This window comes from Snodgrassella sp. W8135, assembly GCF_016101225.1.
Lineage (GTDB): Bacteria > Pseudomonadota > Gammaproteobacteria > Burkholderiales > Neisseriaceae > Snodgrassella > Snodgrassella alvi.
The window spans coordinates 1-57,671 of sequence record NZ_JACFQX010000002.1; the positions used below are offsets into that span (position 1 = coordinate 1).

At 40.0% G+C, this 57,671-nt stretch carries 47 protein-coding genes and 1 pseudogene (1 of these 48 running past the window's edge); 32 read left to right on the forward strand and 16 right to left on the reverse strand.

Annotated elements, in window-relative coordinates; all coding sequences use genetic code 11:
• The 3 genes from H3T75_RS06095 to H3T75_RS06105 all read left to right on the forward strand — a co-directional run.
• On the forward strand, nt 1–1,850 hold a 1,850-nt coding region (locus H3T75_RS06095; RefSeq protein ID WP_198211290.1), incomplete at its 5' end, for a YadA family autotransporter adhesin.
• Nucleotides 1,851–2,247: 397 nt separating this feature from the next.
• Nucleotides 2,248–3,114, forward strand: coding sequence for a patatin family protein (locus H3T75_RS06100; protein ID WP_198211291.1), 867 nt, complete (start codon nt 2,248–2,250; stop codon nt 3,112–3,114).
• Nucleotides 3,115–3,159: 45 nt separating this feature from the next.
• Complete coding sequence (locus tag H3T75_RS06105; protein ID WP_198211292.1) at nt 3,160–4,362, forward strand: MFS transporter; 1,203 nt, start codon at nt 3,160–3,162, stop codon at nt 4,360–4,362.
• Between the two features lie 17 nt (nt 4,363–4,379).
• Here H3T75_RS06105 and H3T75_RS06110 read toward each other — a convergent pair whose 3' ends face one another.
• Nucleotides 4,380–5,153 carry a HesA/MoeB/ThiF family protein gene (locus H3T75_RS06110; protein WP_232339932.1) on the reverse strand — a complete coding sequence of 258 codons (774 nt, stop codon included), beginning with the start codon at nt 5,151–5,153 and terminating at the stop codon, nt 4,380–4,382.
• Between the two features lie 100 nt (nt 5,154–5,253).
• On the opposite strand from H3T75_RS06110, the gene H3T75_RS06115 reads away from it, so the two are divergent.
• The gene (locus H3T75_RS06115; protein WP_038649107.1) at nt 5,254–5,823 is read left to right on the forward strand and encodes an L-threonylcarbamoyladenylate synthase; all 570 of its coding nucleotides are present in this window, start codon (nt 5,254–5,256) and stop codon (nt 5,821–5,823) included.
• A 107-nt stretch (nt 5,824–5,930) separates the two neighbouring features.
• Here the strand turns inward: H3T75_RS06115 and H3T75_RS06120 are convergent, their stop codons facing one another.
• Both H3T75_RS06120 and H3T75_RS06125 read right to left on the reverse strand, forming a co-directional pair.
• A complete protein-coding gene (locus H3T75_RS06120; protein WP_232339933.1) occupies nt 5,931–6,827 on the reverse strand; it encodes a polyprenyl synthetase family protein in 897 nt (298 codons plus the stop codon).
• A complete protein-coding gene (locus H3T75_RS06125) occupies nt 6,811–7,038 on the reverse strand; it encodes an exodeoxyribonuclease VII small subunit (RefSeq protein WP_025331809.1) in 228 nt (75 codons plus the stop codon). The genes H3T75_RS06120 and H3T75_RS06125 overlap by 17 nt, the downstream gene beginning before the upstream one ends.
• A 907-nt stretch (nt 7,039–7,945) precedes the next feature.
• On the opposite strand from H3T75_RS06125, the gene H3T75_RS06130 reads away from it, so the two are divergent.
• The gene (locus H3T75_RS06130) at nt 7,946–9,835 is read left to right on the forward strand and encodes a ribonuclease catalytic domain-containing protein (RefSeq protein WP_084565193.1); all 1,890 of its coding nucleotides are present in this window, start codon (nt 7,946–7,948) and stop codon (nt 9,833–9,835) included.
• 280 nt (nt 9,836–10,115) lie between these two features.
• On the forward strand, nt 10,116–11,228 hold the full coding sequence (gene dnaJ, locus H3T75_RS06135) for a molecular chaperone DnaJ (RefSeq protein WP_198211293.1): 1,113 nt from the start codon (nt 10,116–10,118) through the stop codon (nt 11,226–11,228).
• Nucleotides 11,229–11,764: 536 nt separating this feature from the next.
• Here dnaJ and H3T75_RS06140 read toward each other — a convergent pair.
• The 3 genes from H3T75_RS06140 to H3T75_RS06150 all read right to left on the reverse strand — a co-directional run bounded on the left by H3T75_RS06140 (nt 11,765) and on the right by H3T75_RS06150 (nt 15,629).
• Nucleotides 11,765–12,184 (reverse strand): HIT family protein, encoded by a 420-nt coding sequence (locus H3T75_RS06140; protein ID WP_025331807.1) that lies wholly within the window; start codon nt 12,182–12,184, stop codon nt 11,765–11,767.
• Nucleotides 12,185–12,234: 50 nt separating this feature from the next.
• The gene (locus H3T75_RS06145; RefSeq protein ID WP_198211294.1) at nt 12,235–14,454 is read right to left on the reverse strand and encodes a UvrD-helicase domain-containing protein; all 2,220 of its coding nucleotides are present in this window, start codon (nt 14,452–14,454) and stop codon (nt 12,235–12,237) included.
• A 242-nt stretch (nt 14,455–14,696) separates the two neighbouring features.
• Complete coding sequence (locus H3T75_RS06150) at nt 14,697–15,629, reverse strand: LysR family transcriptional regulator (protein WP_078475248.1); 933 nt, start codon at nt 15,627–15,629, stop codon at nt 14,697–14,699.
• A gap of 300 nt (nt 15,630–15,929) precedes the next feature.
• On the opposite strand from H3T75_RS06150, the gene metE reads away from it, so the two are divergent.
• From metE to H3T75_RS06195, 9 genes are all read left to right on the forward strand, one after another.
• Nucleotides 15,930–18,203 carry a 5-methyltetrahydropteroyltriglutamate--homocysteine S-methyltransferase gene (gene metE, locus H3T75_RS06155; protein ID WP_198211295.1) on the forward strand — a complete coding sequence of 758 codons (2,274 nt, stop codon included), beginning with the start codon at nt 15,930–15,932 and terminating at the stop codon, nt 18,201–18,203.
• 407 nt (nt 18,204–18,610) lie between these two features.
• Nucleotides 18,611–19,105 (forward strand): PAAR domain-containing protein, encoded by a 495-nt coding sequence (locus H3T75_RS06160; protein WP_144235862.1) that lies wholly within the window; start codon nt 18,611–18,613, stop codon nt 19,103–19,105.
• 2 nt (nt 19,106–19,107) lie between these two features.
• Nucleotides 19,108–20,043: a DUF6402 family protein gene (locus H3T75_RS06165; protein WP_198211296.1), complete on the forward strand. Its 936-nt coding sequence runs from the start codon at nt 19,108–19,110 to the stop codon at nt 20,041–20,043.
• 221 nt (nt 20,044–20,264) lie between these two features.
• On the forward strand, nt 20,265–20,678 hold the full coding sequence (locus H3T75_RS06170; protein ID WP_198211297.1) for a DUF6201 family protein: 414 nt from the start codon (nt 20,265–20,267) through the stop codon (nt 20,676–20,678).
• 70 nt (nt 20,679–20,748) lie between these two features.
• Nucleotides 20,749–21,159 carry a DUF6201 family protein gene (locus H3T75_RS06175; RefSeq protein ID WP_198211298.1) on the forward strand — a complete coding sequence of 137 codons (411 nt, stop codon included), beginning with the start codon at nt 20,749–20,751 and terminating at the stop codon, nt 21,157–21,159.
• 324 nt (nt 21,160–21,483) lie between these two features.
• A complete protein-coding gene (locus tag H3T75_RS06180; RefSeq protein WP_198211299.1) occupies nt 21,484–21,897 on the forward strand; it encodes a DUF6201 family protein in 414 nt (137 codons plus the stop codon).
• 79 nt (nt 21,898–21,976) lie between these two features.
• Nucleotides 21,977–22,387, forward strand: a complete 411-nt coding sequence (locus H3T75_RS06185; RefSeq protein ID WP_084554476.1) for a DUF6201 family protein — start codon at nt 21,977–21,979, stop codon at nt 22,385–22,387.
• A gap of 325 nt (nt 22,388–22,712) precedes the next feature.
• Nucleotides 22,713–23,126, forward strand: a complete 414-nt coding sequence (locus H3T75_RS06190) for a DUF6201 family protein (RefSeq protein ID WP_198211300.1) — start codon at nt 22,713–22,715, stop codon at nt 23,124–23,126.
• Nucleotides 23,127–23,193: 67 nt separating this feature from the next.
• Entirely contained in the window at nt 23,194–23,601 is a 408-nt protein-coding gene (locus H3T75_RS06195; protein WP_025331796.1) for a DUF6201 family protein, read from the forward strand.
• A gap of 255 nt (nt 23,602–23,856) precedes the next feature.
• On the opposite strand, the gene H3T75_RS06200 is transcribed toward H3T75_RS06195, so the two are convergent.
• The gene (locus tag H3T75_RS06200) at nt 23,857–24,747 is read right to left on the reverse strand and encodes a LysR family transcriptional regulator (protein ID WP_198211301.1); all 891 of its coding nucleotides are present in this window, start codon (nt 24,745–24,747) and stop codon (nt 23,857–23,859) included.
• A 102-nt stretch (nt 24,748–24,849) separates the two neighbouring features.
• Between H3T75_RS06200 and H3T75_RS06205 the strand changes: the two genes are divergently transcribed.
• On the forward strand, nt 24,850–25,509 hold the full coding sequence (locus H3T75_RS06205; RefSeq protein ID WP_037392055.1) for an NADPH-dependent F420 reductase: 660 nt from the start codon (nt 24,850–24,852) through the stop codon (nt 25,507–25,509).
• A gap of 292 nt (nt 25,510–25,801) precedes the next feature.
• Here the strand turns inward: H3T75_RS06205 and H3T75_RS06210 are convergent, their stop codons facing one another.
• From H3T75_RS06210 to bioH, 3 genes are read right to left on the reverse strand one after another with little or no spacing between them, the layout of a single operon-like run.
• Complete coding sequence (locus H3T75_RS06210) at nt 25,802–26,692, reverse strand: patatin-like phospholipase family protein (RefSeq protein ID WP_198211302.1); 891 nt, start codon at nt 26,690–26,692, stop codon at nt 25,802–25,804.
• A 23-nt stretch (nt 26,693–26,715) separates the two neighbouring features.
• Entirely contained in the window at nt 26,716–27,516 is an 801-nt protein-coding gene (locus tag H3T75_RS06215) for a methyltransferase domain-containing protein (RefSeq protein WP_198211303.1), read from the reverse strand.
• Nucleotides 27,513–28,265: a pimeloyl-ACP methyl ester esterase BioH gene (bioH, locus tag H3T75_RS06220; protein WP_198211304.1), complete on the reverse strand. Its 753-nt coding sequence runs from the start codon at nt 28,263–28,265 to the stop codon at nt 27,513–27,515. The genes H3T75_RS06215 and bioH overlap by 4 nt, the downstream gene beginning before the upstream one ends.
• Between bioH and H3T75_RS10910 the strand changes: the two genes are divergently transcribed.
• The 7 genes from H3T75_RS10910 to H3T75_RS06255 all read left to right on the forward strand — a co-directional run bounded on the left by H3T75_RS10910 (nt 28,264) and on the right by H3T75_RS06255 (nt 34,230).
• Entirely contained in the window at nt 28,264–28,974 is a 711-nt protein-coding gene (locus tag H3T75_RS10910; RefSeq protein ID WP_232339934.1) for a ComF family protein, read from the forward strand. The two genes, bioH and H3T75_RS10910, sit on opposite strands and share 2 nt — an antisense overlap.
• A gap of 328 nt (nt 28,975–29,302) precedes the next feature.
• Nucleotides 29,303–30,052: a septal ring lytic transglycosylase RlpA family protein gene (locus H3T75_RS06230; protein WP_269146745.1), complete on the forward strand. Its 750-nt coding sequence runs from the start codon at nt 29,303–29,305 to the stop codon at nt 30,050–30,052.
• A 77-nt stretch (nt 30,053–30,129) separates the two neighbouring features.
• The gene (ruvA, locus tag H3T75_RS06235; RefSeq protein WP_198190361.1) at nt 30,130–30,711 is read left to right on the forward strand and encodes a Holliday junction branch migration protein RuvA; all 582 of its coding nucleotides are present in this window, start codon (nt 30,130–30,132) and stop codon (nt 30,709–30,711) included.
• Between the two features lie 43 nt (nt 30,712–30,754).
• Nucleotides 30,755–31,306, forward strand: coding sequence for a 5'-3'-deoxyribonucleotidase (locus H3T75_RS06240; protein WP_198211305.1), 552 nt, complete (start codon nt 30,755–30,757; stop codon nt 31,304–31,306).
• Nucleotides 31,307–31,350: 44 nt separating this feature from the next.
• Nucleotides 31,351–31,965, forward strand: a complete 615-nt coding sequence (locus H3T75_RS06245) for a Type 1 glutamine amidotransferase-like domain-containing protein (protein ID WP_198211306.1) — start codon at nt 31,351–31,353, stop codon at nt 31,963–31,965.
• Between the two features lie 215 nt (nt 31,966–32,180).
• The gene (gene ftsY, locus H3T75_RS06250) at nt 32,181–33,476 is read left to right on the forward strand and encodes a signal recognition particle-docking protein FtsY (RefSeq protein ID WP_198211307.1); all 1,296 of its coding nucleotides are present in this window, start codon (nt 32,181–32,183) and stop codon (nt 33,474–33,476) included.
• 220 nt (nt 33,477–33,696) lie between these two features.
• A complete protein-coding gene (locus H3T75_RS06255; protein WP_198211308.1) occupies nt 33,697–34,230 on the forward strand; it encodes a hypothetical protein in 534 nt (177 codons plus the stop codon).
• Between the two features lie 34 nt (nt 34,231–34,264).
• Here H3T75_RS06255 and H3T75_RS06260 read toward each other — a convergent pair whose 3' ends face one another.
• From H3T75_RS06260 to H3T75_RS06270, 3 genes are all read right to left on the reverse strand, one after another.
• Nucleotides 34,265–35,380 (reverse strand): hypothetical protein, encoded by a 1,116-nt coding sequence (locus H3T75_RS06260; RefSeq protein ID WP_198211309.1) that lies wholly within the window; start codon nt 35,378–35,380, stop codon nt 34,265–34,267.
• Nucleotides 35,381–35,393: 13 nt separating this feature from the next.
• Entirely contained in the window at nt 35,394–36,824 is a 1,431-nt protein-coding gene (locus H3T75_RS06265) for an McrB family protein (RefSeq protein ID WP_198211310.1), read from the reverse strand.
• A 306-nt stretch (nt 36,825–37,130) separates the two neighbouring features.
• The gene (locus H3T75_RS06270) at nt 37,131–39,230 is read right to left on the reverse strand and encodes a M3 family metallopeptidase (protein ID WP_198211311.1); all 2,100 of its coding nucleotides are present in this window, start codon (nt 39,228–39,230) and stop codon (nt 37,131–37,133) included.
• 129 nt (nt 39,231–39,359) lie between these two features.
• Between H3T75_RS06270 and H3T75_RS06275 the strand changes: the two genes are divergently transcribed.
• From H3T75_RS06275 to H3T75_RS10960, 3 genes are all read left to right on the forward strand, one after another.
• Nucleotides 39,360–39,887 (forward strand): gamma carbonic anhydrase family protein, encoded by a 528-nt coding sequence (locus H3T75_RS06275; RefSeq protein ID WP_041879749.1) that lies wholly within the window; start codon nt 39,360–39,362, stop codon nt 39,885–39,887.
• 30 nt (nt 39,888–39,917) lie between these two features.
• The gene (locus H3T75_RS06280; RefSeq protein ID WP_198211312.1) at nt 39,918–40,058 is read left to right on the forward strand and encodes a hypothetical protein; all 141 of its coding nucleotides are present in this window, start codon (nt 39,918–39,920) and stop codon (nt 40,056–40,058) included.
• A gap of 185 nt (nt 40,059–40,243) precedes the next feature.
• Nucleotides 40,244–40,369 (forward strand): hypothetical protein, encoded by a 126-nt coding sequence (locus H3T75_RS10960; RefSeq protein ID WP_255454304.1) that lies wholly within the window; start codon nt 40,244–40,246, stop codon nt 40,367–40,369.
• Nucleotides 40,370–41,055: 686 nt separating this feature from the next.
• On the opposite strand, the gene H3T75_RS06285 is transcribed toward H3T75_RS10960, so the two are convergent.
• The 3 genes from H3T75_RS06285 to galE all read right to left on the reverse strand — a co-directional run bounded on the left by H3T75_RS06285 (nt 41,056) and on the right by galE (nt 45,003).
• On the reverse strand, nt 41,056–41,652 hold the full coding sequence (locus H3T75_RS06285; RefSeq protein ID WP_198211313.1) for a hypothetical protein: 597 nt from the start codon (nt 41,650–41,652) through the stop codon (nt 41,056–41,058).
• Nucleotides 41,653–42,122: 470 nt separating this feature from the next.
• Complete coding sequence (tldD, locus tag H3T75_RS06290; RefSeq protein ID WP_198211314.1) at nt 42,123–43,574, reverse strand: metalloprotease TldD; 1,452 nt, start codon at nt 43,572–43,574, stop codon at nt 42,123–42,125.
• A gap of 400 nt (nt 43,575–43,974) precedes the next feature.
• Entirely contained in the window at nt 43,975–45,003 is a 1,029-nt protein-coding gene (gene galE / locus H3T75_RS06295) for a UDP-glucose 4-epimerase GalE (RefSeq protein ID WP_198211315.1), read from the reverse strand.
• A gap of 1,036 nt (nt 45,004–46,039) precedes the next feature.
• Between galE and H3T75_RS06300 the strand changes: the two genes are divergently transcribed.
• The 6 genes and pseudogenes from H3T75_RS06300 to H3T75_RS06330 form a co-directional block, all read left to right on the forward strand.
• Nucleotides 46,040–47,518 carry a hypothetical protein gene (locus H3T75_RS06300; RefSeq protein WP_198211316.1) on the forward strand — a complete coding sequence of 493 codons (1,479 nt, stop codon included), beginning with the start codon at nt 46,040–46,042 and terminating at the stop codon, nt 47,516–47,518.
• Nucleotides 47,519–47,931: 413 nt separating this feature from the next.
• A complete protein-coding gene (locus H3T75_RS06305) occupies nt 47,932–49,710 on the forward strand; it encodes a hypothetical protein (RefSeq protein WP_198211317.1) in 1,779 nt (592 codons plus the stop codon).
• Between the two features lie 202 nt (nt 49,711–49,912).
• Nucleotides 49,913–51,625, forward strand: a complete 1,713-nt coding sequence (locus tag H3T75_RS06310; protein WP_198211318.1) for a hypothetical protein — start codon at nt 49,913–49,915, stop codon at nt 51,623–51,625.
• Nucleotides 51,626–51,812: 187 nt separating this feature from the next.
• A complete protein-coding gene (locus H3T75_RS06315) occupies nt 51,813–53,639 on the forward strand; it encodes a hypothetical protein (protein ID WP_198211319.1) in 1,827 nt (608 codons plus the stop codon).
• 208 nt (nt 53,640–53,847) lie between these two features.
• The gene (locus H3T75_RS06320; protein ID WP_174832480.1) at nt 53,848–54,456 is read left to right on the forward strand and encodes a YdcF family protein; all 609 of its coding nucleotides are present in this window, start codon (nt 53,848–53,850) and stop codon (nt 54,454–54,456) included.
• Between the two features lie 398 nt (nt 54,457–54,854).
• Nucleotides 54,855–57,671 (forward strand): annotated as a pseudogene (locus H3T75_RS06330) (hypothetical protein); it runs 1,410 nt beyond the window's last position.

Consider the following 57,671-nt stretch of genomic DNA (forward strand, 5'->3'; position numbering starts at 1 on the left):
TGAACACAGCTAATAGCAGCATAAACAGCCTGTCAAGCGGATATGCCAGTATCAATAACCAGGTATCTTCATTAAATCAGGATGCCCTGCAATGGAATGGCGGTATAAGTGCATATGATGCCAGTCATGGAAGCGGAAGTGCACAAAGAATTACCCATGTAGCTGCCGGTAATGTATCAGCAGAATCAACCGATGCAATTAACGGAGGTCAGTTCTTTGCTCTGTCCACCTCAGCTTCAACCGGTCTGAGCAGTCTGTTAACAACTGTTTCATCAACTGTTGTCGAAAATGTTTCTCCTCACATCTCCAGTATAAGTACTTCTCTGTCCACCGGATATCGAGGTATTTCAGAAAGTGTAAGCAGCTTGTCAACCACTTCTCAATCCATACAGGAACAAGTGGATAAGCTCAAAAAAAATACGATTACATGGAATGATGAACAAGGCGGATTTGATGCAGGCCAAACCAACGGTATGACTCGTGATGTTACTCCTGTTTATCGCAAAATTGTGAATCTGGCAGATGGTGATGAAGGTGCAGATTCACATGAGGCGATAAATGGCAGCCAGTTATACAAAGTAAAATCTGAGCTGACTGCCGGTCTGAGTTCTTTGTCAACCACTACAGAATCGATATCAACATCTTTGGGTGGCACAAACTTGGGCAGTATGAGTACCAGTATCTCTAATATGAGTTCCAGTATCGCTGAGCTGAATGCGAATGCGTTATTGTGGAATGGTGCAGTTTATAATGCTGCTCGCGGAGGTATTGCACAGAAAATTACCGGTGTTCAAGGTGGTAATATAGCAGCCGGTTCTCTTGATGCAGTAAATGGTGATCAGTTGTATTCCCTGTCATCTGGTTTGACAAGCCTGTCAACAGCAGTAAGCGGTCTGCCCGCAGGCACTGGCACTATTTCTAGTGATGCACTGTCGAGTCTGTCAACTGCAATCAGTAAAAGAACAGAAAGTCAGCTTTCTAGTATAACTGCCGGTTTAGGTAAGCCAAGTGGATATGATCCAAGTACAGGTCAGATTACACCGCCTAAATATGAAACTACTACGCCGACAGGCAATATAGTAACTGCTGATAATGTGGCTGACGCTCTGCGGAATATTCAGGATTACGGCACTAAATATGCAAAGAGTAACTCAGCAAAAGCAGCCTCAATCGCTCAGGGGGTTGATTCAGTTGCAATAGGCGGTGCATCAATGGCCAGCGGCACCTCAGCAGTTGCCATCGGTGATTCTGCCAGCGCATCGTCAGCCAATGGTGTTGCTCTGGGCAGTCAGGCGAAAGTAACTCAGAGCGGAGGCGTAGCACTTGGATCCGGATCGGTGGCAAATACAGCAGCCGGTAAAGAGGGCTATATACCGGTAACGGCAACGCAGCAGCAGGCAGCAGCAATCCGGGCAACGAAGAGTACAGAAGGAGCGGTATCTGTAGGAGATGCATCGAAAGGTGTATACCGTCAGATAACCGGGGTTGCCGCGGGTACGGCTGATACTGATGCAGTCAATGTGGCTCAGCTTAAGGGTGTGAATAATCAGATTACCAACATCAATAAGTATGTAAATCAGGTAAATGATCGTGTTCAGCGGACTGAACGCCGCGCCTATTCCGGTACGGCACTGGCCATGGCTCTGTCCGGTGCTTATCTGCCTTCTCTGAATGCCGGTGAACAGGCTGTTGGTGTAGGTGTTGGTACCTATCGCGGCTATACTGCGGTAGGAGCTAATTATAAAGCCATGAGTAACAGCGGTAATATTGGCTGGGGTGCAGGTGTTTCCACTACAGGCAAAGAAGTTGGCTTTAATGCCGGTGTCGGCTTTAAGTGGGGTCGCAATTAAACTGTTTTTACTCAGTAGTCTGACTAACTTCCGGATTTATCTGAATCCGGAAGTTTTTTATGGGTTGGAAAAATGTTAAGAGATAAAAGATGGCGGATATACCGTATCTTCCCGGTTTACAGATGAATTAATTGGCGCCGATTTTATGGATAAAGTGGTTCCCAAGCGCAGAATTAATCTGAAAGTATTTAGTTGACAATGATATGGTTCAGATTGAAAAAATCATAAAATTCAGGTGTGTGTACCGGATATTGACAGGCTGATTTACACATACAGGAACCGTAGAAGATATTAATATTAAGATACTGTGCGCCGGCCGGCTTTATTGATTTACTGTAGCCGGTATTATATATTTAATAATATTAAATTATTTTTACATAAACATGGAAATGGCAATATGCATACTGGTCGGCAGCCTGCCGGAATGCAAACTGCACTGGTTGTAGAAGGCGGAGGAATGCGTGCCGCATTCAGCAGCGGTGTGACTGATGCCTTCTTACAGGCAGATTTTAACCCGTTTAGTTTACTGGTCGGAGTATCTTCCGGAGCCAGTACTATTGCCAGTTATCTGTCCAAACAGGAAGGGCGTAATCTGGCTGTACTGCTTGATCAGTCCTGCCGGCCGGAATTTATCCGCTGGTCACGCTTTATCCGTGGCGGCGACCTGATGGATATCGATTGGTTATGGCAGGTTGTGCAACAGGAAAATCCGCTGGACTGTGAACGTATGTTTGCACAGCAGCGTGATTTCAGGATTGTGTTAAGTAATGCGCTTAGCGGTGAGCCGGAATATGCTGTGGCTCAGCCCGATTCTTTTCTGGATGTACTGCGCGCTTCCAGCTCAATTCCGTTTATGATCCGTAAGCCGGTAGCAATCGGTAGTGAATTTTATTTTGACGGCGGAGTAGCTGATGCTCTGCCGGTACAGTGGGCTCTGTCCCGGCCAAATATTAATCGAGTCGTGGTAATCCGTACCCGGGCACAAAATTATGTAAAAAAAGGTACCCTGAGTGATAGTCTTCTGGCAAAGTTTCTGCCTGCCGGCGGGTTTGCTCAGGCATTACGGCAGCGGGTAAAGCATTATAATGCTACTCTGGCATGGATGCAGCAGCCTGAGAACTGCCGGTATATTATTGAAATCCACCCTCCGGATGATGGCAAAATGGCCGGACGTCTGTGCCGGGATGCCGGCCGTTTGCGTTACAGTTATGCAGCCGGACTGGAGTGCGGTCGTGCGCTATTGCAGCAATGGCCGGTAAATTGAATGGTTTTTTCTACCCTAAGGGTAAACGGGTAATTTGGTGAAGTAATGAAAACGGATTCGACTGTATCGAAAACACAGCACCGGCTTAGTCTTTTTGTCGCTATTCTGGCTCTGGCTTTTGTTTTGCGCGGCCCTCTGACAGGTGTGGGGCCTTTATTACAGAATATTCAGGCACAGCTGCAGATAAGCAGTACGCTGGCAGGCATGCTGACTACGGTACCATTGCTGACATTTGGTCTGTTTTCGATTTTTATTCCCAGGCTTGCAGCACGTCTGGGCTCGGAGCAGATGGTCTTTTTTGCATTATGGATTTTAACGCTGGGGCTGGTGCTGCGCTGTGGTTCCGGGTTGTTTCTGTTACTGGCCGGTACGGCTTTGCTCAGCTGTGCCATTGCAGTTGGCAATGTGCTGATTCCCAGTATGGTAAAGCAGTATTTTCCGTTTAAAATGGGGCTGGTTACCGCATTATATGCACTGGTGATGAATATGGGCGGTGCGGCCGGTTCTGCTTTAAGTGCCCCACTTGCTCACAGTAATCTATGGGGCTGGCGCGGTGCTCTGGTAATCTGGGTTCTGCCGGCGCTGGTAGCCATGGTTATCTGGTGGCTGCCTTTTAAAGCAGCCAATGCTGTGCCCAAGGCGGCTGTACGTGCGCGTCAGGTAAAAACACATCTGTGGCGCAATCCGCTGGCCTGGCAGGTAACGCTGTTTATGGGTTTTCAGTCATTCCTGTTTTATTCTACAGTCAGCTGGTTGCCGCAGATTGTAGCCAAGGCCGGAGTATCCGCAACGGAAGCCGGTGGCTGGCTCGGACTGATGCAGCTGGTGATGATACCAACCAATTTGCTGATACCGATTTATGCAGCCAGATTAAAGCAGCAGCACTGGATAGGGTCGATGTGCGGCGTGGCTTTAATCTTGTCGGTATTATTGCTGATGTCGCCATGGCGCAGCTGTTATTTTCCGGCAGTATTGCTGCTGGGACTGGGCATCAGCGGGGCTTTCTGTCTGAGTATGATGTTTTTCAGCTTGCGCAGCGACAGTGTTACTGAGGGGGTACTGTTATCCGGAATGGCACAAACCTGTGGCTATCTGTTTGCAGCTGTGGGTCCAGTCCTGATGGGCGCTCTGCATGACATGATGCATTCCTGGTTTCCGGCATTGTGTCTGATGTTTATTGCCGCGGTCGTTATTACAGTGTCTGGCTGGAATGCCGGTAAAGATCGCAAGTTATCTGATTTTGATTAATAAAAATATCCACAGTTTTATCCACAAATTTCTGTGGATAAAACTGCCTGCCCGCATACCGGACAATCCGGATTGGCTGCCAGCTGCAGGCGCTGCCATTGAAAAGAACAGGCGTCAAAACAGTGTAGCCAGCAGCCGTCAGGGTGAATACCGGCAATTATCTGCAATGCTTCACTGGCCTGTGCCGCGCCCATAATACCGAGTAAAGGCGCAAAAACTCCGTTTTTGGCACAACTGGCTCCTTCATCATTCATTTCTCCTTCAAACAGGCACTGATAGCAGGGACCGCGACCATCACGAAAATCATATACTGCCAGCTGCCCGGCAAATACCAGTGCAGAGGCTGAAACCAGTGGTTTGCGTGCATTAAAACAGGCCTGATTAATCAGCCGGCGGCTGGCAAAATTGTCGGTACAATCCAGAATGATATCGGTATGCTGAACCAGTTGCTCTAACAGGCTGGCATCTGCTCTGGCTACAATGGGTTGTAATTTGGTCTGCGGATATTGTGTCTGTAGCTGCCGGCACAATATCGCGGCTTTTGCCTGACCGATATCTTGATCATTAAACCAGAACTGGCGTTGCAGATTACTGATTTCGATAGTGTCGTTATCCACAACGGTAATATGCCCTATTCCGCTGGAAGCCAGATAAGTCAGAGCCGGATGTGCCAGGCCGCCGGCACCGATTACCAGAGCACGGGCAGCAAGAATTGCTTCCTGTCCGGCAATATCCAGCTTATCCAGTAATATATGACGGCTGTAACGCAATAGTTGTTCATCAGTAATCATGATTGTCTCTGGTGGTTGGGTGGCTGTGACCGGTATGGGTGTAGTCTGGTTTATTCTGCCCTGCTATTATAATAGTTTAGTCTAGTTTCTCAGAATATTTATGCGCCATCCTGCCCGTCCGTCCGGCCGGTTTTTATATCGTCTGCGCAGCCATCTGCATCGTGGCGGTTTGATTGCTTATCCTACAGAAGGCAGTTATGGGCTAGGCTGTCTGCCTGATTGTGTGCCGGCGGTGCGTAAAGTCATTGCATTGAAAAAGCGACCGCAACATAAAGGGCTAATTGTTATTGCTGCTGATTTCACTCAATTACAGCCTTTGCTCGCACCTTTGTCCGCAACCGATATAGCGGCTGTCAGCCGGCAGTGGCCGGCACCCAGAACTTTACTGTTACCGGTACGCAAACAGGTTTCATCTGTGTTACGCGGGCGAGGTCGGCAAACTCTGGCAGTACGGGTTCCGGACCTGGCAACTGCCCGGTTTTTATGCAGAGCAGCAGGTACAGCGCTGGTATCTACTTCTTGTAACCGGGCAGGAAAAAAAGCTTGTTGTACAGAGCGTGAAGTCAGACGCCAGTTTGGAAAACAGGTGATGATTCTGGGCGGGCGCACCGGCGGAAGAAAGCAGCCCAGCCAGATTATTGACTGGGCTTCCGGTAAGCGGCTGCGTTAGTTATTTTATGAATAAGCTGATCTGTAAATAAGTTATATCTGTCATTAACTGAATTACTGCGCAGACAATGTTTATATATTTGTAGTTTGCTGTTGCTTAGCACATTTTTAATGATTGCGGGCAACGACAAATTGCGCCAGTGCGCGAAGATGAGATGCACGCTGGTCAAAATCGCTTAAAGCATCAATAGCCTGTTGTACCAGATTTTCTGCATACTGGCGTGCTGTAGTCAGCCCCATCAGACTAACGTAGGTAGGTTTATTAGTCTGGGCATCTTTTCCGGCGGTTTTACCCAGTGTGCTGCTATCCTGCTCGTAATCCAGTACATCATCAATAACCTGAAAAGCCAGACCCAGATGAGCGGCATAATGGTCGAGTGCGATTAATGCCTGCTGGCTGATATCCTGACAGCAAAGTCCGCCCAGTGTAACTGCTGCTCTGATCAGCGCACCTGTCTTCAACTGGTGCATGTGTTCCAGCTCGGCCTGATTCAGACCTACCCCTACGCAGGCTAAATCGATAGCCTGTCCGCCGGCCATGCCATGACAGCCGGCAGCCTGTGCCAGAGTCTGTATCATTTGCAGCTGACGCGCAGCGTCCAGACCAGTTGGCCGGCTCAGCAGGCTGAATGCCATACTTTGCAGGGCATCACCAACCAGTAAGGCTGTTGCCGGTGTATATTGTATGTGACAGGCAGGTTTTCCGTGTCGCAGACTGTCGTTATCCATCTCCGGCATATCGTCGTGCACAAGCGAATAGATATGTATGCATTCGATTGCAGCCAGAGCATAATCTGCGGCTTCTGTAACCGCATTACCCAGCTCCGCCGCCGCCAGAACCAGCATCGGCCGCAACCGTTTACCGCCATCCAGCGCCGCATAGCGCATGGCTTCAATCAGTGGTGCGGGAAGTTGTCCGGCTGGGGGAAGTAATCGGGTTAATGTCTCTTCTGTATGTGTCTGTACTTGTTTTTGCCAGTCGGCAAAATTACTCCCCTGTTTCAAGCTTCAGCTCCTTTAATTCACCATTATCCAGTACCTGTAGTTTTTGTTCTACCTCAGCCAGCTTCTGCTGGCAGTATTGCACCAGTTCCTGACCATATTCATATGCAGCCAGTGATTCTTCCAGCGGAAGATCATTGTTTTGCATGGATTCAGTTATTTTTTCCAGTTGCTGGATAGCTTCTTCATAGCTTTTGGGGGTTATTTTCTTCATATTATAGGTCTTTACATGAATTTATGGCTATTGTAACACTCGCACTATGGCTATTGCTGCGGATATCTGTATCATACAATTAGTCAGAATTAGCTGATAACCGGATGAAGTATATTTCAGTTTGTGTTATTAAAAGTAATGTGCTTATATAATCAGTAATAATATTTTTATATGCAACAGAATTTATTCATGTAATGAATAATAATACAGATATTTTATTCAGATAAGGGCAAATTTAAATCAATATCTGCCTCTCTAAATATAAAAATTGTTTTTTAACCGTAAGAATAAAAAGTTATTTGTAAAGATTAATATATTTATATATTAATTATATAAATTGTTATCTGATGCTGATGTTTGAAATAGCAGGCGGAAAACAGTTTTATGTAAAAAAAATCAAATAAATTTTGATTTTTTGTATTATTTTTTTAGCATATGTTTTAATTTTCGGTAATACTTACTATTGTTGCCGGTTGTACGGTGTATAACTTTTTATATATCGAAATATTTTCAGCATAATATGCGTTTGGAATTTTTTAAAATTAGTTCATTATTATGGATTTTATTTGTCAGCAGGTGTTTTTTTGCTGTTTATTTATCTGGTTTTAAAGCATAATGTTGTTTAAAGCATAATTATATTGTGCTAACTTTAAGTAATTGTTTTAATGGAAAATTAAAACATAGAATTATTTAATTTGTATGATTTGACAATCGGATATATGCAAAACAGGGAAGCCTGAGGAGGAATAATGGTGAACTATTTATACAGATACGGTTGTCTGGAACAGAGTAGCAGAGCAGGCATAGAAGCGAAGATTGAGTACTGTCGTTTATAATCGAATAAATAGTGGTTTCTGAATCTGTTTTACAGATTACTTGAGTAGTTTCTTTGTTTTAAGTAGGCGTTATGGGTAAACAAATTTTTTATGAGGAGTCAGGTCAGTTTAAAGTAGCGGAAATAGTTCAGGAAAATGATGCTACTTTTCTGGTTAATACACAACATGGTAAGCGGGCAAAAATCAAGGCCAGCCACGTTTTTCTGGTGTTTGATGGTGATGCTGCGCAATTTTTACAACAGGCTGCTGAAGCAGCTGCCGGTATTGATATCAGTCTGCTCTGGGAAGCGGTAGGCAATGAAAATGAATTTACCGCAGCCAGTGCAGCCAGTGAATATTTTGGCGATAGCAGCGGGAATATTGAGCTGGCAGCCACACTGATGGCTCTGTATGCAGCGCCTATGTATTTTTACAAAAAAAATAAAGGTGTATTCAAAGCTGCGCCGGCAGAAACATTACAGCAGGCGCTGGCAGCCATTGAACGGCGCAAACAGCAGGAAGAACAAGTCAATGGCTGGATACAGGAATTGCTGGCCGGTCGCCTGCCGGATGAGATTGCTGCTGAAGCCAAAATGATTCTGCATGCACCTGATAAACAAAGTCTGAAATACAAAGCAGTGGTCAAAGCTGCTGATCAGAAAAAAACCTCACTGTTTGCCCTGCTCCAGAGTGTTGGTGCAGTACCGCCTTTGCCTGAATATTTTCTGGATGGTTTTTTACTTACTCAGTTTCCCAAAGGTGCGGATTGTGGTCATTATCCTGTACCGGTTATGCACAATCTGCCAGATGCCGATACCTCAGTACGCGCATTTTCCATTGATGACATTGAAACCAGTGAGGTAGATGATGCATTCAGTGTGCGTGACCTGCCCAATGGCAACAAACTGGTCGGAATTCATATAGCTGCCCCGGCTCTGGCAATAGATGCTGAGTCTTTGCTGGAAAAGCTGATATTTGAACGTTTAAGTACTGTGTATTATCCCGGCAGTAAAATTACCATGCTGCCGGATAACTGGATAGCTGCTTTCAGTCTGGATGAAGGAGCAGCACGACCGGCAGTCAGTCTGTATGCAGAAATCAATCCGCAGTTTGAGGTGATACGTTATGAATCACGAATTGAATCGGTGTATATAGACTGTAATTTACGTATTGAAAATATTGAGCAGGCATTTCAGCCTTTGCAGCCGCGCAGTGATACTGAAGCTTTTGCACATCAGCATGAAATGAACTGGTTATATGATTTTGCTGTGGCCAGAATGCAGGCGCGGGGTAAATATGATCCGGAACGTTTACCACAGTACGATTATGGAATTAAGCTTGGGGCGGATAATACTGTACATATCAGCGTGCGTGAACGCGGAGCACCAATTGATACGCTGGTCAGTGAGCTGATGATTTTTGCCAACAGCACCTGGGCGCAGATGCTGGACGAGGCTGAAATGGCTGGATTATTCCGTGTACAGCCTACCGGCAGAGTGCGGATGAGTACTCAGTCTGAGCCGCATATTGGTCTGGGGCTGAAACATTATGCCTGGTTTACTTCACCACTGCGCCGTGCTACTGATTATATTAACCAGAAGCAGCTGATCAGTTTACTGGATCCGGACGCAGAGCCACGTTTTGAACCGCAGGATGCCATGCTGTTTGCGGTATTGCGTGATTTTGAGTCGGCTTATGCAGCCTACAATGATTTTCAGCGCCATATGGAAGCATACTGGAGTCTGATATATATTCAGCAGGAACAGTTGCAGGAGCTGACCGCTCAGTTAATACGTGATGATTTAGTGCGTATTGAAGGCCTGCCACTGGTAAGCCGTGTCAACGGTGTACCGGTTGATGCCATGCCAAAATGCCGGATGAAGGTATCGATAACCGGAATCGATCCGATACAGGTAAGTGTCGGACTAAACTATATTAATGTTTTGCTGCCGGCAGATAATGTCAGCCAAATATCCGGCTGAATGATTTAAAATGCTTTGAAGATTACCTGATGGATGGTGCACGATTAGATTGGCTACTTTGCTGACAGTATAAATATACGGGTGTGACCGTTGATTCTTTGTCTGCCTGATTGTTTTCAGGCCGTATATTGTGCTTCGGTCAGAAATAACTTTTACTTAAAACCTTGTTTTTATACATGCAGCCCATATATGGGTTGCATTTCTATTATCTATCCGGTTTTGCTGTTCAGGCATCCTGCTGTTTAAGAGCAGGTTGCCTGCAAACCTTTGGAATAAAATTATGACTGAAGTAGATTTTTATGAAGTACTGGGTATAAGCCGTACTGCAGGGGATGAGGAAATCAAAAAAGCTTATCGTAAGCTGGCCATGAAATACCATCCTGACCGTAATCAGGGCGATAAAAACGCCGAAGAAAAATTTAAAGAAGTACAGCGTGCTTATGAAGTATTGTCTGATTCTCAAAAACGTGCTGCTTATGACCAGTTTGGACATGCCGGTGTAGACGGCAATATGGGTGCCGGAGCCGGTGGTTTTTCCGGTGGTTTTGATTTTGGTGATATTTTCAGCCAGATGTTTGGCGGCGGAGCCGGCGGACGGTCGCAGCAGAATAGTCAGGGCGCTGATTTACAATATAATGTTGAAATCAGTCTGGAAGAGGCTGCGCGCGGTATTAAGAAAAAAATCACTATTCCTACTCATGAAGAATGTGATGTCTGTCACGGCAGTGGTGCTAAAGTCGGGACTTCAGCCACTACCTGCAGTATGTGTGGTGGCAGTGGTGTCGTTCAGGTACGGCAGGCCATTTTTCAGTTACAGCAGACCTGCCCGACCTGTCACGGCAGTGGTAAACAGATTAAGGATCCGTGTGTTAAATGTCATGGCGACGGACTGGTAAAAACCCGCAAGACTGTTGAGGTTTCTATTCCGGCCGGTATTGATGACGGACAGCGTATCCGCCTGAGCGGCGAAGGTGAACCCGGTAAGCATGGTGCGCCTGCCGGTGATTTATATGTAATGGTGAACGTGCGTCCGCATCCAGTCTTTGAGCGTGACGGCATGGATCTGCACTGTGAATTGCCTATCAGTTTTACGATAGCAGCGCTTGGCGGGGAGGTTGAGGTGCCTACGCTGGATGGTAAAGTCAAACTGAATATTCCGAAAGAAACACAAACCGGTCGTCGCATGCGGGTACGTGGTAAAGGAATTAAATCAGTACGTTCGGCTGCTGTGGGTGATTTATATTGTCATATCGTGGTAGAGACACCGGTAAATCTGACCGATCGTCAGCGTGAATTACTGGAAGAGTTTGAAAAAATCTCTACCGGTATGGACCGGGCTCAGACGCCGCGGCAAAAATCATTCATGGACAAACTGCGCGATTTATTTGAATAAAATACGAAAGTACCACAGTTCAGAAGTGTTTATTCCGGATGTATGAATAATTAATACTGGTTATACTGTGTAAAAGCCCGCAGAGCATAATTTTTCTGCGGGCTTTTGTTATCAGAGGAAAAGATACAGGCCGGATAAGGCCTGCTTCTGCTGAAACCGGCAGAAAAAAATGATTTGTCGCATTTCCTGTTGATGAAAAGCGTAAGCAGGCGTTTTAGTGAATTAAGTTCCGCTAAATATGCAGGATATGGCTAGTCTGTAATCACAAAGGCGTTTAAGCTGAAACTGACTGAACAATTTAATCTGTATTGACCAGAAAATAAATTATCGCTCCGTTTACCGAAAGGTGCAGGAGCGACAGGGAGATTTGGTACAACAACTGAATGATTGTGGACAAATTTGTAGTATTTAACTGGATAAAAATCAGTCTTTATGCTTAATTCCTTATAAAACAAGGGTTATAGCATAATAAATACTATTTATTTTACTGATTATCTGTGGATAATTCTGTGGATAATTATTGAATCAAAAAATGGTCAGGCCAGTTCTGCACGTAATTGTGCAGCCAGTTGCGCCAGTTCTGCCTGATCAGCAGCCACACTTTCATGTTTACCCAGTTCATGGATATGTCCGGGAATCAGATGAATGTGATAATGAAATACAGACTGACCAGCCTGTTCGCCGGACAACTGTAATTGCACAACGCCATTACGATGTAACACTTTACGTTGCGCATTAATAATCTTTTTGGCTGCACTGAATACGGCAGCAAGGTAATCTTGCGGCATGTCAGTTAACTCTATTGCTTCACATTTAGGAATCACCAGTACATGGCCGCGTGCCTGTGGCATCACATCCATAAAAGCCAGTGTCTGCTCATCCTCATAAACTTTATGGCAAGGAATTTCACCACGGATAATTCGGGCAAAGATATTGTTACTGTCGTATTGTTGCATGACTGTCTCCTCTCAGGCTTTTGCTTACCAGCCGTTACCTGAGCAATTGTTTAAGAAATAATACTTAGCTTGCTTTTGGCAAATACGGTATCCAGCTCTTTAATCCCCTGTTTACCGAAATTGATGGTCAGGCGTGCCCCTTCAGCTTTCCGGGTAGCATCTATGATGACACCTGTGCCGAAACGTTCATGATAAACATTCTGTCCTAGCTGAAAGCCGTCAAAATCCGTGCTCTCCTGTGTTTCTGCCAGTTTGCTGCGGCTGTGAAACGGATTGGTTCTCTGCGTGGACTGTTGCCGGGCTATCAGAGAGTTTCTGTGAGCAGACAGATATTGCAATACCTCTTCCGGTATTTCATCCACAAAGCGTGATGGCAGGGCAAAATGCGTTTGTCCGTGTAACAGGCGTTGTTCTGCCATTGTTAAATACAGGCGTTTTCGTGCTCTGGTGATGGCTACATACATCAGGCGCCGCTCTTCTTCCAGCCCGTCGCGTTCGGCCATGCTGTATTCACTGGGGAATAAACCTTCTTCCAGCCCTGTCAGAAATACACCATCAAATTCCAACCCCTTGGCTGCATGCACAGTCATTAACTGCAAGGCATCTTCACCCTGACCGGCCTGATGCTCTCCTGCTTCCAGCGAGGCTGTACTTAAAAAAGACAGTACCGGAAATAAAGGATCGTTTTCATCATACTCAGGTTCCATATCAAAACCGGATTCCTGCGGTTTAAATGCCACTGCCGCATTCAGTAATTCTTCCAGGTTGTTGATGCGTTCCTGCTGTTCACCTTTCTGGGTACGGTAGTGTTCCATCAGACCGCTATCATAGATGGCAGCAGCCATCAGTTCCTGCAGAGAAACTTGCGCAGCCTGTTGCTGTAAATTTTCAATCAGGCGGATAAAAGCAGCAATTTTACTGTTTTTCGCTGACAGACTGATGGCCGCCTGCCATAACGAAGTATGAGCTTCATTGGCTGCTGCCTGAATGTTTTCAACACTCCGCGCGCCGATGCCGCGTGCCGGCACATTGATTACCCGTAATAATGCATTATCATCATTGGGGTTAACCGCCAGACGCAGGTAAGCCAGTGCATGTTTGATTTCCTGACGTTCATAAAAGCGCAGGCCGCCATAAATTTTGTAAGGTATACCGGCGCGGAACAGAGCCTGTTCCAGAACCCGCGACTGGGCATTACTGCGATACAGTACAGCCATCTGCATATAATTCAGCCCTTCGCGGTGTAAAGCCTTCACTTCATCAACCACAAACTGCGCTTCTTCAAGATCATTAATTGCCTGAAGTACACGGATTTTTTCGCCATCGCCGGCCTGAGTGTGCAGATTTTTACCCAGACGGCTGGCGTTGTGTGCAATCACCGCGTTGGCTGCTGTCAGAATATTGCCTACCGAACGGTAATTTTGTTCCAGCCGGATGGGTTCGCCAACATGAAATTCATTCAGAAAGCGGGTCATGTTGGCTACTTCGGCACCGCGAAAGCGATAAATACTCTGGTCGTCGTCTCCCACGGCGAAAACCGCTGCATGCTCTCCGGCCAGTAATTTTAGCCATGCATACTGTAATTTATTTGTATCCTGAAATTCATCAATCAGCACATGATTAAAACGGTTCTGGTAATGATTGCGCAATATTTCATTACTCTGCAGAATTTCATAACTGCGTAACATTAATTCCGCGAAATCCACTACCCCTTCATTCCGGCACAAACTGTCATAGGCGGCATAACATTCAATCATTTGCCGTTCATGCGGGTCGCGGGCCGATAAACGCGAAGCACGCAATCCGTTTTCTTTTTGTGCATTGATGAATCCTTGCAGACTGCGCGGTGAGATAATTTCTTCAGCAATATTCAGTTGTTTTAGCAAGCGCTTGACTATAGAAAGCTGATCACCCATATCCAGAATCTGAAATGTTTTGGGCAGTGATGCTTCCTGATGGTGCAGTCGTAAAAACCGATGGCACAGCCCGTGAAATGTCCCTAGCCACATCGCCCGTACCGAAACCGGTAATAGCGTGCTCAGGCGCAATTGCATTTCTTTAGCCGCCTTATTGGTAAAGGTAACGGCCAGAATGCTGTGTACACTGGCCTGACCAGTCTGCAATAACCAGGCAATACGTGTGGTTAGTACTCTGGTTTTACCACTTCCTGCACCCGCCAGTACCAGTGCCGGTTGCGCAGGCCAGGTAACGGCGGCTAATTGTTCACTATTAAGACCGGTCAGCAGACCGGCAGAAGATAAAATTTCCATAGTGCTTATTGTAGCTGATTAAGCCTGAAAAATCGCTTTGAAAAATATGCTTATGGATTATTTTATGGTATTTATGCAGCACAAGAAGATTTATCTGACATCTGCACAAACTGAGCTTAAGCAGGACAATGGATGTTGCGTAAAATTCTGGCTGACAATACCAAAAAAGAGCAGAGCAAAAAATCAGCGCTTTGCCGAATATCTGCCCTGCTCCTTTAATAAATCAGATTGCCGGTTGCAGACTAGTCCGGCGTGCTGAGCGGGCTGAGTCCGGGTAAGTCGGCAAAGCTGCGTTCGCGCACAATCTGGCAGAAATTATCCAGATAGCTTTTATTACTGTCTGTTTCGCGCATGGCGGCATACAATTCACTTTGCAACGGTACATCGCCAATCTGCCGTGCTACTACATAGCCTTTTTCCAGATACGGCATAACAGTCCAGTAAGGCAAAGCAGCAATGCCGCGCCGGCTGGAAACCAGTTGAATAATGGCTATCGTCAGTTCACTGTTACGCCGTGCCGGCTGTACCCCGGCCGGTTTTAAAACCTTACGCAGTAAATCCAGCATATCATCCGGTACCGGATAGGTGATCAGTGTTTCATTCTCAAAATCCTGAGCCTGCCATACACTTTTAGCCGCCAGCGGGTGATCCTTCGCGCAAATGCCGACCATTTCATAGGCAAACAGTGGCTGAAAAATAATCCCCGGCTGCGGAGCATATTCGGATACGATTGCCAGATCTGCACGGTGAGTCAGCAATAACCCAACCGGATCGGCCTGAAAGCCGGAAACAATATCCAGCTCTACTTTAGGCCACAGCGCCCGGAAAGCATCCATGGCCGGCATCAGCCAGTCAAAGCAGGTATGGCACTCTACCGCTACCCTCAGCTCCCCTGCCTCACCTTCAATTATCTGCGCCATATCCAGCTCTGCTACTGTAACCAGCGGCGTGATTTCTCGTGCCAGCTGTAGCAGCCGCACACCTACCGGAGTAAAGTGAATCGGGTTGGATTTACGTTCAAACAGGGGGGTACCATAAAACTGTTCCAGAACACGAATCTGGTGTGAAAGTGCAGACTGGGTCAGAAAAACCCTTTTTGCCGCCATCGATACGCTGCCGGTTTCTTCCAGAGCCAGCAAAGTGCGCAGATGGCGCAGTTCAATAATCGACTCCATGTTTTCCGCCTTTGATGAGTATTTTTAACTACAAATTCAAGTTAAAAAATTCATAAACAGCCAGACTGCTTATAAATATCATTTATATGAATAGAACAATAATTACCTTACTGATAGCCAGTTATCTATTTACAAACTTAACACCTGTATACCATATCATACTCTTGGATTACACTAGTCTGAAATATAGTATTAAAAAAATTCATACAGAACTGCAAAATTTATCGCTTGTCGTAATGTCATAACTCACGCACACTGGCCGTTATTGAAATCCATCATTCGTAATAGGGAGAAACAAATATGAATACATTCCATCTGTCTGGTTATCCGCGTGTTGGTGCTAAGCGTGAATTAAAATTTGCCGTTGAAGCATTCTGGAAAGGCGCAAAAAGCGAAGCCGAGCTGCGCCAGACAGCGGCAGATATCCGCCAGAAAAACTGGGCAACCCAGATTGCCGCTGGTGCCGATCTGCTGCCGGTAGGTGATTTTTCATATTACGACCACGTACTGGATACGCTGTGTGCACTGGGCGCCATTCCGGCACGTTTTGGTTTTGACGCAGATAAACTGACCCTGTCTCAGTATTTTGAACTGGCACGCGGTAATGCCAGTCAGGTAGCCATGGAAATGACCAAATGGTTTGATACCAACTACCACTATATCGTACCTGAATGGCATCAGAACACCAGTTTCAAGGCCAATGCAGCCAGTCTGATTGCCCAGATAGAAGAAGCCAAAGCCACCGGACATGATATTAAACCTACACTGGTGGGTCCGCTTACTCTGTTGTGGCTGGGTAAAGAAAAAGATGCCGGTCATAATCGTCTGGAATTATTGCCGCGTCTGCTGCCTGAATATCAGAAACTATTACGTGAACTGGCCAATGCCGGTGTTGACTGGATTCAGATTGACGAACCGATTCTTGCCGTAGATATTGCCCGTGAGTGGCTGGATGCCTTTGCTCCCACTTATCAGGAGCTGGCGATTACCGGTACCCGTATTATTATCGGCACCTATTTTGGCAGCGTTGCCGAACATATTAATCTGCTCAAAAACCTGCCGGTTAACGGCGTACATATTGATTGTGTGCGGGCACCTGAGCAACTGGCTGAATTTGCCAATGCATGGCCGGAAAATAAAGTATTGTCAGTTGGTCTGATCGACGGACGTAACGTATGGCGCGCCAATCTGCGTGAAGTGATAGAACTGCTGGCGCCGGTAGCTACTCAGCTGGGTAATAATTTATGGATTGCGCCGAGCTGTTCACTGTTGCACAGTCCGCAGGATTTAAGTGTAGAGGAGAAACTTAACCCTGAAATCAGAAACTGGCTTGCCTTTGCTGCGCAGAAACTGCAGGAACTGGGGATCATCAAACAGGCACTGGCACACGGTAAAGATTCCGTACAGGAAGCTCTTGCCGCTTCTGATGCTGCGGCTGCCGGACGCAAAACCAGTAAACTGATTCATAATGATAAGGTTGCACAGCGCGTAGCCAGCCTGCGCGAACATGCCGACCAGCGCCATAGCCCGTTTGCACAACGGATTGAAAAACAACAGCAATGGATGAATCTGCCTTTGCTGCCAACCACCACTATCGGTTCATTTCCGCAAACACAGGAAATTCGTCAGGCACGCGCCGCCTTTAAAAAGGGTGAACTGAGCGCTGCCGATTACGAAGCGGCCATGAAAAAAGACATTGCCTACTGTGTTGAGCAGCAGGAACAGCTGGATATCGATGTACTGGTACATGGTGAAGCTGAGCGCAATGATATGGTTGAATACTTTGGTGAACAGCTGGATGGTTACTGCTTTACTCAGTATGGCTGGGTACAGAGCTATGGTTCCCGCTGTGTTAAACCACCGATTATTTTTGGTGATGTGGCACGCCCGAAAGCCATGACTGTTGCCTGGTCTTCTTATGCACAATCTCTGACCAAACGCCCGATGAAAGGTATGCTTACCGGACCGGTAACCATGATGAAATGGAGTTTTGTACGCAACGATGTACCATTAAGTCTGGTGTGCAAACAGATTGCGCTGGCACTGAACGACGAAGTACTGGATCTGGAAAAAGCCGGTATTCGCGTTATTCAGATTGATGAACCGGCCATCCGTGAAGCCTTGCCGCTGAAACGTGCGCAATGGGATGAATATCTGGCCTGGGCATGTGAATCATTCCGCCTCACTTCCACTGATGCGGATGACAGCACTCAGATTCATACACATATGTGCTATTCTGAATTTAATGATATTCTGCCGGCTATTGCCAGCATGGATGCTGATGTAATTACCATTGAAACTTCCCGTTCTGATATGGAATTACTGGATGCTTTTGTTAAATTCAGCTATCCGAATGATATCGGCCCCGGTGTATATGATATCCACAGCCCGCGTGTGCCTACTGAAGCCGAAGTCGAACATCTGTTGCGTAAAGCACTGAAAGTCATTGATCAGCGTCGGTTGTGGGTAAATCCGGACTGTGGTCTGAAAACACGCGGATGGCCGGAAACCAAAGCAGCGCTGGAAGTTATGGTTAATGTAACCAAAAAACTGCGTGCAGAATTAACTGCATAATTCAGATTTAGCTTGTCACACCGCCCCGGTTTGCCGGGGCGGTTTTGTATGCCTGATTTTCAGAATATACCAATAATATTAAGTTAATTTTACTTTTAATCAAACAAGATAATCAGTTATCTATATGTTCTTATAAATTGAAATATATCTGAGTGAGTGCTCAGTTTATCATATGAATATATTTATATAATTATTTATATGGCATTAAATATTACTGATATCCGATAAAATATTTATCCAATATCAGACAAACCTATTCATTATTATTTACAATGGGTAAAAAAATTTAATCTAACTCAATTAATATAAAATAATAATAGTTTACTATTGTTGTAAATTTTATTTATTAATAAAATTTTAATTGTCATTTATCTAATGAAAATTTTTTAATTACTTGGGAGATAAAGTTGGCTAAAGGATATTTTTTAAGAGTCGGGGATCGTACGACTTGTGGCGGTAAAATTATCAGTGGTGACAGTATGATCTTATGGCATGGTAGTGCTGCCGCATGGGAGGGCGATTGGGTTACCTGTGGAAGACATAGCGGAACCTACCGTATTACCGGAGGAGTCGTCAATATGTTTAATCCATCAAAAAAATTAGCTGGTTCAATCAGCAGTATCAGTACTTGTCCATGTAAAGCACGCTTAATTCCTTCCATAACTGACAGCTATATTGAAGACAGACTATCTAAATCTGTTAGCAGTATGCCGTATTCCCGCCGCTTTTATATTAAAACCCCGGAAAACGTTAATACTTATGGTGTGGCTTATGCTATCAAAACGGCTTCAGGTATCGTAACGGGAGAATCAAACTGCGATGGACATATGCATACCGTACAAACTTCGCAGCCTGAGCAGATAGAAGTAAGCTATTTAGTTCAAACTGAGATAGGGATGTAATTATGGCAGAATTAAAAACCCACACTATGAAATCAGCACCCAAGACTACTCTGAATGCAGATATTTTTACCTTAGACCAGATTCCTGCTGCTATGGATAAAATGGGCTGGGTAGTTGCAGCACAGCTGATGCGGCACTGGTTTAGCGGAAAACCGGCTAAACCTTTCACTGACAAGACAAAAAACCTTTATGTAAAAGGACCGGCAATAAATATACCGCCAGAACATGTAAATGATTCTATTGTAAAAATGCAATGGGCAATGAAATTTGAACCTGTACAGAAAGCGATTAAAAAATTAAAGGAAGGCTGGGCAAGTGAAAGGGGAATAAAAGAGCTAAAAGGAAGGCTTATTAAAAATAAAGGTAAGCTTGAAAAACTAAATGATGTTAAAATGATTGATACATATTTATATGTAAATTCAACTACAATTGGAAAAGCTGATTATGACCCTTTCGGCTCTTACAGTTTTTCCGGTATTTCCGGTGCCTCCGGCTCCGGCTACAGCTACTATAGTTACTACGGGTCTGGAATGGCCATTAATGATTTTATGGGCGCGATAGGCTTGTCATCATTAAAAATTGTGCCATGTGGTTATCAAACGGTACGTGGCGGAAAAAATGTCTTTATCACTGAAAAAATCGGTTTTTATATAAAAGATACCTATGATTTTCTCGGTACGCAATTTCTGGGTGTCTGGAATAAAAATGAAATGCTTGGTGCTGCAAAGGCGAAAGAATATCTAAACCTTTTTGAATCGAAAAGTTGGAAGCGAATATATGATTTGGCTATGCAAAATTATGCAATGGTTTGGAATAGTGATTTCAGAAAATGGCAGGAAAAGAAAAAAACTGGTATTGATTTTGTAGTTTTTTCGGATGTTTACTGGGATGACCCTTTAGATAAGCATAGAGAAATTCAATTAGATGCTAAAAAATAATTTAGAAATTTTTTCAGCTTTATCTGGTTTGATTTCTATTGATTATTTATAACCATTTCCGCAAAGTTGGAAATTATTTGGTTTGACTATTTCCTGAATAGATATTGATGCCGGATTAAAATTTTCCGGGCGTGATGAAAAATATTTAGCTTTTTAGAAAAAGTGATGGTTATGATGATATTAATATCAATATCAAATTAAACAAAACCATAGGAAATAAAATGAAACATAATATCCATATATTTTTTGAAAATATACTACGCAAAAATGCTGTATTTATAAAAATTATATTAGTGTTAATTATGGTGATGTGGTGGTGGTTTTTCTCGTCCTCCAGTTTTTATGGTGATTTTAATCTATGCGATACAATAAACAGTGATGATCGTGAGTATTACATAAATATGTATCAGCATCTGCCAACAACCCCGCTGGCAGTCTATGAATTGATAAAGGGGGATCGGTATTTTTATGTTTTATATAACAAACAAGGTAAGAAAATTTGGCATTCACCTTATTATGCTTATGAATCCGATCATTTAGTAACTGATTTTGTGCTACCTACTAAAAATAGTAATTCATTTAAATATTATGATGAAGAATGGAAAACAGTTGATATAACAAATAAAATAAATTAAGAATGTAGTAAGAGCATAATCAGTATTAAAGATGAAACCAATCTATAATAAAAGTATGGAGCGACGGATTATGAAAAAAAGTATAAAAATGATAAAAATAATAGGTTTATTTGCTTTTTTCTATTGGCTGTGTCTGTTTTCGTCATCCAGTTTTTACGGAAATTTTAATCTTCATTCAACAGTAAAAAGTGAAGATGGTGAGTACTATGCCAATATATATAAACATCTGCCCACTTCACCAATTTCAATTGTAGAAATATTAGGTGGTAATAAATACTTCGTCGTTTTATACAATAAAAAGGGAGAAGAACTATGGAGATGCTCTTATTTTGAATATCTTAGTAAAGAGGCGATATTATATCAAGAAATTTTTTTTCCTAATAAAACAGGAAATGATTTTCTATTTTTTACAGATCATGGTTTAGAAGGACACGATTTTTCTACAACTATACGTAATCATAAAGTAGTACTAATCAAGTAATTTAAACAGGGTTAGCAAAATTTTTGGATGCAGGATAGGATTAAGTTGATTTAACCCAAAAATCAAACAAGATAAAATATTGAATAATAAAAGCCTCCTTTTTTGCTTGCATATTTCATATCATAACAAATGACAAGAATTTATTTTATACGATAAATATTTGTAGTAAGTTGGAAGTTATTCAGTTTGACTGTTTCCTGAATAGATATTGATGCCGGATTTAAATCTTCCGGATGTGATGAAAAAAATTTAGCTTTTAGAAAAAGTGATGGTTATGATGGTATTAATATCAATATAAAATCAAATAAAATCATAGGAAATATTATGAAACATAATATCCATATATTTTTTGAAAATATACTACGCAAAAATGCTGTATTTATAAAAATTATATTAGTGTTAATTATGGTGATGTGGTGGTGGTTTTTCTCGTCCTCCAGTTTTTATGGTGATTTTAATCTGTCCGGTACAAGAGAAGGTAGAGATGGTGAATATTACATGAATATGTATGAGCATCTGCCAACAACTCCGCTGGCGGTCTATGAATTGATACAGGGGAAGCGATACTTTTATGTTTTATATAACAGACAAGGTAGGAAAATTTGGCATTCACCTTATTATGCTTATGGATACGGTAATTTAGTAACTGATTTTGTGCTACCCACTAAAAATAGTAATTCATTTAAATATTATGATGAAGAATGGAAAACAGTTGATATAACAAATAAAATAAATTAAGTATGCAGTAATATAGAGCACAATCAACATTAAAGATGGAAATAACCAGCCCCATAATAAAAGTATGGGGCGACGGATTATGAAAAAAAGCATAAAAATGATAAAAATAATAGGTTATTTTGTATTTTTCTATTGGCTGTGTCTGTTTTCGTCATCCAGTTTTTACGGAAATTTTAATCTTTATACAACCATAAAAAGTGAAGATGGTGAGTACTATGCCAATATATATAAACATCTACCCACTTCACCAATTTCAATTGTAGAAATATTAGGTGGTAATAAATACTTCGTCGTTTTATATAATAAAAAGGGAGAAGAACTATGGAGATGCTCTTATTTTGAATATCTTAGTGAAGACACGATAATATATCAAGAAATTTTTTTCCCTAATAAAATGGGAAATAATTTTCTATTTTTTACAAATCATGGTATAGAAGGACAAGATTTTTCAAAAACCATACGTAATCATAAATTAGTACCAATCAAGTAATTTAAACCGGGTTAGCAAAATTTTTGGATGCAGGATAGGATTAAGTCCATTTAACTCAAAAATCAAACGAGATAAAATATTAAATAATAAAAGCTCCTTTTTTTGATTGCATATTTCATATCATAACAAATGACAAGAATTTATTTTATACGATAAATATTTATAGTAAGTTGGAGGTTATTCAGTTTGGCTGTTTCCTGAATAGATATCGATGTCGGATTTAAATCTTCTGGGCGTAATGAAAAATATTTAGCTTTTTAGAAAAAGTGATGGTTATGATGATATTAATATCAATATCAAATTAAACAAAACCATAGGAAATAAAATGAAACATAATATCCATATATTTTTTAAAAATATACTACGCAAAAATGCTGTATTTATAAAAATTATATTAGTGCTAATTATGGTGATGTGGTGGTGGTTTTTCTCGTCCTCCAGTTTTTATGGTGATTTTAATCTGTCCAACACAGTAGAAGGAGTGGATGGTGAGTATTACATAAATATGTATCAGCATCTGCCAACAACCCCGCTGGCAGTCTATGAATTGATACAGGGGAAGCGATATTTTTATGTTTTATATAACAAACAGGGTAAGAAAATATGGCGTTCACCTCATTATGCTTATCTAAGCGATGGTGGTATACATTCTTTTATGCTACCGACTAAAAAAATTAATTTATTAAAATATTTTGACGAAGGCAGAAAAATAGTTGATATAACAAATAAAATAAATTAAGTATACGGTAGTATAGTGCACAATCAGCATTAAAAATGGATATAATAAAAGTATGGAGCGACGGATTATGAAAAAAAGTATAAAATGGATAAAAATAATAGGTTTATTTGCTTTTTTCTATTGGCTGTGTCTGTTTTCGTCATCCAGTTTTTACGGAAATTTTAATCTTTATACAACCATAAAAAGTGAAGATGGTGAGTACTATGCCAATATATACAAACATCTGCCCACTTCACCAATTTCAATTATGCAAATATTAGGCGGTAATAAATATTTTATTGTCCTATATAATAAAAAGGGAGAAGAGTTATGGAGAGTATCTTATTTTGAATATATTAGTGAACAAGTAATGTATGAAATGATATCTTTTCCTGATAAAACAAATAATGATTTTATTTGTGCGACAAATCATGGTTTAGAAGGACACGATTTTTCTACAACCATACGTAATCATAAAGTAGTGTCAATCAAGTAATTTAAACTGGATTAGCAAGATTCTTGGATGATTATTTATTTTTGTTTCACTTATAAAAAATCATCTTAGCTTAAGAAGTTTCTTAAATGCAGGGCAGTAAATATAAAAATTAGATTTAACTGATATAGAGAATATACAGGTATCAATAAAGCAATACCAGATGAATCAATCATTAAAATACCGATAAAACCAATTTGTAAATTGTGAAGTTAGATATATTCATTTTGATATCGCTGATATAACAAATAGCAGCAACTAAGACATAGCATTAATCACAAATTCAATAAAAATATTGTGTTTTGACGGCCGTTGTCTGTCGGCTGTATAAAGCAAATGTACTTCTTTTGCCAGTGGTAAAAAATCTTGTAATATGGGGAGTAATTTATTTTGTCTGATGGCATCGCTAAGCATGGATTCGGGCAACATAGTAATACCCAGTCCTTCAATTGCGGCTTTTGCTAATACCAGAGTCTCATTGCTTTGTAATGAACCTGATATAGAAACGTTAACTTTTTTTCCATTTATCATAAATGGCCAAAGGTAATCATTTTTGTTTGGATTCATGTACTGATAAATAAGACAATTGTGCTTCTCTAAATCCTTTGGTACAGACGGAACACCATGCTGAGCCAGATAACTGGGAGAAGCAGCAAAAGTGAGTTGATAGGGTTTTAATTTTCGCGCAATTAAACCTGAATCAGCTAATTGGCCAATACGGAACACAACATCAAAATTGTCCTGAACCAAATCTACATAGCGATCACTTAATTGAATATCAACTTCCACTTTGGGATAGCGTTTCATAAAATTGCTGATTACCGGTATTAAATTGTAATAACCATAGCTTACGGGAGCACTAATTCTTAAATTGCCTTTTGGCTCTTCACTGAATTGTTGTGCAAGTACTTTAGTTGCCTGGATTTCAGCTAAAATAGATAAGCATTTCGGGTAATATTGTTTGCCGAATTCTGTCAGATTTTGTGATCGTGTGGTTCGGTTAAGCAGTTTTAATCCTAAATAATTTTCTAAAAATGCTATGTATTTAGCAATCATTTGCGGTGATGTATTTAATGAAACGGACGCTGTGGCAAAAGAACCGGTTTTTACGGTCAGAATGAATGCTTGCATACATCGGAATAAATTCATATTACCAACCCTCAGTTGTTAATCAATCAATTTTAATTGTATTTATTGCCTTTTAATTTGTACTGATAATACAGCGCACTATTTAGAAAAGGAAATATTACGATGAAAAAGATTGGCATTATCGGAGCAGGATTTATCGGTCAGGCCTGGGCAAAGCTATTTATGCAGGCTGGCTATCAAGTGATGGTGAGTAATTCCAGAGGGAAAAATACATTGTTCAGTGTGGCCAGCAGCATAGGCTGTGAAATTGGAAGCCAGGAAGAAGCTATTGAGTTTGCAGAAATTATTCTGATTGCTATTCCATTTAATAATTATCTGCAACTACCTGCTGAATCAATGAGTAATAAAATAATATTAGATACCATGAACTATTATCCTGATCGCGACGGGCACTGGCCGCAATTAGATAAGCGTGAAATTACAACCAGTGAATTGGTTGCTCAGCATTTTTCGAAATCCAAAGTGGTTAAAGTTTTTAATGCGATTCTGGCAAGAGATGTTATTAAAGATGCCAGACCAAACGATAAATTAAATAGAAGAGCCATTCCTGTGGCAGGCAATGATTTAACTGCTAAACAAACTGTATTTAAAATATTGGATCAGGTCGGTTATGATTTTGTTGATGCCGGCCTGCTGTCTGATAGCTGGCGATTTGAGCGGGCTAAGCCTGCTTATTGTGTTCCGTTAAATATCCGGCAATTACAAGAGGCACTGGAGCAAGCTCAAAGAAATATTGATTTACCTGAAAATTCATGGAAATAAAAAAGTGAATGTTACTAAGATATAAACAGGCTTCATTATTCTGCTATTCTGATTGAATTTGGTAATTAAACAAATTAAAAAGCCCGTAATCATCGGGCTTTTTATAAGTTATATAAATTCAGAAATAGTATTCGATTAGCTTTTTTGCTATCTGCCAGTAATCTGTTCTATGGTTAAAATTCATTAAATCAGCAGTTATTCGGTTTGCAATATTTTAATTAGTATTAACCAGAATAAAAACGCAGACTGCCACACAGGCAGCCTGCACAGATTACTCACTGTTTTATATGGTTTAGTTAACCTGATATTTCGCCAGTGCCGCACGAATTTGCGGTAAGGCTGCTCTGGCAGCCTGTTCACCCAGCCGGATAGCCTGAGTTTTCTGGTCAAAACCGCCTACTGTACCCAGTTTCTGTACCTGAGGACGGATTACGACCTGAGCTTTGCTCAGTTCGCTGTTCAGGGCTGATGCGCTCATGATATTCAGGCTCTGGTCAAGATAAGAAAAAAATCCCTGACTGGTCAGACGTGCCGGTTTAGCAGATATATCTACCGCGATAACTACATTGGCGCCCAGCTGTTTGGCTGCTGTGACCGGTACCGGAGCAACCAGACCGCCATCGACGAAACTTTTATTGCCGATTACTGTGGGCTGAAAAACATTGGGGATACTGGCCGATGCGCGTACTGCCTGTCCGGCATTACCACTGTTGAAAACAGCCATGCGGCCGGTACCGAATTCAGTAGCCACTGCGCCGAAACGGATAGGAAACTGCTGAATCGGTTTATTGCGAACTTTGTTGTTGATGTAATCCTGCAGTTTTTGTCCTTTGATAAAGCCGGATGTAGACAGTACCGGATCAACTAAATCGGTTTTATTCAGTATTTCAGCCTCAAGCTCCAGCCTGTCCGGACTCATACCGGAAGCATACATGCTGCCAACCAGCGCACCTGCACTGGTACCGGTAACAACCCGTACCGGAATATGGTTTTCCTGTAAGACTTTAATTACCCCTATATGCGCAAAGCCTTTAGAAACTCCGCCACCAAGTGCCAGCCCGATAACAGCGCGAGGTTTGGCCGGAGCAGGAGGGGTAACCGGTGTGGTGTTTTTGCAGGCAGTGATGGTAACGGATGTAGTAATAATAAGTATGCTATTACGCAATAATGCCGAGAATTTCATATTATATTAATAATGTTCGGATTCTATGTTGTAGATGAGGGATAAAATTGTACTGGTGCTGTATTGTCGGGCAGTACCTGTTTTTTAACACCGTGTCCGTACACCAGCTCAAGTGTAACATTTTGAATATCATTGCTCTGCCATGCATTAGCCAGAATACGAACTGCATCAATTTCACTGTTAAATTCCAGACTTTGCCATAGTCCGGCTGTGCGCATGTCATCAATAAAGCGCTCTGCATTGGTGTATTGCAGAGTCAGCATATCCATGTCTGTTACCGGATCATAAAAACCGTGCTGAAACAGCATGTCCCCAAGATCGTGCATATCGATCAGATTCGGTGTTTTCACTACTATACCCTCTGTACGCCAAAGTGTCATGACTTCTTTCAGGGTATCCGGACCAAAGTGGCTGAAAAAAAGCAAACCATCCGGTTTCAAAGCTCCGGCCCAGTTTCTGATAACAGCCACGGGATCATTCTGGTGAATCAGACCAAGGTTACTCCAGACCATATCAGCAGACTGGTTGCCGGGAAGCTGGTCGGAAACGGTTTGTGCTGGCAGATTGCTATGGAGTTTTTGCCACCAGTTTTGCTTGGCTTTGCGAATAATCTGTGCTGCCTGTAAATAAGCCTCGCGACTGTCATACTCCTGAAAATGCGCATGCGGATAACGCATGCTGAGCAAACGGTAACTTTCATCACCGTCTGCTGCTGCGAGGATAATCTGTTCCGGCGGTTGTTTCAGAATACACAGACGTTCATCCAGCGTAGCGGCCAGATGTGCATGGAGAAACCAGTCTGGCTTGTGTGGCAGAGTTGTCATGTGTGTCGCTCCCAAAATTGGCACAGTGCACGGGCAAATTGATCAGGATGGCTTAAAAACGGTGTATGTGCAGCCTGTGGCAGGAGGCACCATTCGCTTTGCGGCAGCCGCTGATGAATGTATTCACCCATACGTAGCGGAGTAATGGCATCGCGATCACCATAAACCAATAATACCGGACAGTTTATGCTACTGAGTAAAGGGCGTAAATCAGCCTGTTCTAACGCATGCAAAGCCGCGTTAAGAGCAGCAGGCGGCCCATACTGACAAATAGCCGGTATCAGGCTGTTAACACTGGTTTGTACTGAAGTGTCTGCATACAGCATCTGCAAATGTAGAAACTGCTGCATGTATTTGGGATAATCTTCACGAAATTTATCGGCCATAATATTGAGGCTGGTACGTTTCAGCCCTTGCGGATAATCGCTGTCGGCCAGCAGTCTGACCAGACTGGCAGTCAGACACAGTGTGGCTACTTTCTCCGGATAGCGGGCAGCCAGAGTCAGTGCCACCATCCCGCCCAGTGACCAGCCAAGCAGATGTGCAGGAGCCGTAAGCTGTGCGGCCAGCTGGTCTGCAATACTGTCTATACTGAAATTACCGTTAAACGGTGCACAGCCATGCCCGGGCAGGTCCGGGGTATACCAGTTTTGTTGCCATGGGGCTGGCAGATATGCCTGTAAAGGGTCGAATATATGGTGGTTAGCGCCCCAGCCATGTATCAATAACGTTTGCGAAGGTGTGATCATGAGTATAACTTCATTGCTTACTTCATTCTGGCACGCCTGCATCGGCGCACCGCACTGTTTATTATGCCACGATTGTGCGGATGTCTCAGGTTTGTGCCGGGCATGCCATCAGGATATGGCCGCTTTGCGGCGTACTGATACTGATATCTGTCTGCGTTGCCGTGCCGGCGGGCTGACAGCCGGAGTGTGTGAACAGTGCGGCCAGAAGTGGCCTTTTACAACTTTATATGCCAGTTACCGTTATGCTGCACCATTACAGCAAATGCTGCGTGCATTTAAGCATCAGCGGCAGCTTGCTTTACTGGATACGCTGGCAGCACTGATGCTGGCACAGCCGCCGCAGTGGCTGGAGAAGGTAAAAATAGATGCTGTACTGGCTATGCCGCTGAGCCGCAGGCGCCTGTTTGAGCGTGGTTTCAATCAGAGCCAGTTACTGGCTGCAATCATTGCCAGACACTATACCTTGCCGATAGTGACACCAGACTGGATAGAGCGTAATCACCGGCCACCGCAATCAACTTTAAAAAAATCAGCACGTTTGCATAATGTACGCGGTGTATTTCGCCTTAATAGCGCAGTTAAAAAACGTAACTTGTTGTTAATAGATGATGTTGTGACCACCGGCGCAACAATTTTCGAATTGGCTCAGACCCTTAAGAAATCAGGTGTTGCGCAGGTTTATGTCTGGACACTCGCACATCCGGAATGAAAAAATCTTTGACAGACTGAAGTCTGTTTGGCATAGTGTCGCCCAGTTAAATAACTGATTCAATTGTTAACTGCGTTACAACCAAGGCGATTTTGCCGGTTAGTAAGCAATTTTCAGAACCCGCCAGTGTGCTGTTTTAATCACCGCCGGTGTTTGTTCTTGCCAATTGAGGCACCAGCCTCTTCTGCCACATTTTAAAAGTGGCCGCCACTGTTTTTTGCTGTCTTAGTAGAAATTCAGTCTTTACCGGACTATGTATTGTTTACCCGCAAATGGTAATTGCGTGTCTGGTTTTTGCGTCTTTTACTCAAAGAAACGGAAATACGGTTTGATCAGAATTAAATTGTTATTTATTAGTGTTGCCATGGTACTTGGATTGAGTGCGGCATATGCCGGACCATCAGGTAATTTGTCTGCACCAGTTTATCATCCCAAAAAATCAGTATCTAATCTTACAGTAGTACCCGCAGAGCATCTGCATAAAACAGCTAATCTTAGCTATCAGGTAGCGGGCAAACGTTATTATCCGCTACAAAAAGTGGCCAGTTTCAGTCAGGTAGGTAAAGCTTCCTACTATGGCAAAAATTTTCATGGCCGTAAAACTTCATCAGGCGAGCGCTTTGACAGCCAGATGCTGACCGCCGCCCATCCGACTTTACCTATCCCCAGTTATGCACGGGTAACCAACCTGTCCAATGGAAAGACAGTGGTTGTGCGTATTAATGATCGTGGTCCCTTTCATGCTAACCGGGTAATGGATGTATCCTATGCTGCCGCACAGCAGTTAGGTTTTGTACGTGCCGGTACTGCTCAGGTACGGGTAGAGCAGATTCTGCCCGGAGAGCGTCTGCAACCGGCAGGTACCAGTGGTAATATTTACGTGGATCTGCAGAAATTTGACAGTAAGGAGCAGGCTCAGAAATATCTGAAAACCACTTCACGTCATTTACAGAGTGCAGGAAGCGAACAGCAGGCTAAGCTTGTGAAAGTTCAAAACAGCTATGTTGTCCGCATGGGTCCGTTTAAACAGCAGCAGCGTGCCGATGAGGCCAAAAAATCAATGCTGACTGTATTGTAAAATTGCTCAAGCTCAGAAAAAAGCCCGTGATATGATGCACGGGCTTTTATATATCTGGCTGTTGGGAAGGGAATATCATGATTAGCCGTTTACGCGGAATCATATTGGAAAAAAATCCGCCGGTAGTGGTACTGGATGTTCATGGCGTAGGCTATGAAGCTCAGGTTTCCATGCAAACCTTTTATACTTTACCGGCCGCAGGTGAAGAAACTGCACTGTATACTCAGCTGGTCGTACGTGAAGATGCTCATCTGCTATTTGGTTTCGGCTCCCGCGAAGAACGGGAAACATTCCGTGCATTAGTAAAAGTAAGCGGTATCGGAGCCAAAATTGCTCTGGGTATTTTATCCGCACTGACCAGTGAGGAGCTGGCTGCCGCTATTGCTACTGAAGATATTAAACGCCTGACAGCTGCACCAGGCATCGGTAAAAAAACCGCCGAACGCATGGTACTGGAATTGCGTGGCAAACTTGCCGCCGCCAGTGATGATGCTACCGGTTTGTTTACACAGAATACAGCCGGTAATAACGAAGATATTATTAATACATTGCTTGCTTTAGGCTATACCGATAAAGAAGCCCGTACTGCCTGTAAAAATATACCGGCAGGTACAGACGTCAGTGAAGGTGTACGGCTGGCTTTAAAAAACATGCTATAAATTAATTTGCTTTATAATCATATACGCCACCACGGGAATTTGTATGGCATCTAAATTGATTTTGCTGGATCAGGATGGTGTTCTGGCCGACTTTGAGCAGGGAGTAAGACAACTATGGCAGCAAACCTATCAGCAACCGCTGCCTCTCAAAGAACGCAGACATTTTTACCTGCGTGATGATATGGCTCCCGAATTTCACCGCCAACTGGCGCAAATTTATAGCAGTAAAGGTTTTTTTGCTTCATTACCGCCTATGCAGCATGGTATTTCAGCAGCTAAGCGCCTGCTGCAGGCCGGCCATGATGTGCGTATTTGTACCTCGCCTATACAGGATTATCACTATTGTGTATCTGAAAAATTTGACTGGGTGTGCGAGCATCTGGGTGAAGACTGGATGCAGCGCATAATTCTGGCCAAAGATAAAACCTGGGTACGCGGCGATATTCTGATTGATGATAAACCTCAGATAAGCGGCAGTCTGGTGCCGCAATGGCAACACTGGATTTATGATCAGCCCTATAATCGACATCAGACTGAATTATATCGGATAAACTGGGAACAACCGGAAACATGGTCTGAATTACTAAATAATTAAGTTCGGTGACCGGACTATATAAAACAGAGAGGCTGGAAACTACAATGCAAACGATTTTTTTAACATCTTATATTGCCGGAACCGGTCAAAAGCTAGCCGATTTTATGCAGAACAATAAAATTAATAGCAAGCGTGTCCTGTTTATTCCTACAGCCGGTAATGTTGAAGGCTACACAAAATATATAGATGAAGGTAAATCAGTATTAACACAGCTTGGATTTAAACTTGATTTACTGGATATTGCCACAGCGGATATCCGCCAGTGCCATACTGCTTTTTCAGCAGCAGAAATCATTTGTATAACCGGCGGTAATACATTTTATTTATTGCAGGAACTGAAAAGAAAAAATCTTGACCGGCTGCTTGCTCAAAGAATTGCTGAAGGCTGCGTTTATATTGGGGAATCTGCCGGTGCAATTATTCTGGCAGCAGACATAGAATATAATAAAATAATGGATGACAGCAGCCTGGCTCCGGAACTGAACAATTATACTGGATTAAACTGCATCGATTTTTATCCTCTGCCGCATTATATTGACGAACCTTTTGTCCAGTCAGCCCGGCAAACCTATGCAGAATATAGTAAACGTTTGAATTTGGTAACTTTTAATAACTCTCAGTCTATTGTTGTTATTAATCATAATTATGTGGTGGTGTAAATTCAGAGCTGTCAATACGCAGCCAGCCCAGTTTGTTCTGTCTGATTTTTAGCCTATACAGAAGTATTTTAAGGCAAAACTATCTGAATAAAATAAATAATAGTATCGCAGCACATTATCAAATAAACCTCTGTAAGCTACAATAGCACAATTATTCCAATGCCAAAGATCGGTTGTGATTCAGCTTTGGCCTTATATCGTATTCAGGAAAGCCCATGTTTGGATTTTTTAAACGAAAAAAAAATACTGAGCCAGTTGCTGAAAAGCCCGTACCGGCCCCTCACCAGCAGGAAAACTCAGAACAATTACAGAATATAGCTGATGATTCTGCTCAGACTGAAGCAATACCGCAGCCTGAACCGGCTATCAGTGATCCTGTTGCAGAAAAAACTGAGCAGGCAGACACCGCTCCCGTTCAACCACAGGCCGAAACAGAACAAGATATTATTGTACCCACAGCAGTAGATGAACCGGCAGCCATTGCTGTAACAGACGATACTGCCTCACCCGTTCAGACACCTGTCGCTAGTGAAAACACAGTTGTGATAGCTGCTGAGCCAGATACAGTGAGTGAGCAGACAGAAAAACCGGCTAAACTGAGCTGGGCTGCACGACTAAAACAGGGGCTGAGCAAATCCCGCAATCAAATGGCCAAATCTCTGGCTTCTGTATTTGGCGGCGGTAAAATCGACGAAGATTTGTATGAAGAACTGGAAACCGTATTGCTTACCAGTGATATGGGAATTGAAGCCACAGAAAAACTGCTGGCACAGGTGCGCCAGCGGGTTACCCTGAAAGGGCTGAAAAACGGAGATGAGCTGCGCAGTGCTCTGAAAGATGCTCTGTATGAATTACTGTTGCCGCTGGATCAGCCACTGATTTTACCGGATGATAAAAAGCCCTTTGTGATTATGATGGCCGGTGTGAACGGTGCCGGTAAAACTACCAGTATCGGTAAATTGGCGAAATATTTTCAAAGTCAGGGTAAAAGCGTGCTGCTGGCTGCCGGCGATACCTTTCGTGCAGCAGCCCGCGAACAATTGCAGCAATGGGGTGAACGCAATAATGTCACCGTGATTGCTCAGGCTTCCGGCGACTCAGCAGCAGTCTGTTATGATGCTCTGGAGGCGGCCAAAGCACGCGGTATTGATGTGGTACTGGCAGACACTGCCGGTCGCCTGCCTACTCAGCTGCATCTGATGGAAGAAATCAAAAAAGTAAAACGCGTTCTGCAAAAATCCTTACCTGATGCTCCGCATGAAGTTATGCTGGTACTGGATGCCAATGTGGGTCAGAATGCCATCAATCAGGTTGTAGCCTTTGATGATGCGCTAGGATTAACCGGTCTGATTGTTTCCAAACTGGATGGTACAGCCAAAGGCGGTATACTCGCGGCACTGGCAGCCAAGCGACCGGTTCCGGTACGCTTTATCGGCGTGGGTGAAGGTATTGATGATTTACGCCCGTTTGATGCCCGGGCATTTGTAGATGCATTAATTGAGGATGAATAATAAAATGTCAGATAAAAGCCGGCTATAAGAATGAATAGACGGCTTTTTACTGTTTCAGTATAAACGGATGTTTTCGAGAAAGTATAATTATAGAAATAGCAGCCGGAACATTGACCAGAATATATCGGAAATGCTTTAAGAATTAATTAGTCTTACCATACAAAATTATTGACATTAAAATAAATTAATAAAGCAGCTGATTATTAAAGTGGAGATACAAATGGCCGAAAATGAAACTAGATTAAACAGCAATTTATTCAAACAACATCAGAAGTTTGGTTTCGATATCATGGAGTATCTGGCTGACTTTTTTGAAAAAGCGGAGTTAGAAGAAATTGATGAGCAGGCCGTAGACAGTGTAGATGGTTGTTATCAGCAACTAACTTTTCCTGATCAGTCTTCTATTCGTTATACATCCTGGAATAATGGACAGCCATTTTACATTATTTTATTTAACTCACGTGATAATTATATTTTTCAACTGGATTTATCCAGACTGGTTTGTATCGAAGACAGATTTACCTGGTATCTGGCCAAGCCGGTTAATCAGAAGTCAAGAGAAGTGTTAGCAGCACATCTGGACTTGGTACAGATTCCTTCTGATTATATAGCGTGGGTAAATCATCAGAAAATGATGTTAAAACAAGGTGAAAAGATTAATAGGGAAGGATTTTTACTGGCAGAAGATAGTAACTGGAAAGAATTAGTTGAAAAACTGGCTGCTCTTATTCAGGTTTATCCAAAAAATACGTGATTAGCGGATAGGTAATCAGGGTAGATAATCTAAATCATTTATTATTGGTAAGTGTACAATTACACTGACTTAATAAACGCAGAAGATTTTTTCTGATCAGACTGGAATCATCCTGTAAATTGATGGTAGAAAATCTGATTGTGTGGTTTTGAATAATGACATATTCATTTATATTCCCATCAATAGCCGGATACAGTAACATCCCGGTTGCGTGACAAGATGGGGTATCAGCAGTGTTTTCCTGACTTCTCAGGTAGGCATAAAGCTGATAAATATGTGCACTTTTAAACTTTTTGCTATTATTAGAACCTGATTGCCGAACAATAGAGGTACATTTTGTATCGATAATCATACGATGCTGGCAGGCTGAGTGTTCAATAATTAAATCTGTTCGCATTTGGGGCAGAAATTTATTTATATTGTTACTTGCAGACTTCTGCTGCCAGAATAACTTTTCACCGGAACTGATTTTCCATCTGCTGGCTGGCAGATTAACCCGGGCAAAGCCTATTGTAGCCTCTTCAAATAATTGCCGTAACCAAGTATCAGTTTTATTAATCTGTTCGGCCGATTGTACGCCGGCCTGTTCTGTCGGAATAGCCATCTTAAAAATAAGACGGCATAAGGTGAGTAAATATCTATCCTGTGTGCCGGCCCGATCAAAATAGTCAGCTCTGAAATCATAGTGAGTTGACTGGCCTATTTTCAGTGTATTAAAGTGGCTGATAATTTTCTGACATCGGATTTTTAATTTTTTATCCTCTATCAGAGGCAATAAAGTGTGAGCGGCTGCATGAATATAGCGGTTTTTTGGTGTATCAATAGTTAAAACCTCAAACTGACATTGTATTCTGCCCTTTTCCAGTAAATGCTGTCGTACTGTAGCAAGAATATCTATTTTTCCTCTGACACGATTCAGTATTTGCGTCTGTTGTATATATCCGCAGGATAATGATCGCATGAGTTTTTCGGTAGCCTTACAATACAATTCGGCAGCCAGCTTAATCAGATCTTCAGGATTATTTTCCAATTGAATCCGTTGCTGTTTACCCAAAGTCTGGTAAAAATCAGAAGCATAAAGTAACAGTAACCAAATATTTTTAATCGGTATAATAGCTACTGTAGTACTGGTTTCCTGCTTATTAGACATATATATTTTTTAATTAGTTGTTTTGCTGTAATAATATATCCTCGGCTTCCTTAATTTGCTCGGTTCCACGAAACCAGTATTCTTCCAATAAAGGCATAATTTCAGTTTTAACGATAGTGGTAAACCATTTATCAGCTTGATCATCTTTTATGCTTTGACTGGTGGTCAGGTAGCTGTGTCCGATGGTAAATGCAGGACCCAGTGTCTGGTCAGCTCTAATTATTTCGTTCAGATCTCCAATACGCTTTTTCCATTCCTTTAATTTTGCATCTGAAATTCCTGATTTGTTTTTCATATATTTTAGCCACACATTACCGAAATTTGGCTCTAGATTAAAAAAAGCAAAGCGGCGCCGTAATGCAAAGTCAACCATAGCCAGAGAGCGGTCAGCGATGTTCATGGTACCAATGACATACAGATTATCTGGAATAAAAAAGCCTTCTTTTTCATTTCCATAGGTTAATTCCAGTGCTTCCTGTGGATTACGTTTACTGGCTTCGAGCAGTGTTAACATTTCTCCAAAGATCTGTGCCGGATTTCCGCGATTGATTTCTTCAATAACAATCACATAGTTTGCGTCAGGATCATTTTTTGCCTGATTGGCTATATTAAGAAAAGGGCCGTCAACTAATTCAAGTTTGCCATTGCTGGAAGGGCGATAGCCCCGGATGAAATCCTCATAAGATGTATTCGGATGAAACTGGATTGCTTTAATATTTTTAGAATCACGATAGCCAACGATAACACTGGCTAATCGTTTCGCCAGCCAGGTTTTACCGGTACCGGGTGGCCCTTGTAAAATTATATTTTTCTTTTCTTTTAATTTTGTCTGAATACTTTCTAATTTACCTTTGCTGATGAAACAGCCTTCTTTTATTAAATCACTCAGAATATAAGGTTTTCTGGCTATATCCTTTGTTTGCCGTTTGGCATCATTAAACTTCTGCTGATTTTGATTATTCATATCCGACTCATAATTTGTATTATTAAAACGTTCCTGCCAATAAGACATCTGACAAAATTGATCAATATCCTGAGGCTGATCATTAAAAGTGAAATTAATTAATTGATCCGATTGCCAGTTGGTATCTTTATTTACCGGCCAGATAGTTTTCAGACTAGTGTAAAAATACCATTTTTTTTCAGGAGTAGATCTTTGCCAGCTGACTTTCAGAGATTTACCATCACCCGGATTTTCAATAACAGTACCGATGGCTTTAATTTGTGTTACCGGCACAGGATAGCCTTTGTTTTCGAAAGGCAGATCAGATATCTGAGGAGAGACGGATTTGATTGCTACCTGATCGCCGGCAGCTATCAAATGAATTTGCTCAATATCCTTCTTATTATTGCCAGCGTATATCCATTCATTATTACGAATAAAAATATCACTTCGGTTATTATTTGCCTCTAAAAACCAGTAGTTTTGCTTTGTATTATTCATTTTCCCCATCTTTGTAAATGATTACCGGTTGCTGATGAATCATAGCACAGCAATTAAATTAATTAATATTAACTTTAAGTGACATTAGATATGATTAATGTTAATCATAATAAAGTTTAAATACAAATTTTTTTGAAAATAACATTTATAGACAATAACAAACAGCCACCGATAAAATAATTAGCTGTGATATACGCAGATGCCGATAAGTTATCTTTTAATCTGAATGTTTTATTATATTTTAGTTCAAGAAATTGCCATAAAAAACGCGATGTAATCATCGCGTTTTTTATTCTTTACTGAAACTCAGGCAGCTTCATGAAAACCGCAGTGACGTAACAGTGCATCGATTTGCGGTTCACGGCCGCGGAATGCTTTAAAGGATTCCATAGCCGGACGGGAGCCGCCGACAGCAAGTACTTCGTGCCAGAAACGTTTGCCTGTTGCCGCTGCATTCGCTTCTTCTTCAAAAGCAGCATAAATATCCGCAGAAAGCACTTCTGCCCAGCTATAGCTGTAATAACCGGCAGAATAACCACCGGCAAAGATATGGCTGAAAGAATGAGCAAAGCGGTTAAAATCTGGCTGAGGCATCACGGCTACCCGGCGGCGTACTTCCAACAAGGTTTGCTGCCAGTCACAACCCGGATGGCTGTAGATTTCCATATCAAACTGAGCAAACTCCATCTGGCGCAGCATCCAAAGCCCGATCTGGAAGTTTTTTGCAGCCAGCATTTTCTTATAAAGCTCCTCAGGCAGTACCGCGCCGGTATCCTGATGGCAGCTCATGCCGGCAAGCACATCATATTCCCAGACAAAGTTTTCCATAAACTGGCTGGGCATTTCTACAGCATCCCATTCCACGCCATTGATACCGGAAACTCCCAGTTCATCTACCTGAGTCAGCAGATGATGCAGACCATGACCGGTTTCGTGGAACAGAGTCAGGATTTCTTCGTGGCTCAGGCGTGCGGTATTGCCGGCTACAGGCGGCGTGAAATTACACACCAGATACGCAATAGGTGTTTGCAGCTGGCCGGCATGATTGCCTGTTATAAAACGACGGCGGCCGCGGTAATCATTCATCCATGCACCGCCGCGCTTACCGGCTCGTGCATACAGATCCATGTAGACGCCACCGATGATGGCCCCGCCCTGTTCAAGTTCGTAATAGCGAACATCAGGATGCCATACTGGTACCTGTTTTTCGATGAAATGAACGCCATATAATTTATCAATCTGGGCAAACAGACCCGCGAGAACGCGATCAGCCGGAAAATATTTTTTTACTTCAGTCTGGCTGAATGCATATTTAGCCTGACGCAGTTTTTCACTGGCATAGGTCATATCCCATGGCTGTAAATCATCCAGACCGAGATGTTCTCGTGCGTATGTTTTAACTTCAGCCAGATCTTTTTCAGCAAAAGGTTTGGCCCTGCTCGCCAGATCCTGAAGAAAGCTCATCACCTGTTGGGGTGTATCAGCCATTTTGGTTGCCAGCGATAATTCTGCATAATTTTGGAAACCCAGTAACTGAGCTTCGCGTGCGGCAATCTGCAGAATCCGGTTGATATTGGCGGTATTATCCCATTTAGCCTCGCCAAGCTCACTGGCCCGGGTTGAATAGGCATGATACAGCTGCCGGCGCAGTTCGCGATTGTGGGCATATTGCATTACCGCCAGATAATGCGGCATTTGCAGCCCGATTTTATAGCCGGCTTTACCTTCTGCCTGTGCTGCTGCGGCAAACATGGTCAGTGCCTCTTCTGTTAATCCGCTGATTTCGCTATCCCGTGCAAAGTCGGCATCTGTGCTGGTCTGACCGGATGTATTTTCCTGACCAGCCAGTTCTGCGCCATTAGCAAAATACAATGCAAATGCATCAGTGGCGTCCAGAACATTCTGACTAAAAGCTGCGGAAAGCTGCGCACCTTCTGCCTGTAAGGCTGCAAACTCCGCCTGTTCCTGTTCCGGCAGCTCAGCACCGCTGAGAACAAAATCTCTTAAGTCATGGTTCAGTTTGGTTTGCTGTGCCGGGCTCAGCTGTGCATATTCTGCACTGGCTTTGATGCTTTTAAAGCGCTCATATAAGGCCATATCCTGACTAATCGCAGTAAAGAATTCGCTTACTTTAGGCATCAGTGCATTATAGGCCGCACGTAATTCAGGTGTATCTGCCACGCTGTTTAGATGGGCAACAACACTCCAGATACGACCGACACGTTCAGTAATACTAGTTAAAGCTTCTACAGTGTTATTCCAGCTGGCATCAGGCTCAGCTTTCAAGGCGGTGATAGCGGCAGCAGCCTGCTGCATAGCTTCGGTCATTGCCGGCTCAATATCTGCAGCCTTAATGGCATCGAAACGGGGTTCACTATCCAGATTCAACAAAACATTTTCAGACATAGTATTCTCAACAGAAAAATACCTGTAAATTTGCGGTTTTTCAGGTAAATCGGGTGGAAAGAGCAGGAGCTTATATTTATCTTCTGCTATAAATAATATTGCATAATGTAACAGGATAAGGTCAAAAACATGAAAAACAATATTCGTTCTTATTTAGATACGCAACCACAAATTGCCGATAGTTGTTATATAGATGATATGGCTGTGGTTATCGGGGATGTAATTTTGCAGGAAGAAGTATCTGTGTGGCCGTTTGCGGTGATTCGCGCAGATGTGAACAGTATGCGTATTGGTGCCAGAAGCAATATTCAGGATCACTGTATGCTGCATGTCAGCCACAAAACAGCAGCCAAACCGGATGGCTCACCATTAGTGATTGGTGAGGATGTTACTATAGGCCATCATGTTAATCTGCATGGCTGTACGATTGGTAACCGAGTGCTGGTGGGAATTAATTCGATTGTTCTGGATGATGCGATTATTGAGGATGATGTGATGATTGGTGCCGGCAGTCTGGTGCCCCCGCGCAAACGTCTGGCGAGCGGTTATCTGTATCTGGGTTCTCCGGTACAGCAAATCCGCCCGTTAACAGAAAAAGAGCGAGAATTTTTATTATATTCAGCATCGCATTATGTTAGACTCATGAAGAGTTATTAAGTTAACCCTCTAATTAAAGGACTATAAAAAATGAAAAAATTCTTGTCTTTAAGTTTATTATGCAGCCTGCTGGCGTTGGCAGGTTGTGCCAGCGATGGCTCAGGTAAAGAGCAAACCCAGGTGTACGGGGATATCAAAACCGGTGTGGAAACATCACATACCAGTCATTAATTTATTTAGTCAAGTTAATTCGATGTAAATGAGTAGCAGAGTAATATTAAAATAGATGAGTGTCGTAAAATGGGTATTATATGCAGTTGGAAAATGCAAAATTTGCACGGAACAATTGTTATATTAATGAAGTTAAGCTAGATTGTGAAAATAGTTTTTCAAACCAACCGTTAAAGGACACAATGATGAAAAAGCTATTGGGAATTGGTGCCGTACTGGCTGCTCTGTTACTAACTGCCTGCGCTACTACAAATTCTGATACTAAAGCTGCTCCGTACAGTGATGTACAGGCTGCCGTAGAATCTAACTAAGCAGTAGTGATTAAATAAGTGGTTGGATTCGCTGGATAAATAATTCCAGCAAATCCAGCCATTTTTTTGTATAAATTAAGCGGACAAATGCCGGTACAAAAAAATTGACAGATATCATCAGAAACAAAATAGGATTGAATCAAGAGACATCGGCACTCAGAGAAGTGCCGGTTAGCTCTAAATGAGGTATGTTATAGATTGGCATGTTTGAGTGTCTGCGACATTCAAAATCTGTTCAGAAATAAATTTTTATTTTAAAGTTAATGATTTTTTCCGGACTGATTTGGCTAGATATGAGCTGGTCAGAAATAGCCTGAATGCAATAAATATATTATTCACATTGGCGGAAGATCTGCAGCGTATATCAATTCAGACCATTACCTTTAACTTTCAAAACATATGGCTGATAAACATACGCAGTTTAATCAACAGAATTTTTGATAATGGTCTCATCAATAATCTGATAGTAAACAGAAAAATATCACAATACTCTATTGGTTGCACTGATACAGACAATTAAATTACTTGAATAATGTTGGATTTAATATCAGCAAATAAAAATTTTTCCAGCCTTCAGCAAAATGCTTGCAAGGCTGGAGCAGAGCATGATTAGCCCGTTGTATTCCGGAACTGATAAAAGGCAGTCAGACTGCCTTTTATACTGGTTGGCGATTTTAGCAGATCGCTTAATCACCCTTAATAAGTGATGTAGTTGTGCCGTCCGGATGCACTTCTTGCAGAATAACCCCGCATTGGGCTGATGCAGATGCCGCGATAGCCTCGTAATCTTTACCCGGTTCGGCTACAAAAGTAAGTTTGTTACTCTGGCAGGAGGGCTGATAGGAAATGATTTTCCCATCGTTATGAGTATTATTAACATTGGTCAGACCAATAATGGCATTGGATATGGTAATCGGTACATTAGCGGGAATAGTGAATTCACGGTAGTACAGCTTAGACAAATTATGATTATGTCGTTTCATTGTATCCAAAGTAGCCGTTGCCGGTATACCAATGGTGCTGTTACGAGCCAGACCTAATGATGAAGCGAATGCCCCGCCTAAGGAACCACCGGTTGATTCTTTTACCTCATGTCCCTGAAAACTGTATTTCATATTAGTCGGTTTGCCATTCTGCCCGAAGATGCGTATCCGTGCCTGTTGCGCACTATCATCTGAAGCATCCTGTGCCATAGCCAAATTAACATTGAAACTTAAGAAAAAACTGATTATCAGGAATTTTTTCAGGCGGAGTCTGGATTTGTTTTTTTTGATAAAAAACATATGAGTACTTTCTGAATAATTGAGGGTAGAAAAGTTAATAATAAAGTGATGTATCAGAATAATTAACTGATATTACTCTATATTCACATAAATAAATATTATTTATCTGCATAATTTTTTTATAGCTGAAACGGCTCAGCCTGAAAGTGTGATTCAGATTAGTGTTATGAAATGTGTATTAAATTATAATGCAGATTGGTATTAATGCCAATATCATAATAATATGAATCTGATACTTAACGGATTGCTATTTTCCGGTTATTTGCTGCGCGATACTGGCGGATCATTGTAATCAATAGCTGATACCTGAAAAAAGCAGATTTGATTTCAATAAGCGCAATGAGAATATGCATATTAATTTTCGGGAAATTCAGATGTAATTTATAATAAATACGTATCTATCCGCATAAACAAACAGCATAACGGGCACAGTAATTTGTGCCCGTTATGCTGTTTGCTGTTCAGGTGAATTATGTCTGGCTGCCACCCACAGTCAGACCGGCATCAATACGCAGCGTAGGCTGTCCTACACCTACCGGTACGCTTTGCCCGTCTTTACCGCAGATACCTACACCACTGTCCAGACTACTGTTATTGCCTATCATACTAACGTGTTTTAATACTTCCGGACCACTGCCAATAATGGTGGCTCCTTTTACCGGATATTGCAGCTTACCGTTTTCAACCCACCAGGCTTCCGAAGCACTGAATACAAATTTACCACTGGTAATATCTACCTGTCCGCCACCAAAATTAACCGCATACAAGCCTTTATCGACAGAAGCAATAATCTCTTCCGGATTAAGCTTGCCGTTTTCCATATAAGTATTGGTCATGCGCGGCATCGGTGCTGAGGCGTAATTTTCACGCCGGCCATTACCGGTCACAGGGACGCCCATTAAACGTGCATTGGTTTCATCCTGCAAATAGCCGCATAAAATACCATCTTCAATCAGTACCGTACGCTGTGTAGCATTGCCCTCATCATCAATATTCAGCGAACCACGGCGTTCGGCAATATTACCCTGATCAACAACAGTCACACCTTTAGCCGCTACGCGTTCACCTAAACGGCCGGCAAATGCACTGGTTCCTTTGCGGTTAAAATCACCTTCCAGACCATGACCTACAGCTTCATGTAACAATACACCCGGCCAGCCATTGCCCAGTACCACCGTCATCTGACCGGCAGGTGCCGGACGGGCTTCCAGATTGGTCAGTGCCTGAGCAACGGCTGTATCTACATATGATTTAAGCATGGCTTCATCAAAATAACCCAGATCAAAGCGGCCGCCACCGCCACTGCTGCCCTGCTCGCGCCTTTCCCCCTGTTTGGCAATCACAGTAACAGATAAACGGACAAGCGGGCGGATATCAGTGTGTATCCGGCCGTCCAGTCGCGCCAGATAAATCAGTTCATGCTCGCATACCAGCCCGGCCATTACCTGCACAATACGCGGATCAGCAGCTTTTGCCAGTGCCTCCACACGCTGTAATAAAGCCACTTTCTCTCCAGCATCCAGACTAAGCATCGGATTAGCCATTGCATACAGCGGTTTGACTGACGGCAGAGAAGTCAGTCCCACTGAGCGCTGCTGACCGGCCTGCCCAATTGCCCGTACAGCCTGTGCTGCATCTGTTAATGCCTGCACATTCAGATTGTCGGCGTAAGCAAATGCTGTTTTTTCACCACTTACCGCTCGGACACCGACGCCCTGCTCAATCTGAAAACTGCCTGATTTGACCATGCCTTCTTCCAGATGCCAGCTTTCATAGGTACTGCGCTGGCAGTAAATATCAGCATAATCAATATGGTGTGCTCCCATCAGGGAGAGTGCACGGGTAAAATCGGCTACAGCCAGTTCGTTGTCGGCCAGTAGCTGTTGGTGAACAAGTTGCGCGGTTTGAGTTGAGATAGGCATGAGCTGTCAAAAATTAGGTTGTGACAAAAAGCACAGACAGAGAAAGATTTAATCAGAAAAGCAAATTGTGGGCAATTATACCGAAAACAAGCTTTGTCCGCGCGAATGCAGGAATACTTATTATACGCAGATCAGGTGTTGGAATAGAGACCGGAAAAACAAATTGTAAAAATTACCAAATTGTTATTGATAATAATTCTCATTATATTATAATGTGACTCACCAGTTAGTTAGAGATAGTTAACCGGTAATGACCTCAAACATCTTTTATCTAAATCTACTTTCAGGAGCGGCGTAACGATTAGCGTTAAATTTTTGCATCAAAACTCAAAAACCGAAAACACTTAACCCACTGAAACATCAGTGGGTTAAGTGTTTATAATAAGCTGATATTCAGTAATCAGCTTTCATTGTGGCTGTTGTAGCCCTGCGGATTGAGCTGTTGCCAGTGCCATGCATCGGCCATCATACTGGTCAGACTGCGCTGAGCTGTCCAGCCCAGTTGTTCGGCTGCGCGTTCAGGATTAGCATAGCACACAGCAATATCTCCTGCCCGGCGCGGGACAATCTGATAAGGAATTTTTTTGCCGCTGGCCTGTTCAAACGCATGTATGATTTCCAGTACCGAATAACCCTGCCCTGTACCCAAATTATAAATATGTACACCGGGCTGATTATTTGTAACGCGCATGGCACTTAAGTGGCCGTCCGCCAGATCCATTACATGAATATAATCACGGACACCGGTACCATCAGCGGTAGGATAATCGTTACCAAATACCGATAGCTGTGCCAGTTTACTAACAGCTACCTGACAGATATACGGTAATAAATTATTTGGAATGCCATTCGGATCTTCACCAATTAATCCGGATTCATGTGCGCCCACCGGATTGAAATAACGCAGTAATGTCATACTCCAGCGCGCATCTGCTGCCTGTATATCCGTTAACATCCGCTCTACCATATATTTGGATGTTCCGTACGGATTGGTGGTTCCACCGGTAGCCGCATTTTCATCAATCGGAACCGAAGCCGGTGTACCGTAAACTGTAGCTGAGGAACTGAAAACCAGATTGAAAATACCTGCTTTGGCCATTTCTTCAACCAGAATCAGGCTGCCACTGACATTATTATCATAATATTTCAGCGGTTCCCGTACACTTTCACCGACTGCTTTTAAGCCGGCAAAATGCAGCACATGCTCAATACTGTGCTGTTTAAATACCTGTTGCAGCAACGTACGGTCGCGAATATCGCCCTGATAAAAAGTTACCTCTTTACCGGTAATCTGTTTTAAACGCTCGAGTACCACTGGCGATGCATTACACAGATTATCAATAATAATCACATTGTAGCCGGCATTAAGTAATTGTACAGTTGTGTGAGAGCCAATAAAGCCGGCACCACCTGTTACCAGAATAGCCATAAATTATCCGTAATAATTTTTCATCGAAATACAGCAAATAACCGGTATGTAAATAACCAGAAATCCATAAGTATATCTTGTTTATAATCATAGTTAAGCTGATGCGGGGTAGAAGATACACTAAAAAAACCGGTATCTGCTGTATCTTTACAACAGTAAAGTGCTGAGCCGCACAGATGAGGTGACACAACAAAAAATATCCGGTACCTCTGACAAAAGTTATTTCTGTTCAAACGGCAATAACTGAACTGGACAGGAGTGATAAAACGGAAATCTGATAGAGATATGACTTGAAATACAGCGGCAAATAAAACCAGATAAACCATTATGCAGATATAGCAGATAAAAAATCAGATTGAATATTTGCTGAAAACCAGCTACTGATAAATATATAACTAATTAATAAATTGAAAGTTTATATTTATTATTTAATGATATACATTTTAAAAACTAAAATAACTTTTTTGATTTTAGCAATGTTCTTCATAATCGGAAGATTGAGACTTTAATATTTGTGCATGATATTGCAGCTATTAATAAGCAAGTTAAGGATAAGTCATTTTTCTATCGGTTAACTTTAAATACTCATCATTATTCTGAAAAAGATACACAAAGTGAAAATAACTATGATTGTAAACAGCCTTTAATTAAAGACCGGCAAAATGTCTGTCTCAATTTAAATCTGCAGAATCAGTTTTTTAGATTATAGCTAGCGAAATCAACACTAGTGCTTTTAAAGATATACAGAAATTGTGGTACAAGGCGATCATAGCCCGCCTGCGTCTGTTGTATTAGATGAATTTAAAGATAGCTTTAAACCAGATTCGGCACCATTTATACACTTCGGATAAATTAAGCAATTTGTAAATAGCAGGATCGGTAAATATTATTTAACCGATTTTTATATCAATGTTGTATTTAAACTAGTTTAACAGTATAGTATGCAAATATTGTGAATACCAAATATTTCAGCATGTGATTATTAGATTAGCATTTTGTATTTAGTTATCTACTTAATAATATGGGGTATTTAATTATGCAGATGTATATAAAAAAAATAATATTTTTAATAACCTCGTTGCTGCTGGCTTTTTCTCTAAGTTCTTGTGCTAAACACTACAAAAGGGTAAGTATAGATAAGGTCCAGTTAATAAATAGTTCTGACGCCAAGGAATCTTTACATGTCAGTTTACAAATTGATGATTTTTATAATCCTTATTTAACTCATGCAGAAAATGAAGATATTAAACAAAATTTTCCGAAAAAGAATATTAAAATAATAGCAAATTATGAGCCTATAATTGATAAAACAGGCTCCATCATCAAAAAAAAGGAACAAATTAGCGCACCACCATTTTTATCATTAAGGGATATTTTGGGAATTGATAATAAGACTACTGTGTATAAAAAAATAAATCAATATGCATTTGCGACAAATTTAAAAGTTGATAAAGATAATCAAATTATAAACTTTGATATTCCTAATCCTACTAAGAATAACAAGCAAAAATATGTTCTTAAAGGTATTTATCTTCATTATCCAGATTTTCAATTATCAGAAAGTCATAAATTTGGTTCTTTTTGGGACGGATCAGATTCTTATTTACCGATTTTTAAAAATCAAATCGATATCAATAAATTGAAAGGTTCTGTAAATAGATTTATGAACGTGGAACCATTAAATCTTGAAATAAAAACCGATAAGTTTTTTGACCTTACTTCTAATTATGGTAGAACAGAGTTAACTAAAAAAGACTATTTAGCCAGAAATATTGCCTTAAATACCAGTGTTTGGTTTTCAAATGATAAACCAATTAAAAAGAAAGTATTAAGTAATGAAGAAAAAGGTGATTTATTTGATGAAATGACTATCTCCATGGATGGGCAAAAATATGAACATATAGTTATTCCTGACTCAAAATTAAGTTGGTCTGATGCTGAAGATATATATGGTTCTTATGTTAAAGGCAAAACATTTGAAGTTTTACAACTTAAGGGACAACTTTCAAAGTATTCAAAAAAGGGTTATTACGACGGACGACGTGGAAAATGGGTTAAGCAAAAAGGGGATATGGTATATATTGACCAAAAATATGGTTCTCATGTGGATAAAAAAGGTTGTGAATTTGATTATCGAATAGTTTTTGAAAAAGATAATCAACCTAGAAGATATATTTTACACTCATATAAAAGGTCTGAATCAAATAATAAAGAGTTTACAATATTTTCTAATAAAACTTATATATCACAAGAAAATTTGAACTTCTTTGAAAAAACAAAGCAGCGAAAAAAAGAATCCTTTGACTATAGCTTGAGACAAATTCCTGTATTTTATAAAAATTCGGATAAAGAATTTCGTGATCAACTCATACTTGAAAATCAAGACTTAGCACAAGCATGTATGAAGGAAATAGATCATATGAAAAGATTGATGACAATGCCAAAAGAACATCTAATGCAAGAATTTGAGCAATACAAAAAAATCATCAATAAAGAAAACTCGAAACAACGCTAATATAGCTGCATATTAATACAAATAAAGTAAATATATGGGTATTTCATCAAAATTTAATGAATATTACGATTCAGGTTACAGTTTGATTGGGCTGATAAATTAATATATTAGTAAATTACTTACCCTACTGGAGATGATTAATTTTATAATATAGTCTTATTTAATTTTTTATTACTTTTATTTTAACCACAAAAACAGCTCTGGTTTCGGTCAGAATATTTGTATTCGTTTTATTAATTTTTTTTAAAAAACATATGTGCTGAAAAAATCATTAAAACAATGTATACTGAAACTGTATGTAATGATAATTTCAATTATTTATCAGTTAATGCTGCTCTAAGTAGATTGAATCTGAATATTTACATTAAGTTATGGTTAATAAACCTTACCAGTATGATTAACATACTAAATCAATGAAAAATTTTATCGAAATATTAAACCAAAAAGATATTAAATATACAGTTGAAAATGACATTATCCGCGTACCGGATAATCTGTGCTTTTGTCAAAATCCACTTAAATCACTGCCGGATAATTTAATTATTGAAGGTGACCTGGATATCTCCCAAACAAAAATCAGCCAGTTACCGGATAACCTGATTGTCTGCGGTAATTTGGATATCTCCCATACTAAAATCAGTAAACTGCCGGAAAATATGATTTTTCGCGGGGGGCTGAATATATCTGGTACACAAATCAGAGTGTTACCGGAAAATTTGGTGGTTCAGGGCAAACTTATCGCCTCTCGTACCAAAATACAAGTTTTACCGGAAACGCTAATTGTTGGTGGTGCGCTGGATTTATCCTATAGCTATATTCAGTCGCTACCAGAAAATCTGACAATAAACGGTAATTTATATTTACAGAATAGTTATATACTGGAATTACCGGAGAATTTGGTTGTTGCCGGAGACCTGGATGCCTCTTCAACCAGAATAACCCGATTACCAGAAAAATTTACGATAAAAGGCAGTCTTTGTCTGGAAAAAAGCGGTATCAATACTCTGCCTGCTAATCTGCATATAACCGATGATCTTGATTTGAGTAATACCCGTATCACAAAGTTACCTGAAAATCTGAAAGTAGATGGTAGCCTGATTCTGGCTGCCTCCAAAATTAAGAAATTACCAAAGAATATCCAGGTAAAAAATAATTTAAACTTACGTTTTACAGAAATCAGAAAATTACCGGATAATCTGACGGTGAACGGAGATCTGGATTTATCAGGAACAAAAATTAAAAAATTACCTGCTAATCTAAGAGTCAATGGATGTTTAGGGCTAGAAAGCTGTGTAAAAATCAATCAGTTACTTAAAAATTTTAGAGCTATATGCACTAGTCTGGATTTGTGCTTTAATAAAATCAAAAAAATACCAGAGAATTTAAAAATCCAATCCAATCTGTATTTGAATGAATGCAAAATCAAAAAATTTCCCAAAAAAATGAATATAAACGGAAATTTGAACCTGGATGACGCAAAAATAAAAAAATTGCCTGAAAGTTTGCATGTTGGTGGCAATTTATCTCTTTTGCTGGTACCGATTAAAAAACTACCTAAAAAACTTTCAGTAGGAGGTGAGCTGTATTTATGGGGTTGCCGAGTTAAAAAAATTCCCAGTCATGTTAATGTAGTCAATGGGCTGGACTTAACTTTGACTAACGTAAAAAAATTACCTCAGGATCTTACCGAGATAAAAAATTTGGTAATAGAGGAAACTAAAATTACCCGTTTGCCTGATAACCTCAATGTTGAGGATTGTCTGGATCTGAATAATAGCCGGATTAAAAAATTACCCCAAAATTTGCAGGTTGGTAAAACATTACTGTTAAATAATACCCGGATTAAAAAGCTACCGAATAACCTGAAACTTGATCATGGTATAAACCTGAAAAAAACTTCAATCAGATTTTTGCCGGAAAATCTGGAGCTCAAATGGTTAAGCCTTGATCTTAAAAAGATTAAAAATATTGCTTACCGGAAAAATTGTACAGCTAAAAGAAAAACCATTTTTGCAGCTTATTTGAATGGTGAATACAAAATCTTTCAGAATGAATACCTGATTGGTACCCTGCAAGAGTATGAGCAATTTGTTAACCAGAGATTTATTGATCCGCAGGCTGGTAAACTTAAACAGGCAGCCAAGGATTGCGTAGAGCAATTGCAGAAAAAACTCAGTACTCATAAAACTTAATATATTGAATACTGGCTGACAATAAAACCAGACCGGATAAAGTCAAAGTACTTATTCAGCTTTGTAATTTTTTAATTAGAAATAGATATTTATACTGAAAATATATACTGAAACTGCATGATATTAATACCAGCTTTCTGGAAATGTATGCAACTAAGTTACCTTCCCTTAATTTTTACCAGTATGCTAACATACTAAATCAATGAAAAAATTTATCGAAATATTAAATCAAAAAAACATTAAATATAAGGTTGAGAATGATGTTATCCGGGTACTGGATAATCTGTGCTTTTATCAACCCTGTCTAAAATCACTGCCTGACAATTTAATTATTAAAGGCAATCTGGATATTTCTCAAACAAAAATCAGAAATTTACCGGATAATTTGATTGTCTATGGGAATCTGAATCTATCTGGTACAGAAATCAGTATATTACCGGACAATCTGGTGGTTCATGGAGAACTAAACGCCTCTTATACCAAAATAATTACATTGCCGGAAAAGCTTATAATAGGCGGTGCATTAGATTTATCCTTCAGCTATGTGCAGTCGCTACCAGAAAATCTGACAATAAACGGCAATTTATCTTTACAAAATACTTATATACTGGAATTACCGGAAACTTTGATAGTTGCCGGAGACTTAGATATTTCTTCAACCAGAATTACCCAACTACCGAAAAAGTTTACTATCAAGGGTAGTCTTAATTTGGGTCATACTGATATCACAAAGTTACCTGAAAATCTGAAAGTAGATGGTAGTCTGATTCTGGCTTCCTCCAAAATTAAGAAATTTCCAAAGGATGTACAGGTAAAAGCTGATCTGGATTTACGCTATACGGAAATCAGAAAATTACCGGATAATCTGACGGTGAACGGTAATCTGGATTTGTCTGGAACAAAAATCAAAAAATTACCTGCTAATCTAAGAGTCAATGGATGTTTAGCATTGAGAGGGTGCAGTACAATCAATCAGTTACTTAAAAATTTTAAAGCTACTTGCATTAGTCTGGATCTAAGTTGTAATAAAATTAAGAAAGTACCAGAGAATTTAAAAATACAATCCAGTCTGGACCTGAATAGCTGTAAAATCAAAAAATTTCCTGCAGAGCTGACTGTAAAAGGGAATCTGGATTTATTGGAAGCAAAAATCAAAAAACTGCCTGCAAAGCTGACTGTAAATGAAAATCTGAATCTGGAGGACGCAAAAATCAAAAAATTGCCTGCAAAGCTGACTGTTGGCGGACAATTATCTATTGAAGGGACGTCAATTAAACAATTACCTAAAAATCTTTCAGTGGGAGGTGAGCTAAACTTATCGGGTACCAAAATTAAAAAAATTTCCAGTCATTTTAATATAGCGAATGGAATAAATTTAGCCTGTACACCAGTAAAAAAGCTACTCTCGAATTTTACTGAGATAAAAAATTTATATATTAACATAACAAAAATTTCTCGCTTGCCTGATAATCTCCATGTTTGGGAGAATCTTGTATTGTGTAGCAGCAAAATTAAAAAGTTACCCAAAAATTTGCAGGTCGGTAAAAAACTGCTGTTAAATGATACCAAAATTAAAAAATTACCCGAAAATCTGAAACTTGAAGAAGGCATCGACCTGAGAAAAACTCAAATCAGATATCTGCCGGAAAATCTTGAGCTTAAATGGTTAAGTCTTGATCTTAAAAAGATTAAAAATATTGCTTACCGGAAAAATTGTACATCTAAAAGAAAAACTATCTTTGCAGCTTATTTGAATGGTGAATATAAAATTTTTCAGAATAAATCCCTGATTGGTAATCTGAAAGAATATGAGCGATTTGTTAACCAGAGATTTCTTGACCCGCAGGCAGGTAAGCTTAAACAGGCAGCCAGAGATTGCGTAGAGGAATTGCAGAAAAAAATCAGAATTAATTAACTTAATGTACAAAGTACTGGCCGACAGCTGCAAAAAATGCTGAATTTGCCAGTACGTGACTCAGATATATTTGGCCGGCAGTAATTTATTAAAAATAGCATAAACATATTTTGTACTGTTTTTAATTTAATTTCATCCGATTGGTTTGTATTAAGTGGCTTAAGCTGAAGACACAGAGAAATAAGTTATGGAACAATTTATCATATATTTAAATACACAACAGATTAAATACAGTATTGGGGATAATTCAATCACAATATTGGAATCTCTTAATCTGGCTGAAGTGAGAATCAAACATTTACCGGATAATCTTATTATTAACGGTGATCTCAATTTGCGATTAACAACAATAAAAAAATTGCCGGATAATTTAACCGTAAATGGTGATTTATGTGCGCGCGCAACTAAGATTAAAGCGTGGCCAAAAAATTTAAATGTAAAAGGCTCTATAGATTTATTACGTACCAGAATTGCATCATTACCAGATAATTTAACCGTAAATGGAGATTTGAATTTAGAACAAACACCTGTTAAATCATTACCTGCTAATCTGAAAGTAAAAGGAAATTTGGCTTTGCAGGGGTCGCATTTTTGCAATATACCGGAAAGATTCGATGTAGCTGGTTCTTTAAATTTGTCAGATACGAAAATTGACAGATTACCTGATAATCTGAATATACAGGGTGATCTGAACATTGCCCGTACCAGAATTAAAAAATTACCTGAAAATTTATCTGTAAGCGGAGATCTCCATTTAAGCAGAACAAAAGTTAAAATATTACCAGATAATCTTGACGTTACGGGTGATTTAGATTTAAGTGATACACGGATTAAAAAATTGCCTGTAAATTTAAAGGTTGGGGGTAAGTTGGATTTATACGGTACCAGAATAAAGAAAATACCAAAAGATTTAACAGTAACCGGTGGCATTGCTTTAGGAGGCTCTAAAATTAGAAAGTTACCCGATAATTTAACTGTTAACGATTATTTGGATTTGGGTTTTACAAAAATCAAAAAATTGCCGGATAATCTGATTGTAAACGGATATCTGGGATTGCGCGCTATTAAAGTCAAAAAATTATTAAAGCATTCAAATGTACAATGCACAAGTCTGGGTTTAGATGGTGCCAAGATAAAGCAACTGCCTGCCAATATAGAAGTAAAAAACAGTTTATATTTGAGTTATACCGAAATAAAACAGCTACCGGATAATCTTGAATTAAAAGGTGATCTGACTTTACGTTATGTCCCTATAAAAAAGTTGCCGGATAATTTGACTGTTGGCGGATATCTTGATCTGAGCTGTACCAGAATCGAAACATTGCCTGAGAATTTAAAAGTTGCCGGTAACCTTAATTTAAGTTCTTCAAAACTAAAAAAATTACCGAAAAATTTACATATTGGCGGTGATTTAGACTTACATAATACAAAGATTAAAAAAATTCCGGATAATTTAAATGTGAATGGAACTTTAGATTTATTCAGAACGAAGATTAAGAAGCTTCCAAAAAATTTATTTGTAAAAAATGAGTTGTTTTTGAGTAATACCAGAGTTAAAACATTACCTTCTGGTTTAAAAGTAGAAGGAGATCTCTGGCTGAGTTCTTCCTCAATTAAAAAATTGCCAGACAATTTAAAATTAAATGGCGATTTATACTTGCAAGACACTAATATTAAGCAATTACCAAAAAATTTATTTGTAAAAAGGCAGTTATCTATCAGGAATACTAAAATCAGTGTATTGCCGGAAGATTTAATGTTTGGCTCAATTGAACTGGATATAAAAAAAATAAAAAATATAGTTTATAAAAAATGCCATTCAATAAAAGCCTTTATTTTTACAGTTTATTTACAGGGAGAAATAAAACTTGTTTACAATGGGAGTCTGATAGGTAATTTGGAAGAATTTGAACAATTTACAAATAAACTATTTTTAAAAGCTGAAGCTGATGAGTTTAAACAGATGGCCAGAGATTGCGCAGCGCAATTGAAGCAAAAGCTGTCTCTTGAATAATCATGGCAGTTTTATCAGCGGTTATCAATTAATAGCGGAAGACAGGAATTATGTTTGGATATTCATTGCAAAATTTTGAGTAATAAAATCGTAGCTGTTATTGTGGATAAAATGCTGATTAGTTGCTATAGTTCCTGGCATATTTTACGTTATAGCGTTATTTGTTTTCAATTTATAGAACTGATTAACAATTATTTTACGGATAGTTATGAATAAAAGCATTATGAATATTTATAAATGGGTTCATTGGTTTGTAATAATTGTTTTAGCTTATTTTATTATCTGTAATGTCATTATTCATCTCTACGCCCGGCAAAAAGCAGCAGACAATGCTGATACTATGGTTATCTTAGGTGCTCAGGTAATGGGTAATCCTGCAGTACCTCATCCTGTTTTAAAAGGGCGTTTAGATAAAGCTCTGGTTTATTTGAAAAATAACCCTAATACCAAAGTAGTTGTTTGCGGAGGACAAGGAGAAGGCGAGCCGGCAACAGAAGCAAGCGTTATGGCTGGTTATTTAATTGATAACGGGATTGATGCCTCAAGGGTTTATCTTGAAGATAAATCAACACGTACTGCTCAGCAGTTTGTTTATGCGAATAAAGTATTACCATTAGGTAAGACCGTGGTAGTTACCAATGATTTTCACTTATTGCGTTCTATTATGTTAGCTAAAAGATCAGGAGTAAAAGATGTATCCGGCTTATCTGCACCTTTAAGTTTCAGAAATTACAGGAACTACATTTCTCTTATTAGAGAACCATTAGCTCTGATTAATTCATGGTTGTTCGATCATCCCCTGAATAATGATAATTAGAATACAGATAATTAAAACATTGAAAATACTGGGTTGATGGTAGTCAGTTTATAGTATTGAATTAGAATAGATACGGTTATTATTAACCGGTATAACCATCAGCTGTCTTAGGGATAATATAAACGGAAATACTGTTGAAGTATTCCGTGCAAGAAACTTGTGTCTATGAAATTGAATCTATTTATGCAGTTTGACATAATTACTTTTTAGTAATTTTTGAATTAGAATCGGTAGCTGATATATATTAAATTTAAAATTTCGTAGTTTATCTGGAGATATATCGGAATTGATTCTTTGTCAAAATAGATTGTATGTAAAAAATAATCTTTTAGTATATTGATTTTCAGTATTAAATTGTTAAAATGTAAATTAATGTATAACTGTATAAATAATTCAATATGTCTGACGTTAAGTATAAATTATGGTGTAAAAAGATATATGGATGGTTGTCCAAGGCTAAATATAAAAATAAAAGTAATGAGTCAAAGTCATCGTCAGAACAAAATGAAGAAGCAGAATATAAATATCAAAAATTAACACCCTACACCGAGGTTGATTTAAAGGAAAGTAAAAGAGCTTTTGATTATGTTTTTCAACATGACGATGTTAGAAATATTGCAATTTCAGGCGCATATGGTTCAGGTAAAAGCAGCCTGATTGAATCATATAAAAAGTATCTTCAAACTACAAATACGAATAGAAAGCCGGGTAGAAAATTTCTGCACATATCACTGGCTCATTTTCGTACAGAAAATAATCATTTATCTGAAGTTCTGAACAAAGAAGCAAATTCCAAAAATGAAAATAATGAATTATCAATCCTCGAAGCTAAAATTCTGAATCAGCTGATTCATCAGATTTCGGCAGAACAAATACCACAAAGCAATTTTGCTGTTAAAAGAATTACTAGTAAAAGAGATTTATTGGCAATTACAGTAAGCAGTATTATTTTCTTGCTCTTTATGCTGGATATTATATTTTCTGCAACATGGAAAGAATTTGTTTTGTCCTTGGAGTATAGTGGCTTAAAAGATTTATTACTTGGGTTGACTACTAAGATATTTCTTTTGAGCAGTGCTATCTGGAGTATGGGTCTGTTTGCAATATTTCTTTACTATATTATTAAAATTCAGAAGTATAAAAATATATTCAGAAAACTGAAATTTCAGGGCAATGAAATAGAAATTGTTACAGAGTCCAGTGATTCTTTTTTTGATAAATATTTAAATGAGGTTGTTTATCTTTTTGCTAATGCTGATGTAGATGTAATTGTCTTTGAGGATATTGACCGGTTTGATAATGTGCGTATTTTTGAACGATTACAGGAAATCAATAAGCTAACGAATAATCAATTAAAATAGTATCAAAAAAAGGAAACAAAAATATTAAGGTTTTTCTATTTGTTACGTGATGATATATTTTGCACCAAAGACAGAACAAAATTTTTTGATTTCATTATTCCAGTAGTTCCTGTAGTTGATGGTTCAAATTCCTATGATCAACTAATAACAATTTTAAAAATCTATATAGATGGAAATAAAATAGAAAATGGTTTTTTAGAAGGAATATCGTTATATATTGATGATATGAGATTGCTAAAAAACATCTGTAATGAATTTCATTTGTATTATTCAAATATAAATAATAATGATAAACTTGAACTCAATGCTAATAAAATGTTTGCGATAATTGTCTATAAAAATTTATTTCCTTTAGATTTTACATTATTGCAGATGAATCAGGGGTTTGTATTTTATATATTTAATAATAAACCAATTTATATTAAGAATGAAAAGGATAAATTATCAGCAAATATAGATGATTGTGATTTAGAGATTAAAAATATTGAGGAAAATCATCATAAATCTATAGAAGGAATAAAAGAAAAATATGAAGTGCAACGAAATGAATATAGAAACAGATATAACTCAGACGTCCATGAAGTGATTTTAAATCATCAGCAACGATTTGAATTTGATTGTTGTCAATCAGAATATAAAAAAAACATAGAATTAATAAACAAAGAAAAAGAAAATATTCAGAAAGAAATCTCGCAGCTACCAAATAAAAAATTAAAATATATCCTTAATAAGACAAATATTGACCAAATTTTTGATGAATATCCGAGTAATTCTAATAATATAGAAAAGAATGAAAAAGCTTTAGAAATAAAAAATAGTCCATACTTTTCTTTAATAAAATATTTAATTCGCAATGGCTATATTGATGAAACTTATGCTGATTATATGACTTATTTTTATCCTAATAGTTTAACTATAGCTGATAAAATTTATTTGCGTAGTATTATGGATGAAATCAAGAAAGAGTATGAATATAAACTGAATAATCCTGAATTGGTTATTGGGAAACTTCAGCATCAGATAGATTATTTTTCAAAGCCAGAGATATTGAATGTTGATTTAGTTAATTATCTATTAACTGAATCAGAAAACTATGCAGAAAAATTAAAAGCTATCTTATGTCAATTCTCGGTGGTAGAAAATATAAAATTTATTAATGTATTCTGGCCTGTATCAAGCGAAGAAAATTTACAAAAATTTGTAAATTTATTAAGTGAATATTCACCAAATTTTTTTAAGATTGCATTATTTAGTCAATTAGTTCCTAGTTATATACTCTATGATTTGTCTTTAAAGATTTTATATTGCTTACCTCAGGATGTTATTAAAAAAATTAATGAATATGATAATTGTCTCAGTAATTATATTGCCAATAGCACTGATTATTTAAATATAGCAGCACCTGATGTAGAACAATTAGTAAAACAATTTAAATTTCTTGATATTAAATTTACAGAAATCAATTATGAAACTGCAAATAAAGATTTGTTCAATGAAGTTTATGATAACTCGTTATACGAGCTGAATTTTGCTAATATTAAATTGATGTTATCTACACAATATTCTATTGTAGATGAGCAGGATATTATTCATGGTAATTATACTTGTGTTCAAAATAAACCTGATTCTCCATTGGCAGATTATATTGCCCAAAATATAGATGTTTACCTGCATCTGATATTGGCCAATTGTAAACAGAAAATATCTGATAACGAAACTAAAGTGCTGTATTTGTTAAATCATGACGATATTTCTCAGGAGCATAAGCTGGAGTATATAAAATATTTACAAACCCCTATTATCAGCTTAGATAAGGTTGAGAATACTGAGTTATGGCAAAAATTATTGTGTCCG

What these genes read in the sequence shown, in the direction of transcription:
- H3T75_RS06100 (WP_198211291.1), top strand. Translation starts at nt 2,248, where the DNA reads ATGCATACTGGTCGGCAGCCTGCCGGAATGCAAACTGCACTGGTTGTA.
- H3T75_RS06105 (WP_198211292.1), top strand. Translation starts at nt 3,160, where the DNA reads ATGAAAACGGATTCGACTGTATCGAAAACACAGCACCGGCTTAGTCTT.
- H3T75_RS06110 (WP_232339932.1), bottom strand. Translation starts at nt 5,153, where the DNA reads ATGATTACTGATGAACAACTATTGCGTTACAGCCGTCATATATTACTG.
- H3T75_RS06115 (WP_038649107.1), top strand. Translation starts at nt 5,254, where the DNA reads ATGCGCCATCCTGCCCGTCCGTCCGGCCGGTTTTTATATCGTCTGCGC.
- H3T75_RS06125 (WP_025331809.1), bottom strand. Translation starts at nt 7,038, where the DNA reads ATGAAGAAAATAACCCCCAAAAGCTATGAAGAAGCTATCCAGCAACTG.
- H3T75_RS06130 (WP_084565193.1), top strand. Translation starts at nt 7,946, where the DNA reads ATGGGTAAACAAATTTTTTATGAGGAGTCAGGTCAGTTTAAAGTAGCG.
- dnaJ (WP_198211293.1), top strand. Translation starts at nt 10,116, where the DNA reads ATGACTGAAGTAGATTTTTATGAAGTACTGGGTATAAGCCGTACTGCA.
- H3T75_RS06140 (WP_025331807.1), bottom strand. Translation starts at nt 12,184, where the DNA reads ATGCAACAATACGACAGTAACAATATCTTTGCCCGAATTATCCGTGGT.
- H3T75_RS06145 (WP_198211294.1), bottom strand. Translation starts at nt 14,454, where the DNA reads ATGGAAATTTTATCTTCTGCCGGTCTGCTGACCGGTCTTAATAGTGAA.
- H3T75_RS06150 (WP_078475248.1), bottom strand. Translation starts at nt 15,629, where the DNA reads ATGGAGTCGATTATTGAACTGCGCCATCTGCGCACTTTGCTGGCTCTG.
- metE (WP_198211295.1), top strand. Translation starts at nt 15,930, where the DNA reads ATGAATACATTCCATCTGTCTGGTTATCCGCGTGTTGGTGCTAAGCGT.
- H3T75_RS06165 (WP_198211296.1), top strand. Translation starts at nt 19,108, where the DNA reads ATGGCAGAATTAAAAACCCACACTATGAAATCAGCACCCAAGACTACT.
- H3T75_RS06170 (WP_198211297.1), top strand. Translation starts at nt 20,265, where the DNA reads ATGAAACATAATATCCATATATTTTTTGAAAATATACTACGCAAAAAT.
- H3T75_RS06175 (WP_198211298.1), top strand. Translation starts at nt 20,749, where the DNA reads ATGAAAAAAAGTATAAAAATGATAAAAATAATAGGTTTATTTGCTTTT.
- H3T75_RS06180 (WP_198211299.1), top strand. Translation starts at nt 21,484, where the DNA reads ATGAAACATAATATCCATATATTTTTTGAAAATATACTACGCAAAAAT.
- H3T75_RS06185 (WP_084554476.1), top strand. Translation starts at nt 21,977, where the DNA reads ATGAAAAAAAGCATAAAAATGATAAAAATAATAGGTTATTTTGTATTT.
- H3T75_RS06190 (WP_198211300.1), top strand. Translation starts at nt 22,713, where the DNA reads ATGAAACATAATATCCATATATTTTTTAAAAATATACTACGCAAAAAT.
- H3T75_RS06195 (WP_025331796.1), top strand. Translation starts at nt 23,194, where the DNA reads ATGAAAAAAAGTATAAAATGGATAAAAATAATAGGTTTATTTGCTTTT.
- H3T75_RS06200 (WP_198211301.1), bottom strand. Translation starts at nt 24,747, where the DNA reads ATGAATTTATTCCGATGTATGCAAGCATTCATTCTGACCGTAAAAACC.
- H3T75_RS06205 (WP_037392055.1), top strand. Translation starts at nt 24,850, where the DNA reads ATGAAAAAGATTGGCATTATCGGAGCAGGATTTATCGGTCAGGCCTGG.
- H3T75_RS06210 (WP_198211302.1), bottom strand. Translation starts at nt 26,692, where the DNA reads ATGAAATTCTCGGCATTATTGCGTAATAGCATACTTATTATTACTACA.
- H3T75_RS06215 (WP_198211303.1), bottom strand. Translation starts at nt 27,516, where the DNA reads ATGACAACTCTGCCACACAAGCCAGACTGGTTTCTCCATGCACATCTG.
- H3T75_RS10910 (WP_232339934.1), top strand. Translation starts at nt 28,264, where the DNA reads ATGAGTATAACTTCATTGCTTACTTCATTCTGGCACGCCTGCATCGGC.
- bioH (WP_198211304.1), bottom strand. Translation starts at nt 28,265, where the DNA reads ATGATCACACCTTCGCAAACGTTATTGATACATGGCTGGGGCGCTAAC.
- ruvA (WP_198190361.1), top strand. Translation starts at nt 30,130, where the DNA reads ATGATTAGCCGTTTACGCGGAATCATATTGGAAAAAAATCCGCCGGTA.
- H3T75_RS06240 (WP_198211305.1), top strand. Translation starts at nt 30,755, where the DNA reads ATGGCATCTAAATTGATTTTGCTGGATCAGGATGGTGTTCTGGCCGAC.
- H3T75_RS06245 (WP_198211306.1), top strand. Translation starts at nt 31,351, where the DNA reads ATGCAAACGATTTTTTTAACATCTTATATTGCCGGAACCGGTCAAAAG.
- ftsY (WP_198211307.1), top strand. Translation starts at nt 32,181, where the DNA reads ATGTTTGGATTTTTTAAACGAAAAAAAAATACTGAGCCAGTTGCTGAA.
- H3T75_RS06255 (WP_198211308.1), top strand. Translation starts at nt 33,697, where the DNA reads ATGGCCGAAAATGAAACTAGATTAAACAGCAATTTATTCAAACAACAT.
- H3T75_RS06260 (WP_198211309.1), bottom strand. Translation starts at nt 35,380, where the DNA reads ATGTCTAATAAGCAGGAAACCAGTACTACAGTAGCTATTATACCGATT.
- H3T75_RS06265 (WP_198211310.1), bottom strand. Translation starts at nt 36,824, where the DNA reads ATGAATAATACAAAGCAAAACTACTGGTTTTTAGAGGCAAATAATAAC.
- H3T75_RS06270 (WP_198211311.1), bottom strand. Translation starts at nt 39,230, where the DNA reads ATGTCTGAAAATGTTTTGTTGAATCTGGATAGTGAACCCCGTTTCGAT.
- H3T75_RS06275 (WP_041879749.1), top strand. Translation starts at nt 39,360, where the DNA reads ATGAAAAACAATATTCGTTCTTATTTAGATACGCAACCACAAATTGCC.
- H3T75_RS06280 (WP_198211312.1), top strand. Translation starts at nt 39,918, where the DNA reads ATGAAAAAATTCTTGTCTTTAAGTTTATTATGCAGCCTGCTGGCGTTG.
- H3T75_RS10960 (WP_255454304.1), top strand. Translation starts at nt 40,244, where the DNA reads ATGAAAAAGCTATTGGGAATTGGTGCCGTACTGGCTGCTCTGTTACTA.
- H3T75_RS06285 (WP_198211313.1), bottom strand. Translation starts at nt 41,652, where the DNA reads ATGTTTTTTATCAAAAAAAACAAATCCAGACTCCGCCTGAAAAAATTC.
- tldD (WP_198211314.1), bottom strand. Translation starts at nt 43,574, where the DNA reads ATGCCTATCTCAACTCAAACCGCGCAACTTGTTCACCAACAGCTACTG.
- galE (WP_198211315.1), bottom strand. Translation starts at nt 45,003, where the DNA reads ATGGCTATTCTGGTAACAGGTGGTGCCGGCTTTATTGGCTCTCACACA.
- H3T75_RS06300 (WP_198211316.1), top strand. Translation starts at nt 46,040, where the DNA reads ATGCAGATGTATATAAAAAAAATAATATTTTTAATAACCTCGTTGCTG.
- H3T75_RS06305 (WP_198211317.1), top strand. Translation starts at nt 47,932, where the DNA reads ATGAAAAATTTTATCGAAATATTAAACCAAAAAGATATTAAATATACA.
- H3T75_RS06310 (WP_198211318.1), top strand. Translation starts at nt 49,913, where the DNA reads ATGAAAAAATTTATCGAAATATTAAATCAAAAAAACATTAAATATAAG.
- H3T75_RS06315 (WP_198211319.1), top strand. Translation starts at nt 51,813, where the DNA reads ATGGAACAATTTATCATATATTTAAATACACAACAGATTAAATACAGT.
- H3T75_RS06320 (WP_174832480.1), top strand. Translation starts at nt 53,848, where the DNA reads ATGAATAAAAGCATTATGAATATTTATAAATGGGTTCATTGGTTTGTA.